At 37.8% G+C, this 57,671-nt stretch carries 61 protein-coding genes, 2 pseudogenes and 1 other annotated feature (1 of these 64 running past the window's edge); of the genes and pseudogenes, 39 read left to right on the forward strand and 24 right to left on the reverse strand.

Annotated features, from left to right (window positions below; all coding sequences use genetic code 11):
* The first annotated feature begins 137 nt into the window (after positions 1-137).
* From SAZ04_RS02670 to SAZ04_RS02760, 19 genes are all read left to right on the forward strand, one after another.
* Positions 138-1,298 (forward strand): cysteine desulfurase family protein, encoded by a 1,161-nt coding sequence (locus SAZ04_RS02670; RefSeq protein WP_332690675.1) that lies wholly within the window; start codon positions 138-140, stop codon positions 1,296-1,298.
* Positions 1,299-1,368: 70 nt separating this feature from the next.
* On the forward strand, positions 1,369-2,472 hold the full coding sequence (mnmA, locus tag SAZ04_RS02675) for a tRNA 2-thiouridine(34) synthase MnmA (protein ID WP_332690678.1): 1,104 nt from the start codon (positions 1,369-1,371) through the stop codon (positions 2,470-2,472).
* Between the two features lie 61 nt (positions 2,473-2,533).
* Positions 2,534-3,187, forward strand: coding sequence for a tetratricopeptide repeat protein (locus tag SAZ04_RS02680; protein ID WP_332690681.1), 654 nt, complete (start codon positions 2,534-2,536; stop codon positions 3,185-3,187).
* Between the two features lie 27 nt (positions 3,188-3,214).
* Entirely contained in the window at positions 3,215-5,506 is a 2,292-nt protein-coding gene (recD2, locus tag SAZ04_RS02685; protein ID WP_332691354.1) for an SF1B family DNA helicase RecD2, read from the forward strand.
* A gap of 51 nt (positions 5,507-5,557) precedes the next feature.
* Positions 5,558-6,031, forward strand: coding sequence for a PRC-barrel domain-containing protein (locus SAZ04_RS02690; RefSeq protein WP_332690684.1), 474 nt, complete (start codon positions 5,558-5,560; stop codon positions 6,029-6,031).
* 15 nt (positions 6,032-6,046) lie between these two features.
* Positions 6,047-6,235, forward strand: a complete 189-nt coding sequence (locus SAZ04_RS02695) for a hypothetical protein (RefSeq protein ID WP_332690687.1) — start codon at positions 6,047-6,049, stop codon at positions 6,233-6,235.
* 277 nt (positions 6,236-6,512) lie between these two features.
* The gene (locus SAZ04_RS02700; protein WP_332690690.1) at positions 6,513-7,577 is read left to right on the forward strand and encodes an AI-2E family transporter; all 1,065 of its coding nucleotides are present in this window, start codon (positions 6,513-6,515) and stop codon (positions 7,575-7,577) included.
* Positions 7,578-7,632: 55 nt separating this feature from the next.
* Positions 7,633-7,841 (forward strand) — a binding site (T-box leader).
* 108 nt (positions 7,842-7,949) lie between these two features.
* A complete protein-coding gene (alaS, locus tag SAZ04_RS02705) occupies positions 7,950-10,589 on the forward strand; it encodes an alanine--tRNA ligase (protein ID WP_332690693.1) in 2,640 nt (879 codons plus the stop codon).
* Positions 10,590-10,681: 92 nt separating this feature from the next.
* The gene (locus tag SAZ04_RS02710) at positions 10,682-10,954 is read left to right on the forward strand and encodes an IreB family regulatory phosphoprotein (RefSeq protein ID WP_332690696.1); all 273 of its coding nucleotides are present in this window, start codon (positions 10,682-10,684) and stop codon (positions 10,952-10,954) included.
* On the forward strand, positions 10,951-11,370 hold the full coding sequence (gene ruvX / locus SAZ04_RS02715; protein ID WP_332690699.1) for a Holliday junction resolvase RuvX: 420 nt from the start codon (positions 10,951-10,953) through the stop codon (positions 11,368-11,370). The genes SAZ04_RS02710 and ruvX overlap by 4 nt, the downstream gene beginning before the upstream one ends.
* A 168-nt stretch (positions 11,371-11,538) precedes the next feature.
* The gene (locus SAZ04_RS02720) at positions 11,539-11,829 is read left to right on the forward strand and encodes a DUF1292 domain-containing protein (RefSeq protein WP_332690702.1); all 291 of its coding nucleotides are present in this window, start codon (positions 11,539-11,541) and stop codon (positions 11,827-11,829) included.
* 128 nt (positions 11,830-11,957) lie between these two features.
* Positions 11,958-13,109 (forward strand): endolytic transglycosylase MltG, encoded by a 1,152-nt coding sequence (gene mltG / locus SAZ04_RS02725; RefSeq protein ID WP_332690705.1) that lies wholly within the window; start codon positions 11,958-11,960, stop codon positions 13,107-13,109.
* Between the two features lie 83 nt (positions 13,110-13,192).
* Positions 13,193-13,837 carry an O-methyltransferase gene (locus SAZ04_RS02730; RefSeq protein WP_332691357.1) on the forward strand — a complete coding sequence of 215 codons (645 nt, stop codon included), beginning with the start codon at positions 13,193-13,195 and terminating at the stop codon, positions 13,835-13,837.
* Between the two features lie 15 nt (positions 13,838-13,852).
* Positions 13,853-14,785 (forward strand): peptidase U32 family protein, encoded by a 933-nt coding sequence (locus SAZ04_RS02735; RefSeq protein ID WP_332690709.1) that lies wholly within the window; start codon positions 13,853-13,855, stop codon positions 14,783-14,785.
* A gap of 17 nt (positions 14,786-14,802) precedes the next feature.
* The gene (locus SAZ04_RS02740; RefSeq protein ID WP_332690712.1) at positions 14,803-16,065 is read left to right on the forward strand and encodes a peptidase U32 family protein; all 1,263 of its coding nucleotides are present in this window, start codon (positions 14,803-14,805) and stop codon (positions 16,063-16,065) included.
* Complete coding sequence (gene udk, locus SAZ04_RS02745; RefSeq protein WP_332690715.1) at positions 16,065-16,700, forward strand: uridine kinase; 636 nt, start codon at positions 16,065-16,067, stop codon at positions 16,698-16,700. The genes SAZ04_RS02740 and udk overlap by 1 nt, the downstream gene beginning before the upstream one ends.
* A 136-nt stretch (positions 16,701-16,836) precedes the next feature.
* Positions 16,837-17,313 carry a transcription elongation factor GreA gene (gene greA, locus SAZ04_RS02750; RefSeq protein WP_332690718.1) on the forward strand — a complete coding sequence of 159 codons (477 nt, stop codon included), beginning with the start codon at positions 16,837-16,839 and terminating at the stop codon, positions 17,311-17,313.
* A gap of 247 nt (positions 17,314-17,560) precedes the next feature.
* Positions 17,561-18,154: a YrrS family protein gene (locus SAZ04_RS02755; RefSeq protein ID WP_332690721.1), complete on the forward strand. Its 594-nt coding sequence runs from the start codon at positions 17,561-17,563 to the stop codon at positions 18,152-18,154.
* A 143-nt stretch (positions 18,155-18,297) separates the two neighbouring features.
* Positions 18,298-19,590 carry an amidohydrolase family protein gene (locus SAZ04_RS02760; protein ID WP_332690724.1) on the forward strand — a complete coding sequence of 431 codons (1,293 nt, stop codon included), beginning with the start codon at positions 18,298-18,300 and terminating at the stop codon, positions 19,588-19,590.
* A 275-nt stretch (positions 19,591-19,865) separates the two neighbouring features.
* Here the strand turns inward: SAZ04_RS02760 and SAZ04_RS02765 are convergent, their stop codons facing one another.
* Entirely contained in the window at positions 19,866-21,116 is a 1,251-nt protein-coding gene (locus SAZ04_RS02765; protein WP_332690727.1) for an adenosylhomocysteinase, read from the reverse strand.
* A 196-nt stretch (positions 21,117-21,312) separates the two neighbouring features.
* Between SAZ04_RS02765 and SAZ04_RS02770 the strand changes: the two genes are divergently transcribed.
* Together SAZ04_RS02770 and SAZ04_RS02775 are read left to right on the forward strand one after the other, a co-directional pair.
* Entirely contained in the window at positions 21,313-21,555 is a 243-nt protein-coding gene (locus SAZ04_RS02770; RefSeq protein WP_332690730.1) for a YrhC family protein, read from the forward strand.
* A gap of 274 nt (positions 21,556-21,829) precedes the next feature.
* The gene (locus SAZ04_RS02775) at positions 21,830-23,344 is read left to right on the forward strand and encodes an MDR family MFS transporter (RefSeq protein WP_332690733.1); all 1,515 of its coding nucleotides are present in this window, start codon (positions 21,830-21,832) and stop codon (positions 23,342-23,344) included.
* 1 nt (position 23,345) lies between these two features.
* Here the strand turns inward: SAZ04_RS02775 and SAZ04_RS02780 are convergent, their stop codons facing one another.
* Positions 23,346-23,966, reverse strand: a complete 621-nt coding sequence (locus tag SAZ04_RS02780) for an NUDIX hydrolase (protein ID WP_332690736.1) — start codon at positions 23,964-23,966, stop codon at positions 23,346-23,348.
* A 421-nt stretch (positions 23,967-24,387) separates the two neighbouring features.
* On the opposite strand from SAZ04_RS02780, the gene SAZ04_RS02785 reads away from it, so the two are divergent.
* On the forward strand, positions 24,388-25,539 hold the full coding sequence (locus SAZ04_RS02785; RefSeq protein WP_332690738.1) for a M20 family metallopeptidase: 1,152 nt from the start codon (positions 24,388-24,390) through the stop codon (positions 25,537-25,539).
* Positions 25,540-25,904: 365 nt separating this feature from the next.
* Positions 25,905-26,612, forward strand: coding sequence for an RNA polymerase sporulation sigma factor SigK (gene sigK / locus SAZ04_RS02790; RefSeq protein WP_332690741.1), 708 nt, complete (start codon positions 25,905-25,907; stop codon positions 26,610-26,612).
* Positions 26,613-26,794: 182 nt separating this feature from the next.
* Here sigK and SAZ04_RS02795 read toward each other — a convergent pair whose 3' ends face one another.
* The 4 genes and pseudogenes from SAZ04_RS02795 to SAZ04_RS02810 all read right to left on the reverse strand — a co-directional run bounded on the left by SAZ04_RS02795 (position 26,795) and on the right by SAZ04_RS02810 (position 29,373).
* Positions 26,795-27,046, reverse strand: a complete 252-nt coding sequence (locus tag SAZ04_RS02795; RefSeq protein ID WP_332690744.1) for a magnesium transporter MgtE N-terminal domain-containing protein — start codon at positions 27,044-27,046, stop codon at positions 26,795-26,797.
* A gap of 67 nt (positions 27,047-27,113) precedes the next feature.
* Positions 27,114-27,404, reverse strand: a pseudogene (locus SAZ04_RS02800) (metal ABC transporter solute-binding protein, Zn/Mn family); the annotation flags it as partial.
* 77 nt (positions 27,405-27,481) lie between these two features.
* Positions 27,482-28,237: a YibE/F family protein gene (locus SAZ04_RS02805; protein WP_332690747.1), complete on the reverse strand. Its 756-nt coding sequence runs from the start codon at positions 28,235-28,237 to the stop codon at positions 27,482-27,484.
* Positions 28,234-29,373, reverse strand: a complete 1,140-nt coding sequence (locus tag SAZ04_RS02810) for a YibE/F family protein (protein WP_431308945.1) — start codon at positions 29,371-29,373, stop codon at positions 28,234-28,236. Before SAZ04_RS02810 ends, SAZ04_RS02805 begins: the two co-directional genes overlap by 4 nt.
* 404 nt (positions 29,374-29,777) lie before the next feature.
* Between SAZ04_RS02810 and SAZ04_RS23325 the strand changes: the two are divergent.
* Positions 29,778-29,875, forward strand: a pseudogene (locus tag SAZ04_RS23325) (RNA polymerase subunit sigma); the annotation flags it as partial.
* 88 nt (positions 29,876-29,963) lie between these two features.
* Here the strand turns inward: SAZ04_RS23325 and SAZ04_RS02815 are convergent.
* Together SAZ04_RS02815 and SAZ04_RS02820 are read right to left on the reverse strand one after the other, a co-directional pair.
* A complete protein-coding gene (locus SAZ04_RS02815; RefSeq protein ID WP_332690751.1) occupies positions 29,964-31,094 on the reverse strand; it encodes a histidine kinase N-terminal domain-containing protein in 1,131 nt (376 codons plus the stop codon).
* Between the two features lie 182 nt (positions 31,095-31,276).
* Complete coding sequence (locus tag SAZ04_RS02820) at positions 31,277-32,155, reverse strand: SDR family oxidoreductase (protein WP_332690754.1); 879 nt, start codon at positions 32,153-32,155, stop codon at positions 31,277-31,279.
* Positions 32,156-32,315: 160 nt separating this feature from the next.
* Here SAZ04_RS02820 and SAZ04_RS02825 point away from each other — a divergent pair, with 160 nt between their 5' ends.
* Complete coding sequence (locus SAZ04_RS02825; protein WP_332690757.1) at positions 32,316-32,768, forward strand: DUF2269 family protein; 453 nt, start codon at positions 32,316-32,318, stop codon at positions 32,766-32,768.
* 57 nt (positions 32,769-32,825) lie between these two features.
* On the opposite strand, the gene SAZ04_RS02830 is transcribed toward SAZ04_RS02825, so the two are convergent.
* From SAZ04_RS02830 to pssA, 4 genes are all read right to left on the reverse strand, one after another.
* Positions 32,826-34,265 (reverse strand): carbon starvation CstA family protein, encoded by a 1,440-nt coding sequence (locus SAZ04_RS02830; RefSeq protein ID WP_332690760.1) that lies wholly within the window; start codon positions 34,263-34,265, stop codon positions 32,826-32,828.
* A 246-nt stretch (positions 34,266-34,511) separates the two neighbouring features.
* Complete coding sequence (locus tag SAZ04_RS02835) at positions 34,512-35,318, reverse strand: DUF2935 domain-containing protein (protein WP_332690763.1); 807 nt, start codon at positions 35,316-35,318, stop codon at positions 34,512-34,514.
* A gap of 361 nt (positions 35,319-35,679) precedes the next feature.
* Positions 35,680-35,955 (reverse strand): HU family DNA-binding protein, encoded by a 276-nt coding sequence (locus SAZ04_RS02840; protein WP_227934874.1) that lies wholly within the window; start codon positions 35,953-35,955, stop codon positions 35,680-35,682.
* 277 nt (positions 35,956-36,232) lie between these two features.
* Positions 36,233-36,772, reverse strand: coding sequence for a CDP-diacylglycerol--serine O-phosphatidyltransferase (gene pssA, locus SAZ04_RS02845; RefSeq protein WP_332690771.1), 540 nt, complete (start codon positions 36,770-36,772; stop codon positions 36,233-36,235).
* Positions 36,773-36,913: 141 nt separating this feature from the next.
* On the opposite strand from pssA, the gene SAZ04_RS02850 reads away from it, so the two are divergent.
* Positions 36,914-37,708 carry a phosphatidylserine decarboxylase gene (locus SAZ04_RS02850; RefSeq protein WP_332690774.1) on the forward strand — a complete coding sequence of 265 codons (795 nt, stop codon included), beginning with the start codon at positions 36,914-36,916 and terminating at the stop codon, positions 37,706-37,708.
* 130 nt (positions 37,709-37,838) lie between these two features.
* On the opposite strand, the gene mnhG is transcribed toward SAZ04_RS02850, so the two are convergent.
* Genes mnhG through SAZ04_RS02885 form a run of 7 tightly spaced genes read right to left on the reverse strand, consistent with a single transcriptional unit; the run spans position 37,839 to position 43,606 of the window.
* On the reverse strand, positions 37,839-38,198 hold the full coding sequence (mnhG, locus tag SAZ04_RS02855) for a monovalent cation/H(+) antiporter subunit G (protein ID WP_332690777.1): 360 nt from the start codon (positions 38,196-38,198) through the stop codon (positions 37,839-37,841).
* On the reverse strand, positions 38,185-38,460 hold the full coding sequence (locus tag SAZ04_RS02860) for a Na(+)/H(+) antiporter subunit F1 (protein WP_332690780.1): 276 nt from the start codon (positions 38,458-38,460) through the stop codon (positions 38,185-38,187). Before SAZ04_RS02860 ends, mnhG begins: the two co-directional genes overlap by 14 nt.
* Positions 38,460-38,936 carry a Na+/H+ antiporter subunit E gene (locus SAZ04_RS02865; RefSeq protein ID WP_332690783.1) on the reverse strand — a complete coding sequence of 159 codons (477 nt, stop codon included), beginning with the start codon at positions 38,934-38,936 and terminating at the stop codon, positions 38,460-38,462. The genes SAZ04_RS02860 and SAZ04_RS02865 overlap by 1 nt, the downstream gene beginning before the upstream one ends.
* A gap of 6 nt (positions 38,937-38,942) precedes the next feature.
* On the reverse strand, positions 38,943-40,424 hold the full coding sequence (locus SAZ04_RS02870) for a Na+/H+ antiporter subunit D (protein ID WP_332690786.1): 1,482 nt from the start codon (positions 40,422-40,424) through the stop codon (positions 38,943-38,945).
* Complete coding sequence (locus SAZ04_RS02875; protein WP_332690789.1) at positions 40,417-40,755, reverse strand: Na(+)/H(+) antiporter subunit C; 339 nt, start codon at positions 40,753-40,755, stop codon at positions 40,417-40,419. Before SAZ04_RS02875 ends, SAZ04_RS02870 begins: the two co-directional genes overlap by 8 nt.
* Positions 40,755-41,192 carry a Na(+)/H(+) antiporter subunit B gene (locus SAZ04_RS02880; protein WP_431308946.1) on the reverse strand — a complete coding sequence of 146 codons (438 nt, stop codon included), beginning with the start codon at positions 41,190-41,192 and terminating at the stop codon, positions 40,755-40,757. The genes SAZ04_RS02875 and SAZ04_RS02880 overlap by 1 nt, the downstream gene beginning before the upstream one ends.
* Entirely contained in the window at positions 41,189-43,606 is a 2,418-nt protein-coding gene (locus tag SAZ04_RS02885; RefSeq protein ID WP_332690792.1) for a Na+/H+ antiporter subunit A, read from the reverse strand. The genes SAZ04_RS02880 and SAZ04_RS02885 overlap by 4 nt, the downstream gene beginning before the upstream one ends.
* Positions 43,607-43,954: 348 nt before the next feature.
* On the opposite strand from SAZ04_RS02885, the gene SAZ04_RS02890 reads away from it, so the two are divergent.
* Positions 43,955-44,182: a hypothetical protein gene (locus tag SAZ04_RS02890; RefSeq protein WP_332690795.1), complete on the forward strand. Its 228-nt coding sequence runs from the start codon at positions 43,955-43,957 to the stop codon at positions 44,180-44,182.
* A gap of 159 nt (positions 44,183-44,341) precedes the next feature.
* Here SAZ04_RS02890 and SAZ04_RS02895 read toward each other — a convergent pair whose 3' ends face one another.
* A complete protein-coding gene (locus SAZ04_RS02895; RefSeq protein ID WP_332691367.1) occupies positions 44,342-44,482 on the reverse strand; it encodes a sporulation histidine kinase inhibitor Sda in 141 nt (46 codons plus the stop codon).
* Between the two features lie 688 nt (positions 44,483-45,170).
* On the opposite strand from SAZ04_RS02895, the gene yqeH reads away from it, so the two are divergent.
* From yqeH to SAZ04_RS02935, 8 genes are all read left to right on the forward strand, one after another.
* A complete protein-coding gene (gene yqeH, locus SAZ04_RS02900; RefSeq protein ID WP_332690798.1) occupies positions 45,171-46,280 on the forward strand; it encodes a ribosome biogenesis GTPase YqeH in 1,110 nt (369 codons plus the stop codon).
* Positions 46,281-46,565: 285 nt separating this feature from the next.
* Complete coding sequence (gene aroE / locus SAZ04_RS02905; RefSeq protein WP_332690801.1) at positions 46,566-47,411, forward strand: shikimate dehydrogenase; 846 nt, start codon at positions 46,566-46,568, stop codon at positions 47,409-47,411.
* On the forward strand, positions 47,405-47,698 hold the full coding sequence (yhbY, locus tag SAZ04_RS02910; protein ID WP_332690804.1) for a ribosome assembly RNA-binding protein YhbY: 294 nt from the start codon (positions 47,405-47,407) through the stop codon (positions 47,696-47,698). Before aroE ends, yhbY begins: the two co-directional genes overlap by 7 nt.
* A gap of 25 nt (positions 47,699-47,723) precedes the next feature.
* A complete protein-coding gene (locus tag SAZ04_RS02915) occupies positions 47,724-48,338 on the forward strand; it encodes a nicotinate-nucleotide adenylyltransferase (protein WP_332690807.1) in 615 nt (204 codons plus the stop codon).
* The gene (yqeK, locus tag SAZ04_RS02920; protein ID WP_332690810.1) at positions 48,292-48,873 is read left to right on the forward strand and encodes a bis(5'-nucleosyl)-tetraphosphatase (symmetrical) YqeK; all 582 of its coding nucleotides are present in this window, start codon (positions 48,292-48,294) and stop codon (positions 48,871-48,873) included. The genes SAZ04_RS02915 and yqeK overlap by 47 nt, the downstream gene beginning before the upstream one ends.
* Positions 48,866-49,219, forward strand: coding sequence for a ribosome silencing factor (gene rsfS, locus SAZ04_RS02925; protein ID WP_332691370.1), 354 nt, complete (start codon positions 48,866-48,868; stop codon positions 49,217-49,219). The genes yqeK and rsfS overlap by 8 nt, the downstream gene beginning before the upstream one ends.
* The gene (locus SAZ04_RS02930; RefSeq protein ID WP_332690813.1) at positions 49,219-50,073 is read left to right on the forward strand and encodes a CvfB family protein; all 855 of its coding nucleotides are present in this window, start codon (positions 49,219-49,221) and stop codon (positions 50,071-50,073) included. The genes rsfS and SAZ04_RS02930 overlap by 1 nt, the downstream gene beginning before the upstream one ends.
* 26 nt (positions 50,074-50,099) lie before the next feature.
* On the forward strand, positions 50,100-50,858 hold the full coding sequence (locus SAZ04_RS02935) for a class I SAM-dependent DNA methyltransferase (protein ID WP_332690816.1): 759 nt from the start codon (positions 50,100-50,102) through the stop codon (positions 50,856-50,858).
* 56 nt (positions 50,859-50,914) lie between these two features.
* Here the strand turns inward: SAZ04_RS02935 and comER are convergent, their stop codons facing one another.
* Together comER and SAZ04_RS02945 are read right to left on the reverse strand one after the other, a co-directional pair.
* Positions 50,915-51,739 (reverse strand): late competence protein ComER, encoded by an 825-nt coding sequence (comER, locus tag SAZ04_RS02940; RefSeq protein WP_332690819.1) that lies wholly within the window; start codon positions 51,737-51,739, stop codon positions 50,915-50,917.
* 87 nt (positions 51,740-51,826) lie between these two features.
* Entirely contained in the window at positions 51,827-52,081 is a 255-nt protein-coding gene (locus SAZ04_RS02945) for a DUF2533 family protein (protein WP_332690822.1), read from the reverse strand.
* A 77-nt stretch (positions 52,082-52,158) separates the two neighbouring features.
* On the opposite strand from SAZ04_RS02945, the gene SAZ04_RS02950 reads away from it, so the two are divergent.
* The 3 genes from SAZ04_RS02950 (at position 52,159) to SAZ04_RS02960 (ending at position 55,751) form a co-directional block, all read left to right on the forward strand.
* Positions 52,159-52,770, forward strand: a complete 612-nt coding sequence (locus SAZ04_RS02950) for a helix-hairpin-helix domain-containing protein (protein ID WP_332690825.1) — start codon at positions 52,159-52,161, stop codon at positions 52,768-52,770.
* A gap of 74 nt (positions 52,771-52,844) precedes the next feature.
* Positions 52,845-53,423, forward strand: coding sequence for a ComE operon protein 2 (locus tag SAZ04_RS02955; protein WP_332690828.1), 579 nt, complete (start codon positions 52,845-52,847; stop codon positions 53,421-53,423).
* Positions 53,424-53,516: 93 nt separating this feature from the next.
* A complete protein-coding gene (locus tag SAZ04_RS02960) occupies positions 53,517-55,751 on the forward strand; it encodes a DNA internalization-related competence protein ComEC/Rec2 (protein WP_332690832.1) in 2,235 nt (744 codons plus the stop codon).
* 58 nt (positions 55,752-55,809) lie between these two features.
* Here SAZ04_RS02960 and SAZ04_RS02965 read toward each other — a convergent pair whose 3' ends face one another.
* Positions 55,810-55,944 carry a YqzM family protein gene (locus SAZ04_RS02965; RefSeq protein ID WP_332690835.1) on the reverse strand — a complete coding sequence of 45 codons (135 nt, stop codon included), beginning with the start codon at positions 55,942-55,944 and terminating at the stop codon, positions 55,810-55,812.
* Positions 55,945-56,465: 521 nt separating this feature from the next.
* Here SAZ04_RS02965 and holA point away from each other — a divergent pair.
* Complete coding sequence (holA, locus tag SAZ04_RS02970) at positions 56,466-57,494, forward strand: DNA polymerase III subunit delta (protein WP_332690838.1); 1,029 nt, start codon at positions 56,466-56,468, stop codon at positions 57,492-57,494.
* Positions 57,495-57,625: 131 nt separating this feature from the next.
* Here the strand turns inward: holA and rpsT are convergent, their stop codons facing one another.
* Positions 57,626-57,671, reverse strand: partial view of a 30S ribosomal protein S20 gene (gene rpsT, locus SAZ04_RS02975; protein ID WP_332690841.1) — the 3' portion only. It continues 221 nt past the right edge of the window; 46 of the gene's 267 nt are visible here — the last part of the coding sequence; its start codon lies beyond the right edge, outside the window; its stop codon occupies positions 57,626-57,628.

Below are 57,671 nucleotides of genomic sequence, written 5' to 3' on the forward strand. Positions count from 1 at the left end.
ATCTTTTAAGTCCGTTATGAGTGGGTTTCTCATAACGGGCGCGCAGTGAGAGGAGCGATTGCCCTCCTTGGAGTTACCTTAGGACGGTATTTTACTTCCATAAACATAATAATAAAGCAAAAAGAAGGTGAACGAAGGTGGAGATCATTTACGTAGACCATGCTGCCACGTCTCCGCTTCATCCAGATGTTCTAGATGCGATGCTACCTTATTTTCAGACTCATTTTGGAAATCCATCAAGTATTCATCAAATTGGAAGACAGGCGAGACAAGCTCTAGATCAGGCACGTCTGAGTATAGCAGAGTCGCTACGTGTTAGAGAGCAAACCCTTGTTTTTACAAGTGGTGGGACAGAAGCAGATAATATGGCAATCATAGGATATGCACTTGAACACGAAAAAAAAGGGAAGCATATCATAACATCAAAGGTTGAGCACCATGCCGTATTACATGCATGTCAAGAGCTTGAGAAGCGTGGTTTTGAAGTGACCTATCTCCCGGTAGATGAGACAGGAAGTGTGAAGCTAATTGATGTACAAGCGGCACTGCGTGATGATACAATTCTCGTTACGTTGATGTTTGGAAATAATGAGGTAGGCACCATCCAACCAATTAAAGAAATTGGAGAACTTCTTCAAAAGCATCAAGCTGTTTTTCATACTGATGCAGTTCAAGCCTGTGGTGCAATTGAAATGAAGCTGGCTGAACTTCAGGTCGATATGCTATCGATCTCTGCTCATAAAATTAATGGTCCTAAAGGAATTGGATTACTTTATGTTCGTGAAGAAATTAAGCTACGACCTGTACTCTATGGTGGGGAACAAGAGCGAAAGCGTCGAGCTGGTACAGAGAATGTCGCAGCTATTGTTGGGTTTGCAAAAGCGATGCAATTAGCAATTCATTCAATACGTGAACGGCAGGAGCGCTATCACCAATTCGCTCAAGTTCTTATAGATACTTGGGTTAAAGAAGAAGTTGCATTTTTTGTGAACGGGCATCAAACAGAAAGGTTGCCTCACGTTTTAAATGTTAGCTTTCCTGGTGTGAATATTGAGTCTTTATTAATGAATTTAGACCTAGCTGGCATTGCAGCATCTAGTGGATCTGCTTGTACAGCTGGTTCAATTGAGCCGTCTCATGTCCTTGTAGCAATGTTTGAACAAGCGAGTGAACGAATTCAGTCTGCTATTCGATTTAGCTTTGGGCTTGGGAATAAAGTCGAACAAATAGAGCGCGTAGCTATTGAAACAGCTAAGATTGTAAAACGACTTAAGCAACAGGAAGAATTTATCAACTAGAAGAGGTTGTTCAAAAAGGTTGATTTTCACCTTTTTGAACAACCTCGAAGGATCAAAGGTGGTGAAAGAAATGAAAAAGCGACCAGAAGATACAAGAGTTGTTGTAGGAATGTCTGGTGGAGTGGATTCATCTGTGACAGCTTTGCTTCTTAAAGAACAAGGCTATGATGTAATCGGTATTTTTATGAAAAATTGGGATGATACCGATGAAAGTGGGTTTTGCACAGCAACAGAGGATTATGAAGATGTGATTCGAGTTTGTAATCAAATTGGTATCCCTTACTATGCGGTTAATTTTGAAAAGCAATATTGGGACAAGGTGTTTACGTATTTTCTAGAGGAATATAAAGCTGGTCGTACGCCGAATCCTGATGTGATGTGTAACAAAGAGATTAAATTCAAGGCTTTTTTAAATCATGCGATGGCACTTGGTGCAGATTATGTAGCTACAGGCCATTATGCTCGTGTTGAGGAAAGAGATGGACACTATTTCCTTCTTCGTGGTGTTGATGATAATAAAGATCAAACGTATTTTCTAAATGCATTATCGCAAAAGCAGTTGTCTAAAACGATGTTTCCAATTGGACATTTGCCGAAAAAAGAAGTACGTGAGCGTGCTCTTGCAGCCGATTTGGCAACCGCAAAGAAAAAAGATAGTACTGGTATTTGCTTTATTGGTGAGCGGAATTTCAAAGAATTTTTAAGCGAATTTTTGCCGGCACAATTTGGTGAAATGCAAACGGTAGATGGAGAAGTGAAAGGACAACATGATGGATTGATGTACTATACATTAGGGCAACGACAAGGTCTAGGTATTGGTGGGGCTGGCGAGCCGTGGTTTGTCATTGGAAAAGATCTAGAACGCAATGTTTTGATTGTTGGTCAAGGATTTCACCATGAAGGTCTTTATTCAGAAGGGTTAGATGCAATCGGTATGAACTGGATTGTATCACTTCCTCAAACGAAGGAATTCACTTGCACTGCTAAACTTCGTTATCGTCAATCAGATCAAACCGTAACGGTATATCCAGGTGGAAATGGTATAGCTCGTGTTTCTTTTCATGAAAGACAACGTGCTGTGACGCCTGGTCAAGCTGTTGTTTTCTATGATGGGGGTGTTTGTCTTGGCGGAGGAACAATTGATCATGTCATTAAAAAGTGGGAAAATGCCTAATTGGTATTTTCCTTTTTCCGTTATAATTATATTATTAGATAAAGTGTTAGGAGGCAAAGTCATGTTTAATGAAAAAGGCATAGTATTTATGAATGAACAAAAATATGAAGAAGCAGCAAAGATGTTTAACGAAGCAATTGAAGAAAATCCAAAAGACCCAACTGGTTTTATTAATTTTGGTAATCTGCTCGGTGTTTTGGGAGACTATGATCGAGCTTTGACGTTTTTTGATAAGGCAATTGGTCTTGATGAGCATGCTGCTACGGCCTATTATGGCACTGGAACGATTTATTATAAGCAAGATCAATTTGAAGAAGCGGTAAAAATGTTTAAGCAAGCTCTCATTGAGAAATTAGACGAGTCGGATGTACATTTTATGCTTGGAATGAGTTATTACCAGTTAGGAGCACTTCCTCACGCATTAGCATCTTTTAAACGAACGGTAGAACTTCATCCAAATGATATTGACGGTAGATTTCATCATGGATTATGCTTAGCACAACTAGAGCAAATTGATGATGCAATAATTGAATTCGAGAACGTGGTTGAATTAGATGAACAACATGCAGATGCTTATTTTAATTTAGGTGTTGCTTATGCCTATAAGGAACGTGGGCATGATGCGTTGGCTGCTTTTGAGCAAGCTCTTATCATACAGCCGAATCATGCACTAGCTGCAAATGGAAAGAAAACAATTGAACAAGCCATCAAGTAAGGGTGATGACATGTGAAGGAACAATCAATGTTGCCTGAAGACGAAATAACAATCGAACGTGGATATATAAAAGGAAATGTGATTCACATTGTTTTTCGTAATGAGGAGAATTTTTATACGGTGGCGCTAGTTCGTGTCGCGCAGACAAATGAGGAGTTAAAGGAGAAAAAAGTAACAGTTGTCGGAATGCTTCCAAAGTTAGAGCAAGATGAAACCTTTTTATTTTTTGGTCAAATAATCGATCATCCCAAATTTGGCGTTCAGTATCAAGTAGAACAATTCAGAAGGGACCTACCCCAGACAAAGCATGGGATTGTTCACTATTTAGCAAGCGGACGTTTTCCAGGCATAGGGATAAAGACGGCTGAAACCATTGTAGAGGTACTTGGTGAACGCGCAATTACAAAAATTGTCGAGCATCGATCTGTATTAAATGAGGTCCCAAAGCTCTCAAAGGAAAAAGCTGATACGTTGTATAAACAGCTCGTTGATCAGCAAGGTGTAGAACAAGTTTTGATGACTTTGTCTAATCACGGGTTTGGTGTAGAGTTATCGATGAAAGTGTATCAAGCTTACGGTTTACAAGCACTTGATATCATCCAGACGAATCCATATCAATTAATTGCTGATGTAGAAGGAATTGGTTTTAGGAAAGCAGACCTCTTAGGAGCCGCCATTGGGATTACGGGTAATCATCCTGACCGAATTCGTGCGGGCTGTCTATTTCTTATTCAGGAACTTTGCCTTCAAGATGGTCATGTTTTCCTTGAAAAAGCAACGCTTAGTCCTCATGCCATTTCATTGCTTTCTTCATACGAGTGTAAAATCGAGCAACAGCAAGTGGAAGAACAACTTCTTCTTATGCATGAAGAGGATATTATCTTTATTGAAGATGGGCGTGTGTATATGAAGACACTTTATTTTGCTGAAAAAGGTATCGTGACAAGTGTTCGCCGTCTTTTAAGTGAAGAAATAGAGGATGAGTTTCCAGAAGCTGAGTTTTTAAAGGCTCTAGGGAAGCTGGAGGAAGAACAAAAAATGGAATATGCTCCTTCGCAAAAGGAGGCAATTCAAATGGCGCTATCGTCTCCGTTAATGATCTTAACAGGTGGTCCTGGTACGGGAAAAACAACTGTTATTAAAGGAATAGTCGAACTATATGCACGTTTGCATGGACTAGCACTAGATGAGAAGGCTTATACAAAAAGCAACCCATTTCCGGTTTTGCTTGTAGCACCAACCGGGAGAGCTGCTAAACGGATGAGTGAGGCAACAGACCTACCCGCAACCACGATTCATCGCCTGTTAGGTTGGAAAGGTGGAACGGGTGGGTTTGAAAAAGGGGATCACGAGCCACTTGAAGGAGAGCTTTTAATCGTTGATGAAAGTTCAATGGTTGATATTTGGTTGATGAATCAATTATTAAAATCAGTCCCAAAAGGGATGCAAGTGGTGCTAGTAGGCGATCAAGACCAGTTACCTTCAGTTGGTCCAGGACAAGTACTCCGTGATTTCCTTGAATCGACGATTATACCGACTGTTCCATTAGTTGACATTTATCGTCAAGCTGAAGGCTCCTCCATTATTGAGTTGGCTCATGCGATGAAGCAAGGAACGATGCCAGCTAATTTACCTGAACCTCAGGCAGACCGACGCTTTTTCCCATGTCAAATTGATCATGTAGGGCAAGTAGTTTCACAAATTTGTGAAAATGCAATGAAAAAAGGCTATACGGCTAAAGAGATTCAAGTACTAGCTCCGATGTACAGAGGGAGCGCAGGGATTACCGAATTAAATATCATGCTTCAAAATTTGTTTAATCCAAAAACAGAGCAAAGGCGTGAAATTAATTTTGGAGATGTTGTATACCGGACAGGTGATATTGTTTTGCAACTTGTCAATAACCCTGACGAAAACGTATATAACGGAGACCGTGGAGAGATTGTCGCGATTTTCTACGCAAAAGAAAATCAAGAACGACAAGATCAATTAGTCATTTCGTTTGATGGTACAGAAGTGGTTTACTTAAAAAAAGATTTAAATCAGATTACACATGCGTATTGTTGCTCGATTCATAAAGCTCAAGGTAGTGAATTTCCCATTGTTGTTATGCCGGTTGTGCGCAATTATGCAAGGATGCTACGACGAAATTTACTTTATACTGGGATTACACGGGCTAAACAGTTTTTATTATTATGTGGAGATCTTAAAGCATTCCACACTGCGATAACACAGAAAGAGGAATTAGTTAGGAATTCAAAGTTACAGGAAAAATTGCTGACGTTAAACACCAGCAGTGGAAATAGCCAGCCAACATAAATTAGTATGAATCGCCACACACTAAAATTGTTCGGAAAGGTGGCGATTTCTTTGCGAACTTTTTCAACAGTAGAAGGATTACCGGTCATTTCACTATCGACTGCCGGAGAGTGTGGGCATGTCTTAGATTTATTGTATGAGAATGGATGTGTGACAGGTTTTCTCATTGATCCTAAAGGTTGGTTCCAAAAGCACTTATTTCTGCCGGTCTCTCATGTAGCAAGCATTGGCAGCGACGGAGTCATGATAAAGGACACAAATGTACTTAAACCCTATTCTACCAAGGATAAAGAAGCCTTTCCGCTAAAAAATGGGAAGCGGCGTCTACAAGGAATTGCCTTGTTAACAGCAGAAGGAGAAAAATTAGGGCTGTTAGAGGACGTATACTTTTTGGAAGAAGTGGGCACGATTGTAGGGTATGAAGTGACGGAAGGATTGGTAGCAGACTTAGTAGAGGGACGAAGAGTTGTCAAAAGCAATTCTAAATTAACAATTGCTGCAGGTCGTGCCATCCTAACGGAATAGAAGGGAGCCTTTATCATGCGTTGTCCAAATTGCCAGAGCAAAGATATCGGAAAGATCGGAACGAACCAATACTATTGCTGGAATTGTTTTGTTGAAATGAGTTTGTTGAAAGGAAGACTGTCCATGCATCAAGTTGAAGAAGATGGTTCACTTAGCTCATTGGATGATTTGTTTGAGGATGAGGACCTTCAAATTGGGATGTGAATTTGAATTAATGGTGCGATACTGAATAAGACAAGCTGACCTATAAGAAATTGCTTCTACTTATTCCAGTAGTGATCATAGTATGAAACGAATAATTTTCCACAAGAAAGTCTTCATGAAAACGAAGAGAGTGACTGTCATTCTAACGATAAGTTAGGTGAAATGGTCTCTCTCTTTTTTTTGTAGAGAAACTACAGAAAGAATTTGTAATTGGAGCTTCATCAATTTGTATGGATATGAAACTAAAGTACACAATAAAGATTGGGAGGTGTGTAATATGGAAAAAGTGCTACAGCAAAAGTGGTTAAGTAGACTAATCTTTACCTTACTTACGTTACTTATTATCTTTATGGTTGTTCAACTAGCCCCATTGCTATCTCCTATTAGGGCTGTATTTAGAGCATTGGTTTTACCTGTAGGGATTGCTGTCCTTTTAACCTATTTGCTCCATCCTTTAGTTGAAAAAATGCATGAGTCTGGATTATCACGGCCATTCGCCGTTCTTTTGATCTTTTTGTTGATCGTATTTATTTTTGGATTTCTTTTAACAATTGGACTACCTGCATTTATTAAACAAATACAGCATGCATTTGAAACCATTCCAGCTCAAATTAACGAAATCGAGAAAGAAACAGCACGAATCGAGCGCTATATAGATACTCTCCCGGCACCGTTACAAACACAATCAAAAGAGTGGAGAGTCCAGCTTGAACAAATGGGTGGAAGTGTATTTGATCAAGTGGAAGCCGCAGCTCTGTTTCTTATTAAATCGCTCTTTTCATTGATTGTGATCCCCTTTCTAGTTTTCTTCTTGTTAAAAGATCACGAGCTCATTAGAAGGTTGTCCTGGTATGTGACTCCGCGGAAATGGAGAAAACCATTAAAATGCTATATAAAAGATGTTGACCATACTTTTGGAAGCTATATTAGAGGGCAATTGCTTGTTTCCTTGTCTGTCTTTATTATTTCGACAATTGGTTTATGGCTGCTTGGAGTCCCTTATCCAATCTTACTCGGATTATTTATGGGAGCAATGGATTTAATTCCTTATTTCGGTCCATTTATCGGTGCCGTGCCAGCAGTTGTGGTTGCCTTTTTGCAATCATGGCAATTAGGGGTTACGACGATCATACTTATTTTTGTGATTCAACAAATTGAAGGAAATATTCTTTCTCCTGTGATTGTTGGGAAAACGCTCCACCTACATCCTGCTCTCATTATTCTAGCTTTACTAGTCGGAGTGGAAGTGGGAGGGTTTATAGGAATGCTAATTGCTGTTCCGGTCTTAGCTATAGGCAAAGTAACGCTCGTGCATCTTCGTTTGCATTTTATGAAAGATTGACATTTGAATCATGGATTTCTATAATATATGTGTGTTCAAAAGATGATCAAGCAGTTTAAAAGCGTTGAAGGAACGAGTATGAAGCAGTCCGTTTAAAGAGAGGTGTACCCTTTGGTTGAGAGGTATACTAAGCGAAGGGTTTCAGAAGGCTACTCCCGAGTGCAGATAATCTCTGACGTTAAGCCGCGTTAAGGCTTTTAAGTGATAGGCATCGTTATTGTCTATAATTAGGGTGGTACCGCGTGATAAACTCTCGTCCCTTGTAGGGGATTTGAGGGTTTTTTTATTTGGCTTAGTGGTTGCTAAATAGGGAAAAAAATGCCTTGTTCACAACCTCAGTAACAAATTTTACATAATAAGGAGAGACGAAAAATGAAAAAATTGACATCTTCGCAAGTTCGACAAATGTATTTAGATTTTTTTAAAGAAAAAGGACATGACATTGAACCGAGTGCATCTTTAGTACCGCATGAAGACCCAACCCTCCTCTGGATTAATAGTGGGGTTGCAACATTAAAGAAATATTTTGACGGCCGTGTTATTCCAGAAAACCCACGTATCACGAATGCGCAAAAATCGATTCGAACAAATGATATTGAAAATGTGGGAAAGACAGCACGCCATCATACGTTTTTTGAAATGCTTGGGAACTTTTCCATTGGTGATTATTTTAAAGAAGAAGCAATTGAATGGGCTTGGGAGTTTTTAACGAGTGAGAAATGGGTTGGATTTGATCCAGAAAAGTTATCGGTAACTGTTCATCCTGAAGACGATGAAGCATATGCCTACTGGCAAAAAAAAATCGGAGTTCCAGAAGAACGTATTATTCGTTTAGAAGGAAACTTTTGGGATATAGGAGAAGGCCCGAGTGGACCGAATACAGAAATCTTCTATGACCGCGGCCCTAGTTATGGAAATGATGAAAAAGATCCAGAACTTTATCCAGGTGGTGAAAATGAACGGTACTTAGAGGTGTGGAATCTCGTCTTTTCTCAATTTAATCATAATCCAGATGGTAGCTATACACCGCTGCCAAAGAAGAATATTGATACAGGTATGGGTCTCGAACGAATGGTATCAGTTATCCAAGATACTCCAACGAATTTTGAAACGGACTTATTTATGCCAATTATTAAAGCAACAGAAGAAATTTCTGGTGTGAAATATGGGGAAAAGCAAGAAACTGATGTAGCGTTTAAAGTAATTGCCGATCATGTACGAACAGTAACGTTTGCTGTTACTGACGGAGCTCTACCTTCGAATGAAGGGCGTGGGTACGTTCTGAGAAGGTTATTACGTCGCGCTGTTCGCTATGCAAAATTAATCAATATTCACCGTCCATTTATGTATGAATTAGTTCCGGTTGTTGGCGAGATTATGGTTGATTTCTATCCAGAAGTAAAAGCGAAAACCGAATTTGTACAAAAAGTTATGAAAAATGAAGAAGAGCGTTTCCACGAAACATTACATGAAGGGTTATCGATTCTTGAAAAAATCCTTGCTGATGCAGAGGTATCAGGGAAAAAGATAATCGATGGTGCTGATGTATTCCGTTTGTATGACACATACGGATTTCCAGTCGATTTAACGGAAGAATATGTTCAAGAAAAGGGCTTAGATATTGATCGCACGGGCTTTGAACGTGAAATGGAAGGGCAGCGCGAGCGAGCTCGTTCTGCACGTCAAGAATCAGGTTCCATGCAAGTGCAAGATGAAGTACTTGGTCAAATTACAGCAAAAAGTACGTTTGTTGGATACGATCGTCTAACAACCGATGCGAAAGTGGAAGTGCTTATTTTTGATAAAGGGCTTACGGATATCGTTCAAGCAGGTAATACAGCACAGGTAATCTTTAATGAAACGCCATTTTACGCTGAAAGTGGTGGTCAAGTTGCTGACACAGGGTCGATTCGTGGAGAGAATCTAGTAGCAGATGTTACGGCTGTTAGTAAAGCACCTAATGGACAGCACCTCCATACAATTGTTGTAAAAGAGGGAATGCTTGAAAAAGGAGAAACCGTTACTTGTGTTGTAGAAGAGACTGAACGAATTTCGATTGTGAAAAACCATACGGCAACGCATCTATTGCATCAAGCATTAAAAGATGTTCTTGGAGCTCATGTGAATCAGGCTGGTTCACTTGTTTCAGAAGAACGCTTGCGCTTTGATTTTTCACATTTTGGTCAAGTTACGGCTGAAGAGATGATGAAAGTGGAAGAGATAGTAAATGAACAGATTTGGAATGCCCTTCAAGTAGAAATTTCGGTAAAAAAGCTTGTTGAAGCAAAAGAAATGGGCGCAATGGCTCTTTTCGGTGAAAAATACGGTGAGACTGTCCGAGTTGTAAAAGTAGGCGATTATAGTTTAGAGTTATGTGGCGGCTGTCATGTGCGTAACACAGCTGAAATTGGTTTATTTAAACTCGTATCTGAGTCGGGTATTGGTGCAGGTGTACGCCGAATTGAAGCAGTGACAGGCAAGGCGGCTTATGAACATATGAATGATCAAATTCAATTGCTAAAAGATGTGGCTACAAATTTAAAAGTCAAGCGTGTACAAGATGTACCGACTAGAATCGAAGCCACTCAACAACAAATTCGTGAATTACAACGAGAAAATGAATCATTAACTGCAAAGTTGGGTAATATGGAAGCTGGGAATCTTGTTAATGAAGCTGTAAAAGTGAACGGAGTAACAGTTTTATCAAAAAAAGTAGATGCAGCTGACATGGATGGTCTTCGAGGAATTGTGGATACATTAAAACAAGATTTATCGTCTGGTATTATTGTTTTAGGAGCTGTTTCAGGTGAAAAGGTAAACATTGTTGCGGGTGTTACGAAGGATTTACTTGATCAAGGTTTTCATGCAGGAAAGCTAGTAAAAGAAGTTGCTACTCGTTGCGGCGGTGGTGGTGGTGGTCGTCCTGATATGGCACAGGCTGGCGGGAAGAATCCAGCAGAATTAGAAAAAGCTCTTGCTTTTGTAGAAGAGTATGTAAATACGATTTCCTAATTAGACTTTTTTGGTGTACAATGGAAATAAGATAAGCTATTAGACAATGACGAATAAGTTGTCAATGGCAAAGAATGAAAGAGGTGTTTGTGATGAGCTCTATGGACAAAACGATGCAATTTAATTTTCCTGATGATACGGTTGATGTTGATGTCCAAGAGGTGCTCCTTTCTGTATATGAGTCACTTGAGGAGAAAGGTTATAATCCCATTAACCAAATTGTTGGCTATTTACTTTCAGGAGACCCTGCGTACATTCCGCGTCATAAAGATGCACGTACACTCATTCGTAAGCTAGAACGTGACGAACTAATTGAAGAGTTAGTGAAATCCTATTTATCACAGCACCGTAAGGAGAATGAATGAGAGCACTTGGATTAGATATCGGTACGAAAACAATTGGCATAGCGCTCAGTGATGAGCTTGGTTGGACGGCACAAGGTTTAACGACACTTAAACGTGAAGAGAATAAAGAAGAAAAAGACTTTGAAGCGATTGCCAGCCTTGTAGAAGAACATGGTGTTGATACGATTGTCATTGGGCTACCTAAAAATATGAATGGAACAATCGGACCTAGTGGTGAGCGAAGCCAAGTTTTTGCGGATACATTAAGTGAGTATGTTTCGTGCACGATAAAGATGTGGGATGAGCGTTTAACGACCGTAGCAGCTGAAAAAATGCTTATTTCAGCTGATGTTAGTCGCAAGAAAAGAAAACAAGTTATCGATAAGATGGCAGCAGTCTTGATATTGCAAGGATATCTTGATCTTAAAAGCAACTAGCTGTACTAGAAAAAAGTTGATTTTTGCCTTTTCGGCGAAGCAATGAGCGAAGTCGCTGCCATGTTTTAAGCTTTATATGAGTGAGTTTCTTATATAAAGTTAGCAGCGAGTGTAGCCATTGCACCCCCTTTTTCATTTACACAAATTACTCCAAAGAGGTGCAACCAAATGACTGAACAAGAAAAAGAGCGTATTGTGATCCCTGATGAAAATGGGGACGAGCATCTTTTTGATGAATTATTTAGATTCCATGTCGATGCAACAGAAAAGTCTTACATTTTAGTGACGCCTGTTGGTGCAGATGAAGACGAGGAAGAAGAAGTGGAAGTTTTTGCTTTTCGTTACGAGGATCGCGAAGGGGAAGAAGACGATATTGCTTTATTCCCAGTTGAGACTGACGAAGAGTGGGAAATGGTTGAGGAAATGTTGAATACATTCCAACCGGAAGATGAGGAATAAGTTAGAGCTCTTTTAGCTTGCTTAAAGCAAGTAGGATAAGAGAAAAAACAGCTACCTAGGTTTGGGAGCTGTTTTTTTTCTTTATCTTTAGTCGAAATGTAGTATAATATAACGATGGAAGGAGGAGAATGATGTCTAATTCCGACGAAAAACCACGAAATGAATTGTATGAAGAACGAGTTTCTCAGGCGAGGGTTGTGAGAAAAATCGTCTTTTTTAGTGTGATTGGATTCTTTATTATTGGTATCATTTTTTTTATTAGTGCTTATTTTTATGTAAAGAATACATTAGGTCCGGTTGATGTGGACAATCCGCAAGAAGTCGAAGTTACCATTCCAATTGGGTCTACTGCGAATCAAATTGGAACAATTCTAGAAGACGAGGGACTCGTACGAAATGGTACGATGTTTCGTTATTATGTGCGCTACAAAAATGAATCAGGGTTTCAAGCAGGTGATTATGCTCTTTCGACTTCGATGACGATGGATGAAATCATTCAAGAGTTAAAAGAAGGAAAAATCTTGCAAGAGCCTGAGCTTGTTTTTACTGTCCCTGAGGGGAGATGGCTTGAAGATATAGCGGCAATTATTGCTAATGAAACGGATCATACAGAAGAGGAAGTTATGGAATTGTTAACAGATGAGGAGTATATTGAAGGTTTAATTGATCAATACTCAATGTTAACAGATGACATTTTAGTTGAGGATATTCGCTATGCGTTAGAAGGATATTTATTCCCAGCACGTTATGATTTTATAGATGAACAGCCTTCCATCGAATCAATGGTTGAAGCGATGCTTGGCGGGACACAATCTGTATTAGAAGAATTCGCTGCTGAAGTTGAAGAGAGTGAGTATACAATTCATGAGTTATTAACTCTTGCTTCCATTATTGAGAGAGAAGCGCAAAAGTCAGAAGACCGTTATCTCATTTCTGGAGTTCTTTACAATCGTTTAGATAGAGGGATGAGACTTCAAGTAGACCCAACGGTTTCCTATGCAATAGGTGAACACCGGTATATGACAACTTATGCTGATACTGAGGTTGATTCTCCGTATAACACTTATCGATATGCAGGGATCCCAATTGGACCTATAGCAAGTCCAGGAAAAGATTCAATCAGAGCTGCGTTACTTCCTGAAGAGACAGATGCACTTTATTTTTACGCTCGTTACAATGGCGAAGTAATCTACAACGAAACGTATGAAGAGCATAATCGGACTCATCAAACGTATCGCAATGAATGGGTCGAAGCGCAAAATGAAGAGGCTGAGGAATGAGATGAGATCAGTATTGGTAAGGGGGATGTGTTAGTTAACACGCCCTCTTTTCTATGTGGGGCCTAGTAGAATGGAGTGACATGATGATAAATAGACAAGTAGAGGATTATTTAAAGTCCCTTGTTCCAACTCGCGAAAAAAAAGTGGAGGAAATAGAAGAATATGCCAAAGTACACCAAGTTCCTATTATGGATTTAGTAGGAATGGAAAGTCTCCTACAGCAGTTAAAATTACATGAACCTAAACGGATATTAGAGATTGGAACAGCTATTGGTTATTCATCTATACGAATGGCTCAAGCGTTACCGACTGCGACTATTATCACGATTGAACGAGATCAAGAGCGTTATGAAGAAGCGAAAAAAAACATTTCTTCTTTAGGCTTATCAGATCGTATTGATGTAAGGTATGGTGATGCGTTGGATTTGGCTCAAACACTTGAATCAGAACCCCTTTTTGATGTATTATTTATTGATGCCGCAAAAGGACAGTACCAACGGTTTCTTGATATGTATGGTCAATTTATCAAACGTGGCGGTGTAATATATTCAGATAATGTGTTGTTCCGAGGGTTAGTAGCGGAAGAGGACATAGATAATAAACGATTGCGTACGATAGCAAAAAAGATAAAAAGCTATAATGAATGGCTGATGAATCATCCAGATTATGAGACGAGAATCTTACCAGTTGGGGATGGATTAGCTGTTAGTATTAAGCGAAAGATGTAAGAGGAGGGTGATATTATGGGAAAAAAGCCGGAATTACTAGTAACCCCTAAAGATATAGATGCAGTGAAAAAACTGTTAAAGGCAGGTGCAGATGCAATTGTCATTGGAGAAGAACGATATGGCCTTCGTTTAGCAGGAGAATTCACACGAGAAGATGTGAAAGAAGCTACGAAAATTGCCCATTCACAAGCAAAAAAAGTATATGTTGCAATGAATGCTCTTTTTCACAATGACAAGGTAGATGAACTAGCAGATTACGTGAAATTTTTAAAAGAGACAGATGTAGACGGAATTACATTCGGAGATCCTGCAGTTTTAATGACTGTACGTGAGGTAGCGCCTGATTTGAAGCTACATTGGAACACGGAAACAACGGTTACCAACTGGTTCACAGCTAATTATTGGGGCCGTAAAGGGGCAAAGCGTGCCGTTTTAGCTCGTGAAATTAATATGGATGCGATTGTTGAAATTAAGGAAAATGCAGACGTCGAAGTGGAAGTCCAAGTACATGGAATGACAAACATGTTTCAATCAAAAAGAACGTTAATTGGAAACTATATGCAATTCCAAGGAAAGAACTTAGAAGTTGAGAAACGTGATAAGGAGCGGAATTTACACTTATTTGATCCTGAACGTAATGCTCGTTATCCAATTTTCGAAGATGAGAATGGAACTCATATTATGAGCCCAAATGATATTTGTATTATTGATGAACTAGAAGACATGATTGACGCTGAAGTTGATAGTTTTAAAATTGATGGACTGTTAAAGACTACAGAGTATATGGAAATTGCAACAGCCTTGTATCGCGAAGCAATGGATCTTTGTGCAGATGATCGAGATGAATATGAAGAACGTAAAGAGGATTATTTAGCTAAATTAGAAGAAATTCAACCTAAAAACCGAAAGCTTGATACTGGATTTTTCTTCAAAGAAACGGTCTATTAAGAAAGGAGGATTTGACTATGACTACTATTGCAGAACGGACAAAAGAAGGTAAACGTATTATTACAAAAAAGCCGGAACTTTTAGCCCCAGCAGGGAGTTTAGAGAAGTTAAAAGTTGCTGTTCACTATGGTGCAGATGCAGTGTTTATTGGTGGACGTGAATTTGGACTTCGCTCAAATGCAGATAATTTCTCTCTTGAAGAAATGAGAGAAGGGGTGGAATTTGCAAATAAATATGGAGCGAAAATATATGTAACGACAAATATCTTCGCTCATAATGAAAACATGGACGGTCTAGAAGAGTATTTACTATCACTTCAAGAAGTAGGTGTGACAGGTATAATTGTTGCCGATCCCCTTATTATTGAAACGTGTAAACGTGTCGCACCTAAAGTGGAAGTTCATCTTAGTACTCAACAATCCTTAACTAACTGGCTAGCGGTGAAGTATTGGAAAGAAGAAGGGCTTCATCGTGTTGTTCTTGCTCGTGAAGTCGGTCTTGAAGAAATGCTCGAAATGAAAAAGAAAGTAGATATTGAAATTGAGGCGTTTATTCATGGGGCAATGTGTATTTCTTATTCTGGACGATGTGTATTGAGTAATCATATGACGGCGCGTGATTCGAATCGAGGAGGTTGCTGTCAGTCCTGTCGTTGGGAATATGATTTATTTGAAACGAATGAAAACGGTGAAAAGGCGCTCTTTGAAGAAGGTGATGCGGAGTATACGATGAGTCCGAAAGATTTAAACCTTGTACAAGCGATTCCGAAAATGATTGAAGCTGGAATTGATAGCCTAAAGATTGAAGGTCGGATGAAGTCCATTCATTACGTCGCGACGGTTACAAGTGTTTATCGTAAAGTTATTGATGCGTATTGTGAAGATCCAGATAATTTCCAAATCGATAAAGCATGGCTTGATGAGTTAGAGAAATGTGCCAATCGTGATTTTGCCCCGCAATTTTTCGAAGGGGAACCAACGTTTGAAGAGCAAATGTATGGGAAGACTTCGAAACGTACAAAGTATGATTTTGTGGGATTAGTACTTGAGTATGATGAGGAAACGTCGTTGGTTACTTTGCAGCAACGAAATCATTTTAAACCTGGCGATGAAGTTGAATTTTTTGGACCAGAAATCTCTAACTTTATTCAAAAGGTTCAAACGATTTGGGATGAGGACGGCAATGAGATCGATGCGGCGAGACATCCACTACAAATCGTTCGGTTTAAAGTAGATAAACCAATTTATCCGCAAAACATGATGCGTAAAGAGGTACGATAATGTCAAAGAAACCAATCGTTATCGGGGTCGCAGGTGGAACTGGATCTGGTAAAACGACGGTAGCAAAAGAAATCTTCTATCAATTTAATGAACAATCGATTGTATTAATTGAACAAGATGCATATTATAAGGATCAAAGTCACTTAAGTTTCGAGGAACGCTTGCAAACGAATTATGACCATCCTTTAGCTTTTGATAATGATTTGTTGCTAGAACATTTGCAATTGCTATCGGCAGGCAAAGGAATCGAAAAACCTGTGTATGATTATAAAGCTCATACAAGGTCTAATGATGTTATTGTGATCGATCCAAAGGATGTTATTATTGTTGAAGGCATCCTAATTCTTGAAGATGAGCGTCTCAGAAACATGATGGATATTAAATTATTTGTTGATGCTGATGCTGATATTCGAATCATTAGACGGTTAATGAGAGATATTGAGGATCGTGGGCGTTCAATTGAGTCGGTCATTAATCAATACACTTCGGTTGTTAGACCAATGCATTTACAGTTTATTGAACCGACAAAACGTTATGCAGATGTTATTGTACCAGAAGGTGGACAGAATCGTGTCGCAATTGATCTAATGGTGACAAAAATTCGCACAATTATTGAAGAGAAAGCGATTTTGTAATAGCATAAGGAGAAGGTTTCGTTTAACCTTCAATGTAAGGATTTTAAAAACTCGGATATACCGAGTTTTTAGTCTACATAGTATTATATTGATCGCATTTATTTTATTTGATTGTAGCAGATGAGGAGTGAAAGACATGGCAGAAGAGAAAAAGCATTATATGACGATGGATGGAAAAAAGAAGTTAGAAGATGAAGTAGAATATTTAAAGACGGAGCGACGGAAAGAAGTCGTTGAACGTATAAAAATTGCTCGTAGCTTTGGAGATCTCTCAGAAAATTCAGAATATGATTCTGCAAAAGAAGAGCAAGCGTTTGTTGAAGGACGTATTGCTCAACTTGAGAAGATGATTCGTAATGCAGTTATGATTGAAGAAGAAGAAGGAGCTGCAAATGTAGTTTCTCTAGGGAAAACAGTGAAGTTTGTTGAGCTTCCTGATGGTGATGAAGAAGAATATACAATTGTTGGTAGCGCTGAGTCAGATCCAGCTGAAGGAAAGATTTCAAATGATTCACCAATGGCACAAAGTTTGCTTGGACGAGGTATCAATGATAAGGTGTCTGTTAATACACCTGGTGGGGAAATGGAAATTAAAATCGTTGATATTCGCTAATTAATATTTAGGGTGTTTGAAAAGGGTAAAGTTACCTCTTTCAAGCATCCTTTTTTAAAAGGTGAAATGGTAAGAGGTACATCGCTGGAATTTTGTCTTTTGGTTGAGATTACATGTGAAAAGCTGAACTTTGGTTCGAAGTCCATATCTCTCTAAAATTATGTAAGATCTTGTATGAAGCCCTTCTCGCGCTTTTAAAAAAGATCTTGTATAATAACGAAAGAGAAAGAAGAAAGGGAGTGGAGAAATGCAAGGATATCGTTATGAGCAACGTAAAAAGAAACGAGTGAATCGAATTTTAAATGTGGCGATCGGTGTAGTAACCATTCTTATCATAGTATTTGCAGTACAAATTTTCTTTAGTTCGACCACAAGTGAAGAAGTACTTACTGAAGTTGAGCAAGATGGAGAAATAGAGGAGAATGATCCTGAATCAATAGCTGATCCAGTAGAGAAGAATAAAGAGAATAATCAGAGTGAAGCAGTAGAAGAAAATGACCAAGAATCGAAAGAGGAACAGCTTGATGAAGAAGAACTAGATGAAGAAGAGCTAGAGCCAGTTCCAGACGGAGAGTGGGAACCAATTGGTACGTCACAAACGGGCGAATTTAAACCTGACTTCAATGAAGGAAGCACAAACTGGAATGAAATGGTCAAAGCCCTCCAATATGCTACTGGAATTGATGATATGACCGTTTGGTGGATTGGAAATGGTGGATCCGCAACAAGAGTACGTGGACAAGTTGCTCCTAGAGGCAATCCAAATGAAAAATATGAAGTGTATATTGAATGGATTGATGGCCAAGGCTGGATGCCAGTAGAGAAAAATAAACTTAATTAATCAAAGGGGTGAGAGGCTGTTCCAAAAGCCATAAAAAGAGCGGCAGCGGCTCAGCTAATGACTTAGAGGTTGTTTCAAAAGGTCAAAAAGCAACCTTTTGAGACAGCCTCTACTAATGTATGAACAGAAAGGAATTTAAAAGAATGTCAAATACGATTCTCGTTAATGGAACGATCATTACAATGGACTCTAAGCAGCAGGTAGTCAAAAAAGGAGCCATTGCTTTTGAAAATGAAAAAATTACATATGTAGGCGAGGTACCTAGTGACCTATCTGAATACGATGAAGTGATCGATGTGAAAGGTGATTATGTCTTGCCAGGTTTAGTTAATACACATGGACATGCATCGATGTCATTACTAAGAGGCTATGCCGATGATCTTCCTTTGCAGCAGTGGTTAGAAGAAAAGATGTGGCCGATTGAAGCAACATATACGAAAGACCATGCAAAATGGGGAACATACTTATCGATTATTGAAATGCTGCGTACAGGAACAACGACATTTGTTGATATGTATGACAATATGGATGAAGTTGCGATGGCTGTTGAGACTTCAGGAGCAAGGGCGAGGCTTTGTAGAGGGATGATTGGTTTTGGCTCTGAAGAACTTCGTCAAAGTAAGCTAGAAGAAGCTTCGAACTTTGTGAGAAACTGGAACAACCAAGCGAATGGCCGAATCACGACGATGATGTCACCCCATTCTCCGTATACATGTACGCCAGAGTTTATTGAGCAAATTGTATCAAAAGCAGTAGAGTTAAATTCACCACTTCATATTCATATGTCAGAAACCCATTCAGAAGTTGAGTTAAATGTAAGAGAGTATGGAGAACGCCCGGTTAAGCATTTGGAGAAGCTTGGCATGTTTCACCAGCCTACATTAGTAGCTCATGCTGTACATGTAGAAGACTGGGAACTCGACATTCTCGCCAAATATGATGTTAAGGTGTCTAATAACATTATTAGCAATTTGAAGTTAGCAAGTGGAATCGCACCTGTTCCAGATATGCTACAAAAAGGCATCACGGTTTCTCTTGGAACAGATAGCTCTGCTTCTAACAATAATTTAGATTTGTTTGGAGAATTAAATCAAGTTGCTCTCCTTTATAAAGGTGTTCACAACGATGCTACGTTGATTCCAGCAGAAAAAGCCTTACAACTGGCGACAATACATGGTGCGGAAGCAATTTGGTTAGATGATCAAATTGGAAGTCTTGAAGTAGGAAAAGAAGCAGATCTGATCGTGATAAATACAAAGCAAGCATTTTATCAACCTTCCCATAATCCGATTTCTCATCTTGTCTATTCTGGAAGCGGCCGGGATGTGAAAGATGTCTTTGTACAAGGAAAACAAGTAGTGAAAAATGGGGAATGTTTAACGGTTGATGAAGAAAAAGTCATGTTTGAAGTGAACCGTTTAAGCGAGAAGTTTTAAATGATAAGAAGAGGCTATCTTAATTGGGTCTGTACCCTTGAGAAATAGCTTTTTTCTTTTCTATTAAAGGTGCTCTTATAAAAATCTTCGACCTGGTTGGTGACCCTAAGTAAGTGAAAATCGAGAAAAGGGAACCAATCAAGAGTTATGATGCCCATAAAAGGGTGAAAATCGAGAAAGAAGGAATCGACAAAAGGTTGGTAATATAACAAAAGAAAGAGACCAAATGTTTGATAACTTGGTCTCTATATCTACTATATTTTGAGCAATCTCTTCTAGTCAATCTTCCAGCTCTCGAGATAGACTTTTTGCTCGTCTGTTAACGAGTCAATCCCGACTCCTAATGCCTCTAATTTTAATTGTGCAACTTTTTTATCTAATTCATATGGGACTGTAATAATGCGATTTCCAATTTCATTGTACTTCTCATTCACATACGCAAGAGAAACGGCTTGTAAGGCAAAAGTCATGTCCATAATTTCAGCAGGATGACCATCTCCAGCACCAAGGTTCACTAAACGACCTTCTGCTAGTAAATAAAGCTTGCGACCATCTTCTAATACGTACTCCTCAATGTTCTTACGTACGTCGCGCTTTGATGTCGATAAAGCAGCAAGATCATGCTTATTGATCTCTACATCAAAATGGCCAGCATTGGCAAGAATGGCTCCATCTTTCATATTCTCTAGGTGCTCACGACGGATTACATATTGGTTTCCGGTTACTGCGATAAAATAATCACCTTTTTTAGCAGCTTCAACGAGTGACATGACTTCAAATCCATCCATATAAGCTTCAATGGCTTTAATGCTATCCACTTCTGTAACGATGACCTTAGCTCCCAGTCCCTTTGCACGAAGAGCGACACCACGGCCACACCAACCATATCCAACAACAACGACAGTCTTCCCAGCTACTACAAGATTGGTTGTCCGGTTAATGCTATCCCAAACGGATTGACCGGTTCCATAACGATTATCAAATAAGTGTTTACAATATCCATCATTTACTGCAATCATCGGAAATGGAAGATTACCTGATTTTTCCAAAGCTTTATCTCGTATGACACCTGTAGTTGTTTCCTCACAGCCGCCACGGATGTTCTTTATAAGGTCAGGACGTTCTGAGTGAAGAAGGGTCGTAAAGTCTCCTCCATCATCAATGATCAGGTCAGGTTCAACTTCTAAGGTCATAATCAAATGTTTTTTAAATTCTTCTGGATCAGGTTTATGTTTTGCAAAAACAGTAATTCCGTCTTCTACTAGAGCTGCACAAACATCATCTTGAGTTGAGAGAGGATTGCTCCCTGCAATAAATACTTCTGCTCCTGCAGCTTTAACCACTTTCGCTAAGTAAGCTGTTTTTGCCTCTAGATGAAGACAAATGGCAACTTTTAATCCCTTAAATGGTTGAGTCGTCTCAAATTCCTCGCGAATTCGATTTAAAACAGGCATATGCTCTTTTACCCAATCAATTTTCAAATGACCTTCTTTGGCAAGGCTCATATCACGTACAATACTTTTCATGTTCTTTATTGCCTCCAATATATGTAGTTCGAACTATGTTCATAATGATAACGTATAATGGACAAAGATGGAAGCAGTGTGGAACATTCTGAAACCTGGTTGGCATAATTGGATTGCTTTTCCTTAATTAACGAATATTGCATCATTTATTCATGTAAAAAGATGATAGAATGAAAGAAGAGTAGGAGGAAGATAAATGGGAGAGAAAAGAGTAAAACAACTAGAAGCGAAAATTGCTGATTACAAACAATATGGTTTTATTTTATTGTCTTTAAGTATCTTTCTGTTTATCGGTTTAGTCATTCCAACAGAAAATACGGTTGTTATGATGCCAGGTATTTTTATCGGTGGCGTATTTATGACCCTTGCATTTTCTGTGTTTTTTCACCGTCTTGCAATGAGAGCTCAGAGACAATTATATGAAGATAATCATAACTAATATACTAAAAGGGAAACTGGCATAGTAGGTGCATGAACCTACTATGCCAATTTTTTTATGGAGCCAGAGTATATATATAACAGTATTTTCCATTACCTACATAAAAAACATCTTGTTCATTCATTAGCTAGAAGTGCTTTGAGCAGGATGTATTAATTTACATTTGTCCATTAATACACATAAAATAAATGAGTACAGACGAGTTATCCTATTATAGAATGTATACAAGGACATTAGAGAAGAGAAAGAAATGTGTCACAAGGGGAGAGTAGAGATGAAAAATAATCAAAAGACAAATAGACCGCTCGTTCTTGCTGCTGTTATACTTGCTATGTTTATGGCAGCTGTTGAGGCTACGATTGTTGCAACAGCGATGCCTGGCATTGTAGCTGATTTAGGAGGCTTCTCTTTATTCAGTTGGGTGTTTTCCTCTTATTTATTAATGCAGGTAGTCATGATTCCGTTATATGGAAAGCTAGCTGATTTATATGGAAGGAAACTGATTTTCTCAATAGGTATTGGAATCTTTTTAATTGGATCGATTTTATGCGGGTTTTCATGGTCTATGGAGATGCTAATCTTCAGTCGGATTCTTCAAGGAATCGGAGCAGGAGCTGTTCAGCCGATTGCAACAACGATTGTAGGTGATATGTATACGAAAGAAGAGCGAGCCAATATTCAAGGATATCTTGCAAGTATTTGGGGTGTCTCAGCGATTATGGGCCCTATTTTAGGAGCGTTATTCATACAATATGCCAATTGGTCATGGGTGTTTTGGATGAATATCCCTTTTGGCATTCTTTCGGCTTGTATCGTTATTTTCTTCCTGCATGAAAAAGTAGAAAAAAAGAAGAAACATGTCGATTATATAGGTGCAATTCTTCTTTTTGTATCTTTATCTACATTTATGTTTGTTCTTATTCAATTAGACGAAGGTTTATTTCTATCCAATCTTCAACTTCTTCTTATTACTCTTGTATCAATTGTAAGCATGTTCTGGTTTATTTCACATGAGAGAAAAACGAAAGAACCAATGGTTACCCTTTCTTTATGGAAGAAAAAAGAAATTCGGTATGCAAACTTAGCATCGTTTATGGCAGGTGCGATGCTACTTGCTGTATCTGGTTATCTTCCCACGTATGTCCAAGGTGTACTAGGTCAATCCCCTCTAATAGCAGGATTGACGCTCACCGTTATTTCGATTGGGTGGCCGATTTCCTCAACAATTGCAGGAAAAATGATGCTGAAGACAGGATTTCGTATAACCGCTATAATTGGTGGAGTGGCACTCATTATAAGTAGTCTTTGCTTCTTAACACTCCCTTATATCGCTCATTTTCTGTGGGCGGGCTTAGGATCATTTCTATTAGGAGTAGGAATGGGGTTTTCAACGACAACCTTTATCGTATTGATCCAATCTAGTGTAGAGTGGAATGTTAGAGGAGAAGCGACTGCGATGAATATGTTTATGCGGTTACTAGGTGGAGCGATTGGTGTTACCTTGTTAGGAGGAATATTAAATAAACAAGTAAGATCGGCGTTTGAACAAAATGGTGAATCGTTATCTGTTGAACCTAATATTGATGCAGTTAACGTTTTGTTAGAGGCTGAACAAAGAGCGAAACTTTCTTTAGTAGAGCAAGAGCAATTGCAAACCATACTCGCTAGTAGTTTGTCTGCGGTTTTTATGTCGCTGTTCATTGCAGCGATCATTGGATTTGTTTTCATTAGTTTGCTTCCTAAAGATTCCATTAAATCAGATAAATCCAAAACCAAGATGCCACGTTAGGTTATCTTGGTTTTGTTAATTCGATAAAATGAGTTAGGATTCGAGCCGTTAATCCCCAGATCACATAGTTATGATAAAAATAAAAGTATTCTTGTATTTCATGATAGCGCTTGGAATAGTTCCCCTTATTAGCAATTTCTGTTAAAGGAAAGTCATCCCCAGGTTCAAACCACATATTCATTGTATGTAGTTTCGGTTCATAGTTATACAAGTAGGAAAGTGGAACGGTGAAAGTATGATCGACTTCATGATGGTTAATGGAAAGATTATTTAAATCGAGTATTCCTCCAACAAATGGATAGATAATACCACGAAATGGAGTCACGAGTATATCAAGTGAAGCAATAACATCAATATGTCTATTTTCGATACCGATTTCCTCTGATAATTCACGAATAGCAGCTGCTTCTGGTGTCGGATCAGTCGGATCAATTTTCCCACCTGGAAAGCAAACTTCTCCCGGTTGTTTGTGTAATCGTTTAGAACGTACTTCAAATAGGATGGATAACTCATTCTCTACATAAACCAACGGAACAATGACGGCTGATTTCATGGAAGTTGAACCGAGAATACCGCTAGTTCTATTCGAAAGTTGTTGTTGAATATGAGAAAAGTCTTTCAAGAAATCACCTCCTTAAGGGGTTGAGCGAACTATTTGTTTCAAAGTATATCATATGAATTAAATGTAATACTCGAAAACACCCTATCTATCAAGTATATTTGTAAATTGATTTAACATGAAAAAAAGGTAGAAGTTCTCTGTCAGAAGATGTTACAAAAATGCTGTAAAGAGGGTTAGAGTACGGTACATTATTAACAGGAAAGGTCATTGACCTAGCTTCCAAAACTGTTCTCTCTACTCTCCCCCATTGCGAGCGATTCGATTATAGAATCGCTCACTTTTTTTGCCCTCATTGCAGAAAGATGAATAGAATATAAAAACAAATGATTGGCAACTGAATGTGACTTGCAAATAAAGCATAAATACATGAAAATGATAATAGCTGTATAGGCAGGCAAAGAAGGGTAAGGGGAAAGGCAACATGAACGTTCAGTCAAAAGAAAAAGAGATGCTCGCTTTTCTAGAAAGATTAGTAAATATAGATAGCGGTTCTAATAATAAAGCAGGAGTCAACGAAGTTGGAAAAGAGTTAATACCTTACTTTGAGAAAATAGGGTATGAAATAACGAAAGTGAAACAAGATGAAGCGGGGGATCACCTTATTATCAAGCACCCTGCACAAAAGAAAGCCTCTATATTAATTGTCGCTCATATGGATACGGTATTTGAAGAGGGGACTGCTAAAGAGCGTCCTTTTTCAATTCGTGAGGGGCGTGCATATGGACCGGGTGTCATTGATATGAAAGCAAGTCTTGTATCTGTTATTTATGCACTCCGATACCTTAAAGAAATCAATTCGAATGCGTATCAGGATGTACAAGTTATATTGAATAGTGATGAAGAGGTTGGTTCACTGACCTCTCGTCCGATTATAGAAAAAGAAGCGTATGAAAAATCGTATGCTCTAATAATGGAACCAGCAAGGCGTGATGGTTCAGTTGTAACGGAAAGACGCGGAAGTGGGCGTTTCACAATTGAAGTACACGGGAAGGCAGCCCATTCTGGAATCGAACCTGAAAAAGGTAGAAGTGCGATTGAAGAGCTTGCTCATAAAATTTTAAAACTGCATGAACTCAATGATCATGAACATGGTATTTCAGTTAATGTAGGGATCATTGAAGGAGGAGATGCAGTGAATACGGTCTCTGCAATGGCGATAGGCCACTTAGATGTTCGAGTTGCCACACTCAAACAAGCTGAAGAAGTGGAACATAAGATTGAAGAAGTTTGCGCGTCATCAGATGTAACTGGGACGGAAATCGAACTTACTGGTGATATGAGACGCCCTCCGATGTTGAAAAATAAAAAAAATGAAAAGCTCTTTCATATTGTCAAAAAAGTAGGCGCTGAATTAGGAATCGAGATAAAAGATACGAAAACCGGTGGTGGTTCTGATGCCTCTTTTACATCTGCTATGGGAATTCCAACGATTGATGGACTCGGACCGATCGGAGGCAATGCTCATAGTGACAAAGAATATCTTGAAATCTCCTCATTAACGGAACGTACATTATTACTAGCAAAAGTAATTGAGCGCCTTGCTGAGGAGAATAATAAAGTTCAACAAACTTGAAATGCCTAAAATGAAAAAGAAAATCATATAAGGAAAATAAGTGACTTACTATCATTCCAGCTCTTATAGAGTCAGGATGAATACGGAGTCACTTTTTTGTTTTTTTCTCTTACACAAATATTTATGAAGCATATTGTAAAATACTCTCTTTAAAATAGTGAGGCATAAAAAAGGTGAAAACCGCCCTAAAAAAGATCTTCGATGAAGTGGAAACGGCTTCGCATGTTGCTTAAATGCCACTGAAAAAGTTAAAAATCAACCTTTTTCAGTAGCCTTTAAAATAGTTATGGACTTTTTTAATGGTACAGACACGTCCAAGCCCATTTTTACATAGTGTTAAAGTAACGACATTTGGGGGTGATCTCGTGTCAACTATAATTGCAGCGATTTCTTACTTATTTAAGGAAGTAATCGTCTTTGTATCATATGTTAAGAACAACGCCTTCCCACAGCCGCTGAAAAAAGAGGAGGAACGAAAATACTTAAAGTTAATGGCCGAGGGTGATGAGCATGCACGTGACCTTCTAATTGAACATAATTTACGTCTTGTGGCGCACATCGTCAAGAAATTTGAAAACACGCGTGAAGATACGGAGGATTTAATCTCGATTGGAACAATAGGGTTAATTAAAGCGATCGAAAGCTATTCTGACGGAAAAGGGACAAAGCTAGCAACCTATGCAGCACGTTGTATTGAAAATGAAATTCTTATGCACTTACGAGCCTTAAAGAAGGTCAAAAAAGATGTTTCCTTGCACGATCCGATTGGAACGGATAAAGAGGGGAATGAAATCACGTTGATTGATGTCTTACAAGAAGAAGGCGAGGATATTGTCGATGTCATCCAAACGAATATGGAGAAAACACAAATCTATAAATTCATTCATGTGTTGGATGACAGAGAAAAAGAAGTCATTGTGGGGCGTTTCGGGTTAAATCTAGAGGAAGAGCGCACCCAGCGTGAGATTGCGAAAGAGCTTGGAATATCACGTAGTTATGTATCAAGAATTGAAAAAAGAGCGTTAATGAAGTTGTTTCATGAGTTTTATAAGCAGAGTCAAGGGAAAAGTTAATAAATTTTAACAGGCATTTCCTAAAAATCAGGAGATGCCTGTTGTCATGAAATTTCTAATTCTATACTAATCAAATAGTCAGCTTTTAGAACAAGCCTGATTTATACTGTTATAATGGCCACTTAAAGGTCTCGTAGTGAAATAACACCAACTAATTTTCCTAACACATTAACTACATATAATTAGTAAATTGTTTCAGCATCAGGTGCATCATTACTTAGCTTTTTGATCACATCTGATGCTACATCTGTTGAGGAAAGACTGACATACTCCTTTGTCATAACGGCCCCAGCGGTTTCTGGTGCATAGGATATTAGTTCCTTAACTTCTTGTGCTTCTTGTTTATTCATTTTCAGTAAGATGTCGTCGGCTTTTTCACCTTTCATTTCAGCTAGGAAGTCGGCAACATCATCTGCAAACATGTTGTTAACCAAAATATTTAAATGCATCCTCACTTAGCACAATGACCCGATTTTCTTCAGATATTGCCTCAATTTCTGTTTATATAAATGTCTCCAATTCATCTAACTCCGCTAAGTAAGCCTCTGCGTTCTCGCAGTAGGTACTTTCTCCATCTGGATCACGTTCAATTAAATCTTCTAAAATATTTTCCACATATAATTTTACATTAGAAACACTCATCCAAGCATGAGGATCCGGTTCTTCATTACTGTCAAGCATGATAGGAGTAACACATTCGCTTACAGACACAGTTTTGATATCGCCAACACTATCTACCAATTTCTCAAGCCATTCTTCTAATCCAAGACCATTTACATAAAAGACATCTGAATCACTAACTTTTTAAAAATCACTTGGAAACTGCTGGTAAAAAACATGGCAGAGGTGGTACATTCTTGTGGCTGTAATCATCTATTTCTCACCAGAAAATAGGCAGTAACCCATGAAGTAATTGGAATAATCAGAGCTACGCCAATTCCGGCACAAAGAATCGTTATGATTTCCGCGCTAAATATTTTAGAATTTACAATTTGTCCAACAGAATAAGTTAAATCTTTATACCATATGAGCAAGGCCATGTATCCACCAAAGAAAGCAAAAAATAACGTATTCGCACTTGTCCCTAAGATGTCTCTTCCAATACTTAATCCAGAAAGGAATAAGTTCTTTCTGCTAATGGTTGGATTATGATGATAGATTTCGCGCATTGGTGAGGTAATCGATATCGCTACATCTATGATGGCACCTATTGTACTCATAATAATCATTGAAGCTCCAACTTTAACAAAATCGACGCCTACATAAAGGGAGAAGATGCTTAGCTCATCTAATTCTTCCTCACCAAATCCCTGAATCATTGCTTTATCAGTTATGATGAAAATCAAAAAAAGAAGGATTACAATGGTGATAATGGTAGAAATAAAAGCTGTGACCGTTTTTAGGTTCACTTTATTTATATAAAATAGATTAATACAGCTAATCACGGTACAGGCCACCAATGTTAAAATAATTGGATTTGCACTTGGATTTGACATAAAAAGGATGGTTAGAAAGAGCACACCAAAGTTAAAGAACAAAGCAATATAAGACCGTGCTCCTTTTTTCCCGCCAATACCAACCATTAATAAAAATAAAATGGCTGCAAGACACATTAGTACATTCATAATTTTGCCCTCTTTTGTTTAACGAAGAAAATAGCAATATACAGTCCGATTGGAATGGTTAGTACGATTCCAATCCCTCCAGCAAGGGCACGAGCCAATTCCAATGAAAGATTCATTGATAGGGTAAACCCTAATGGAGATCGATTATTCAAATACAAAATAAGCATAGGAATGGAACCACTTATATAGGCAAAAAACAAAATATTTGTCATCGTTCCCATAATATCTTTTCCAATTTCCATTCCAGATGATTTAAGTGCTTTTACTGAAATGTTGTGATTTTTTTCATATAATCCAAAGATAGAAGAAGACATCGTAATTGCTACATCCATTACGGCCCCTAAAGATCCTACTAATACCCCTGCCATAAATACCATCTCATGTGGACGAGTTAAAAATTGCATTTCTTCATATCGAAGCCCACTTCCAGAAGTGAACCAGACTACTAGATACGTAATGAAAAGTAACATAAACGTTCCAACCAAGGTAGCAACAATCGCTGCATATGACTTTTCATTAAAACCATTTACGAGTAATAGAGAAATCACAGTAAATAAAATAACACTAATCCCGCATATCAATACTAAACTGACGTTTGATGTATTTACGTATACATCTAGTGCATAAGAAAGCAAAACGGCATTGATAACCAAACTAATAATCGAGAACATTCCTTGCTTTTTTCCAACGAAAAGCAAAGTGAAGATAAAAATCCATGCAATCCATAGAATGTACTTATCACGTTTGACGTCTTGTATGGTTCCAGTTAATTCAGTATTTTGTTGTGTTTTCGTATCGATCCAAACAAACAATTCATTTCCAACATGATATTCATGATCATAAGCTCTGGATGATGAATATTCATTAGTTAAATGGACAAGCTGTCCTTTTTCTTCTCCATTTTTTAATACTGCAACTATGCTCTGGGAGAATAGTAAATCTTGATTATTATACATATCAATTATTTCAGTTCTATCTTCGAGATTTGTTTTGATGATTTTGGCTATAGGCCGTTCATAGAATGAATAATTGTTATTAACAAAAAATACAGATGAGGCAAAACAAAAAACTATTATGGAGTATGTGAAAATTTGATTGTAAGTCATTTTTTTAAATTTGTTTACGATAACATTCAATAAAAACCCTCCAACTATTGCACTAATAAAGCGGAGAAGGTTTGAACATAGTGGTTTCAAGAACTTACACGTTCAAATCTTAGATTATATTAAGAGTACAATTTCTTAGCATAGCGTATCTGAAGACAGATTGCATCGCTTATGTGTAATTTACAATGGACTTAGAATAACAGGGATATTTTCAAAACGTCAAGATATTTTAACTAGTGGCTTTAGCCAACTATATTAGATGAAATCAATAATTATTTGTCACCTATGGTCAAGCGTGGATGTGTAGAGTATTTCTAAGTATATATGAAGAATAAAAAACAGGTATAACAATCTACCTATTTTTGTTATGAAAATCTTTATATTACCCATAATGTAGATTAATGAGCCTTTTAAAAGGCTGCCCCTCTTCTAACATTAAGATAGAAATTATTATGCATCTTCGAGCTTAAAAAAAGTCAAGAAGGATGTTTCTCTGCACGATCCGATTGGAACCGATAAAGAAGGAAATGAAAATGAGCTGTAAGAGCGGAATGTCTCTCTTACAGCTCTTCTTTATCAATTCAGTGGAGTGGCATTCTAAAGACGTGTAACCTGTCTGTTTACACGTTCAATGGCAAATGTATACGGAAAGTAGTAAGTGAATCATTGGAATCACATGTCATATAACCTGCATGTTTTTCAATAATGTTTTTACACACAAATAAACCTATGCCTGTCCCGAGATCTTTCGTCGTATAAAATGGCTCAAAGATCGTCTCTTTTACTTCAGGTGGGATTGCAGGTCCATTATTTGAAACTTCAATAATGACTTGATCGGTCTCTTTAAAACATCGAAGGTTGATTTCTCTAGGTCTTTTTTTTTGTTGTACGGCATCAATCGAGTTAAATAACACATTAAGAAATACTTGTTTTAGTTCATCTTTATACGCTTCGATCATAATCGATGGATCGATATCTGCTGAGACTAAGACATCTGAATCAACAATACTTGGATATAGAAAACTCAGGATATTGTCTAATAAATTTTTTATTGTGACATTTTCTTTTGGGTTGTCGATTAAGTCCATTTTTGACGTGTGAAGAAACTGTGTGATTCTAAATTTCAGCTGATCTAATTCTAGCTCGATAATATCTAGGTATTTAAGGTCTGGATATTCTATTCGCAGTAATTTGTTGAAACCAATAATAGAAGTCAACGGATTTCTAAATTCGTGAACAAAACTTGAAGACATTTGTCCGAGAATTGCGAGCTTATCTTTGTGACTTTGATTAATATAGACATTTTTTTGTTTTAATTCGTGATTCTTGATCTCTGTATAACTTGTTACAGCGTGAAAACAAAATTGATCAAAAAGCTCATTAATCTTATCTACGACTGAAGGAAGATCACAAGAAGTGAGTTCTGAATGTAATACATATTTAATAATAATACTTCTTCCTATATTTACATTATAAACAAAATCACCGATATTGATATTTGATTTGACTCGTTCTTTCGCTATTTTGTAAGCTAATTGTTTGACATCATCCTCGCTCATTGAATAAAGTAACGTGCTTTTTACTAAGTTATACATGAGATGGCCGTTTTCTTTGACTTTGTCATTATTTGTGTTGGTTTCATTAAGAACAAGTTGATCCTGCCACATATTTAAAAAGCTAGATTCATTCTCTTCTAGAAATTGAATAATTAATTCAGTATTTGTTCTAACTTGATGAGAATAGGAAGACATTTTTTTTACTCACCACTTTCATGAAGGATGAAAAATCCGATAATGACCGTATCTTAAACTATTAGACAATGTCCAAGTTATTTCCTTCAATATTTTCATTTTTCCTTTAGTAACTATCCTACACGACAAATTAAAAAAATCCATCCTTATTTAGAATGGATTCTTCTTAATCTACTTAATTATTACCCGTTAACGATTTCCCCACCATTTATATGGATGACTTGTCCTGTTACGTAAGATGAATCATCTGAAGCAAGATACACGTAGCTTGGAGCTAACTCAGCAGGTTGTCCAGGTCTTCCCATCGGAGTATTCGTACCAAATGTTGCTACTTGATCTGCGGGAAACGAGGCGGGAATTAAAGGGGTCCATATAGGACCTGGAGCGACAGCGTTCACTCGTATTCCTTTTTTGACTATACTTTGTGACAAGGATCTAGTAAGAGCAATCATAGCCCCTTTTGTTGAAGCATAATCCATTAGGACTGGATTGCCTTTGTATGCAACGATGGAAGCTGTATTAATGATAGAGCTACCTTGTTTTAAGTGAGGCATACTTGCTTTAATAAAGTGAAAACATGAAAAGATATTTGTCTTAAATGTCCGTTCCATTTGTTCGACGCTTATATCTTCAATGTTCTCCTGATAATGCTGTTCAGCGGCATTATTAACTAAGCAATCTAAACTTCCAAATGTTGAAACCGTTTCTTTAACAGCTGTCTGACAAAATGACTCATCCCCGATATCACCAGAGAGTAATAAACATTCTCCCCCATACTTTTCAACTGCAGTTTTGGTTTGAGTGGCATCATCATGCTCATCAAGATACACAATGGAGAGCTTTGCTCCTTCTTTAGCAAAAGCAATAGCAACCGCACGTCCAATGCCACTGTCACCACCTGTAATGAGAACAACTTTATTTGCTAATTTCCCACTGCCGCTATAATTTGGATCATCGTATACTGGCAGGGGGTTCATCTGACTTTCTAATCCTGGTTGATGATTTTGAGATTGGGAAGGCTGTCCGTTTGTTTGCTTTGATTGAATATCATTATACTTCATTATTAACCACTCCTTAAGAAATTCACATTTAAACTCGACCACTTTTAAGATTCCTTATTTTGAGATGATTTAAACCATTAATTTATATTTTTGGGACTTAGTTCTAGTCTAACGTTCAAGAAAATAAGATAAATTGACTATAATAAAGGGAGAGAAAAGGATGACACTATATGGGATTTTTGTATTAATTCATGTTATTAGTGCGGTTGTTGGGTTAGGAGCATCATTTGCCTTACCATCGATAATAAATTCTCCCCAAACAGCCAAAGATGCACGGTACTCATTGTTATTAAATGCTAAGGTTGAAGTGTTTGCAAAAGTTGGAAGTATCACGTTGCTTGTAACAGGACTGATTTTAGGAGCGTTGAACACGACTCTTTTTACAACTGGGTGGTATGTAACATCGATACTGATTTACATCGGAGTACAGTTTATCGTTGCTGGTGTTATGCCAAGAACAATCAAAACAATGGAGAGCTCCTTAACAGATTATAATGATGAGGATTTACCGGCAGGGTATACGGAAGGAGTCTTGAAATTAAAACTATATACAGCGATTGTACATTCAGCAGTCGTCATTTTAATTATTTTGATGGTCGTTAAACCATTCTAGAATTATAAAAGGGAGCCTCAAGGTTTGGTAGTAACCATTTGAGACTCCCTTTTTATCTTAGGCAACTTTTTGAGAAGCTGCGCCGTTCAAAACTTGTAGGTGGGCTTTACGGACTTTATATACGTACCAAACTGCCACAAGAAGAGTTATGCCTCCTCCAATTGCCAATGATCGCTCATAAGGCAAGGAGAAGCCCTCTGGAGCATATAAAAAGTACGTAGACACGACACCAGTCATAAACAACGCTGGTAAGCCACAAATCCAGTGAAATTTTCGTGATTCAAGCAAATACATAGCTGCAGTCCATAACATGACAGTAGCAACTAGTTGATTTGTTCCTCCAACATATCTCCATAAAAACGTGTAATCAATAGTAGCGAGCCAAATAGTTGGAATTGTAACAGGAATCGTTGCAAGTAACACTCCTTTTAGGCCACGTACTTTGAAAAATTTCTCAACTAATTCCGACACCATCATACGAGAGGATCGTAAAGCTGTGTCACCAGTTGTAATAGGTAAGATAATGACACCTAGTATCGCTAATATTCCTCCAAGTATTCCAAGAAACGATGTTGAAATTTCATTAACAACTCCTGCGGGGCCACCAACCGCTAATGCTTCTTGTAATCCTCCTGTACTTCCGAAGAACGTCATTCCAGCTGCCGCCCAAATAAGAGCAATAATTCCTTCAGCAACCATAGCACCATAGAATACCTTTCTACCATCAGATTCACGTTTGATCGTACGCGCTAAAATTGGACTTTGTGTACTATGAAAGCCAGAAATGGCGCCACATGAAATAGTAACCATTAATAGCGGCCAAATTGGTAATTCTCCAGGGTGTAAATTTTCTAATGTTAAGTTCGGAATTGGGTTTTCTGTAAAAAGCAAAGCCACTCCAATTGAAACAGCCATAAAGATTAAAATGGCACCAAAAATGGGATAAATACGCCCGATAATACGATTAACAGGTAACACAGCGGCCACTAGAAAATAAACAAAAATAAGTGCTAATGCAAATGAAAAGGATAGCGGCGTAAGACTAGCGATTAATTGAGCTGGACCAGCTGTAAAAGCAGCGGCCACTAGAATCATTAAGACGATTGAAACAAAATTTATTATGATCTTCATATTTTTTCCAAGATAGCGTCCAACTAAGGTTGGAAATTGGGCACCGTTGTGACGAAGTGAAAGCATACCAGAAAAGTAATCATGAACCGCTCCTGCGACGAGACAACCAACCACAATCCATATAAACGCAACAGGTCCATATAATGCGCCAGCTACAGCTCCGAAAATGGGGCCAAGACCAGCAATGTTTAATAGTTGAATTAAGCTTGCTTTCCACCAGGGCATCGGTGAATAGTCTAGTCCTTCTTGATTCGTGTATGCAGGTGTCTTGTTATGATCATTAATTCCAAAGATTCGTTCTACGACCTTAGAATAGATGAAATAACCTATAACAAGCAATGCTATGGATACTAAAAATGTAAACATATTGAATCCCCCAGTTGTCTGAAAAATCTGTATGATAAGTATTGTAACGATATCTGACATACGAATCAATATATTTTTTCTGGAAAAGTTTTAAATCCTTCTTGTTAAAACGATTACATAATAAGAGTACGGTTTCTCGGAAAGAAAACACTATGATAACATATAAAAAAACTATATTGAAAAAAGGAGAATCTCAAAAAATCGCATTAGCGAACGAATCGAAATCCCCTTCTTTTAACGCTTATATTATCCTTCAGATCGAGGTTTGGTTGGATCGCAGTTAGGTTGTTCTAGACCGGAAGCTTTTGTTAGCTTTATTAAGTAATAGCATTCTTCTCTTGCCATATGATCAGCCATTAATTGATCGAGTGTACCAAGTAATTTATTCGTCATTTCTAATTCTTCAAGTTCATTCAGGAAGGTTTTGAATAAAAGTAATTCTAATTTTACATTTTCATTAAAACGGTTAAGCGCAGGAAATTGGTCAACATTTGAACGTATATAACCAGCCATCTCGACAGCCTTAATGTAAAACTGTTCAAAGCGCTCAGTAAAGGCTTCACTTTTGTTTTGGAGTTGTTTTTCGACTAAATCTAAGGAAGCTGTAATGCCGCCAGCATGGCCTGCTGCATCGAGCAGCCAGACGAGATGATGATGCAACGGATGACAAATCGGTGGTTCTTTATTTTCTAATAAATAGGATAAGATGCGTAAATACTCGTCCACTTCATTAACCATATGGTTAATGAAAGTTGGAGAAAGTTGAATTGTTACATTCCCGATAAGGTGCTTACGTATAATATCAAGTTTAAACGATCTAATGGCACGTGCTTGTTCATTCGCCTGTTCTGTAAGCTGCTGTAATTGCGCAGTTGTTACGTTTTGTCGACTCGTTTCTAGAAGGGAGTCAAACGTATCGATAAACTGAACCGCTGTTTGTACAAATTCGGTCTCCATAGGTGAAAGTGAATCTCGAATAAACCTGGCATGATCTCCAAGAACTTGTAACCAAAAACGGTGTTCGAATAGAGCATGATTATAAAATGAATTCAAAATAAATTCCCCTCCTCAAATTTCTCTCCTCAAATTTTATGTTAGAGAAAGGAACAATATGTTTTAGAGGTTGTTCAAAAAGGGTCGGTCTTTCCCCTTTTTGAACAACCTCGAAGCAATGAGCGGAGCCGCTACATGATTTGGCATCCTATGATTGGTTTTCTCATAGGATCCGTAGTGAGAGAAGCCATTGCAAAAAAAATCAAAAAGGGTCGGTCTTTCCCCTTTTTGAACAACCTCAGACCGCAATGAGCGGAGCCGCTATGCACCTTTATTAAAAAAACATATTAAGATTGTAAATTGAAGCTTGTGAGTGTGTAAAATAAAAAAACGATGAGATAAACTCTCATCGTTTTTAGTCTTATTCGTTTACAGCGTCTTTAAGTTGTTTACCAGGCTTAAATGCTGGATTTTTTGTAGCTGGAATCTCAATTTCTTGTCCTGTTTGAGGATTACGACCTTTACGAGCAGAGCGCTCACGTACTTCAAAGCTACCGAAACCAACAAGTTGAACTTTACCACCTTCAACTAGTGCTGATGTGATACTGTCAAATACTGCGTCTACTGCTTTGGACGCATCCTTTTTAGAAAGGTCTGCTTGCTCAGATACTGCGTTGATTAAATCTGTTTTGTTCATGAAAAAAACTCCCTTTCATACCTTGTTTTGAAAAACGCTTCATCAAAATGATGGATTTGTATATTCTCCATTTTTGCATAACTTGTCCTTTCGACAAGCTAAAAATAAAGCCGCAACTTAATTTAATAATGAAACCCTAGTGGTGTCAAGACTTACGGCGGAAATTAAAGCATATTAACCCAAATATTTCACATTTTTTGACAAGATAGCGTCATTTTTTGTAATCTTAATCCGATTTTTGTAAAAAAAAGAGGAAAGCATATTATATGCTACCCTCTTACATTTTACGAACGGTAAAAGTAGAAATCATTAGTATGGCAAGAACAAGTGTAATAAGCATGAAGTAAAAAGCCGGAATAAAAGGAACTAAAAGAAGATGAAAAGTTAAGATACATCCAGCTGCTGTAATGGGTAGTCCAACAAAAAAACCTGTACTCTCTAAAATATTAAAACGCGCTAAACGAATGGCACCACAAGCGATAAAGAAAATGGTGACAAACATACCAGGTAAACCAAAAATAAACAGGGTTGCCTGATATAATAAAAATGCCGGAGCGACACCAAATGATATAATGTCACTTAAGGAGTCTAATTGCTTGCCAAATTCTGATGTACTATTAAAGCGTCTTGCGGCAGCTCCATCTAGACGATCTGTTAGTGCTGCAATCGTGATGAAAAGAAGGCCTAAACGTAATTCATTTTGTAAAATAAACATAATGGCAAAAGCACCTAGTCCTAAGTTTAAAATGGTAAGTGCATTAGCAATTTGCCCTTTTAGCTTTTTGACGGTATGATCCAATTGATGTAAAAGGAACATGACATCGACTCCTTGCACGATTTGCGCATTGCACATATCGAATTGGTTTTATCGTTCTTAAATAATAATCATACCACAGGTTTAACAAATCGACTAGTTTACAAAGTCCGTTTCTACACACATATATTGGGGGAATTAAGTTTGAAAACAATGCTTTTTCGTTCTTTTATAGAATTAACCAATCATCGTCTAACATCTTCAATGCTAAGGTGCTTTTCCAGATCTAAATTGAGCAAGCCACTTATTAAGCCATTTGCAACTACATTCCAATTAAAGGAATTTGAAATGAGCAAAGCCTTGAGTGAGTATGAACACTTACATGATTTATTTATCCGAGAGTTAAAACCGGGCGTTCGTGTGACCGATAAAGAACATCAAAGTATGGTCAGTCCTGTAGATGGAGTGTTGGCACAGTCCGGCAATCTTGATAATGAAACTTTATTCCATGTCAAAGGTCAAACCTATAACATCGAAGAGATGCTTGGAACACAAGAAGCAGCAAAACCTTATCAAAATGGCTATTATTTTATCTTATACTTAAGCCCAAGTCATTATCACAGAATTCATAGTCCAGTTGATGGAACTATTATAAGACAATGGAAGCTTGGGGCTCTTTCTTATCCGGTAAATGATATGGGACTACGATATGGAAAAAAACCTTTATCAAGAAATTACCGTCTCATAACAGAAGTTAAGGTTGATGGTAAACAGCTTGCTATTGTCAAAGTGGGAGCTATGAATATAAATACAATTGAACTGACTCACGAAGGGAACAGTCTAAAAAAAGGAGAAGAAATGGCTTATTTTTCATTTGGGTCGACAGTTGTGTTGCTTTTTGAACATGGATTAATCTCAGATGTTGACTTAAAAGAAAACAAAGAAGTAATGGTTGGGCAAAAGTTGGCTAACTTAGATCGAAAGGAGGAAACTTCTTGAGATTGCTTACACGTGTAGCGTATCGTTAATTTGTTAGCTGAGAGTGTTTCGTTTGGCAGAGTTGGAAAATAGTAAATAGAGAAAAGACCCGATGTCATTTATTTCGGGTCTTTTCATATATGTTCTGTTTTTATTGTGGTTCATTTAGTTTCTTCTCGTACACTTTCTTTAAATCATCTTGCACACTTTTCTCCCAAAGAGGTACACCAGTGCGATAAGCTGCTCTAGCTACCATCAAAGCGGCTACAGGTGCAGTTAAGAAAACGAACAAGATAGCAAGCAGTACCTTTCCAACAAAGATGCCTTCGACAAGAAGGAAGAAAAGGAAGGTTGCAATCATAATTGAAATAACGCCGAGTGTTGCACTTTTCGTTGCAGCATGTGTACGTCCATACACATCGGGGAAACGAATTAACCCAACCGAACCAAGAAGACTAAGAAAAGCCCCCATCAGAATAAAGATACTTAGAATGATTTCAATCGCGGTCAAATACAACACCCCTTTCAATGAACTTTGATAAAGCAATGGTACCGATAAAGGCTAGAATACTGATGACAAGAATAACCTCTGAATAAGCGACTGTTTCTTGCACAATCATCAAAATACCGATAAATCCAATCAGATTGATCCCGAAAGAATCTAGAGCAACGATTCGGTCTGGCATCGTAGGCCCGACCACTGTACGAATGAAGCAGACGAATAATGAGATCGACATCACTGCTAGAACAATCGTTAAGAGTGTATGGAACATTATTTCGTCACCTCCAAAATCGCCCGTTCAAATGTGTTATGGATTTCACGAATCATCTCTTCTTTATCAGGAACATGAATCGAATGGACATAAATGTATTTATTATCGTCTGAGAAATCCATGGAGAGCGTTCCTGGTGTCAAAGAAATAAGAGAAGCAAGTAATGTTAATTCCCACTCCGTTTCAAGCTGTGTAGGGACTTCTACAATTCCTGGTTGTATATTTAACTTAGGACTAAGCACAATTTTAATGACATCGACATTAGCGAGTATAAGCTCTTTGAAAAAAAGCAACGTTAATTTGATAATCGCCCAGATACGACGGAAGTAGAAATCAAAATGTAAAAACCGTCGTAATACAAAGAGAATCAAAATACCTATTACATAACCAACTAGGAAATCGACACCAGTATAGCTGTTTTGTAGGAAGGCCCAGATGAACGCAATGAATATGTTTAGTAATATTTGATAGGCCATTAGCAACTACTCCTTAAGAACAGATTCGATATAAATCGATGGGTCTAGGATTTGTTCTGCCACTTGCAATGAATATTGGAAAACGGGTTCTGCAGCAAAGCCAAGAATAATTGTTAGAACCACAAGCGGTAAAATCGGTAAGAGTAGTTTACCAATTTTAAAGTTTGCTTGTTCTTCTGTATGCTTTTGTTCGCCCCAGAATGCATAGATGAAAATCTTCATCATCGAGAAAAGGGTTAATAATCCTACTGCAAGAGCAACAGCTGCAATCACATAGTTTCCTTCTTCAAAACCGGCTAAAATAATCGGAAACTTACTAAAGAAACCACTTAAAGGTGGAATCCCTGCAAGGGAGATGGCTGAGATGAAAAACATCCAAGCGAGATATGGATGAGTTTTAAGTAAACCTCCCATTTTCTTAAGATCCGTAGTCCCTGTTATACGCTGGGTAGCTCCAGCAAATAGGAACAAGGCAGACTTCACGATAATGTGATGGGCAATGTAATAAATTGCTCCTGCAACAGCAAGTTGTGTGTAAATACCAAGACCCATTACCATGTATCCAACCTGACTAATAATGTGATAGGACAGGATACGTTTAAAATCAAATTGAGACACGGCTCCAAGCACTCCAAAAATCATCGTAAACCCAGCAATTGTTATAATGAGGTAGTGAGTAAAGCCAGGATCATGTGTGAAGATCAGTGTGAAAGATCGGATAATCGCATAGATCCCAACTTTCGTTAATAACCCACCGAACAAAGCAGCAATCGCTGCAGGTGGACCATAATATGAACGAGGGAGCCAGAAATACAGTGGAAATAATCCACCCTTCATTGCAAAGACAACAAAGAAAAGGACGGCGATAACGTTTAATACACCTACCTGTTCAAGCTCTGCGACGCGTTCAGCAATTTGAGCCATATTCAGCGTACCAGTCACAGCATAAATGTAGGCAACACCAACAATAAATAAAATAGATGCAAACACGTTAATAACTACATATTTTAGAGACTCACGTAACTGGTATTTTGTTCCTCCCATTACAATAAGAATATAGGAAGAAATCAACATAACTTCAAAAAATACGAATAAGTTAAATAAGTCGCCTGTTAAAAACGCACCGTTTACACCTGCTAGCAGGAAAAAGTAGAACGGGTAGAAAAAGAATTTTTCGCGTTCCGACGATATCGTTTGAAAGGCAAAAAACAAACAGACGACCCCAACGATACTACATAAAATCACCATCATCGTTGCAAACATATCTGCAACGAGCACAATTCCGAATGGAGCTGGCCAATTCCCTAACTCAAGAACTGTGATGCCATTCTGATAGACAAATACGGCAATATAAATAGATAGGATTAGCATACCAATCACTGTAATTCCGCTAACTACACGTTGAATGGTATGATGCTTTGCAAACAAGATTAAGATTGTTCCAATAATAAACGGGATTAGAACCGGTAAAATTATTAAGTTATTCATCAGCAGATCCCCTCAATTGGTCTAAATCATCCGTCTTATGTTCTTTGTATGTCCGGTAAGCTAGGACGAGTAAGAAAGATGTGACCCCAAAACTAATTACAATCGCTGTTAGGATAAGAGCCTGTGGTAGCGGATCACTATAGGCATCTGATCCTAAGCTTAGCAGCGGTGGCGTTCCTCTCTGTAAACCAGCCATTGTTAAAAGCAACATATGAGCCCCATGTGATAATAGGATTAGTCCTAAAATAACACGTAGTAAGCTTTTCGTTAAAATCATATAAGTGCCGACCATGAAGAGGATCCCAACAGTGATGGACATTAGTATTTCCATTAAGCATCATCCTCCGCAATCGTTAAAATTATCGTTAAGGCAATCCCAACAACGACTAAGTAAACTCCTAGATCAAATGGCAATGCTGTTGTAAGTTCCGTTTTTCCTAAAATAGGTAGCTGATAATATTCAAAGAATTGAGTAAGAAATGGATAGCCAAATAGCATACTGGAAACGCCTGTTGCAATTGCAATTAAAAGGCCAATCGCAATCATTGAAGTAAAGTTAAACGGCAATGCCTTTTTCATACTCTTCATATCAAATCCAAGATACATTAAAAGAAGCGCACTAGCTGTCATTAACCCTCCTATGAAACCTCCGCCGGGGTTATTATGTCCGGCGAAGAATAAGTACACCGAGAAGGCTAGGATGATGAAGGTGACAACTCTAGTCAACGTATGAAGCATTAATTCATTTGATTTGATTTGTTTCTTCACACATCTTCCCTCCCTGTCATTCGCAATTTAATTAGAGCTACTACACCGAGTGCAGCAATACCGAGTACAAGTACTTCAAGAAGAGTATCAAGGCCACGGAAGTCAACAAGGATAACGTTAACCATATTGTAACCGCCGGCTAGCTCTTTTGAATTTTGAATAAAATACTCTGCAATTGATTCAAAGTTTGCTTCATTTCCAAGTGCTGCTGCACTAAACGCAATAGCTGTTACAAGTCCGCCAACAGCTATCGAAATAATCAAGTTAACAAAATTGAAACGTGGTTTAAACGACTCTTTACGCAACTCTGGTAAGTGATAGAACGCTAGCATAAAGAGAACGACCGTAACGGTTTCAACTAGTAACTGAGTAAGCGCTAAGTCTGGTGCACGGAAGACAACAAAGAACAATGCTAGTAGAAACCCGATAACACCAACAACAATAATAGCTGTAATACGGTGGTTGATAAAAGGAATGACCAATGTTGCTCCAATAAATACGAGCGTTAGAATCCACATAAATGGATCAATTCCTGTAACATTAACCGTATCAATCGCAAATGCATCGTAACGGTACATCGTGTAACTGAAGAGCAAAATCATAAATACACACATATAGACGAAGTAATCACGCAAAAGACCAGTCATTTGAATACGTGTGATAAATTGAGAACCACTTATTAAGCCAGATAAAGAATTATCATAGAACCAGTTGAGCGGATCGCGTTCTTTTAAATAAAACGCCATTTTTGACCATCTTTTCATCATTAGAAAGATGAAGGTACCTAGTGCGATCACTCCCATAGTCATAAACAACTCGGCATTAAACCCATGCCAATGGTAAATGTTCACATAAAACACTTCACCCTCGGCTAAGAGGTTTGGCAAAATGGCTGCCATGGCAGGTTCTATTAGTGTGTAAGCAAGTAAGTTAGGGAAGAACCCAAATATTACGACTAATGACGCTAATATAATAGGACTGATTAACATTCCAATCGGAGCTTCATGTACGTGTTTGACATCATAGTTTTCTGGTTTGAATTTTCCAGTGAAGGTTTTAAAGAACATCACCATACAGTAAACGAATGTGAATACACTCGCAATCCAAGCAAGAATTGGGAAAAGCACGCCCAAAGTCTGCATGTTGAAAATATCAAGTTCTGTTGAATTTAAAACACCTGTAAAAAACATTTCTTTACTAAGAAAACCATTAAATGGTGGCAAACCTGCCATTGAAGCTAGACCAATCAAAGAAATCGTAAATGTAACAGGCATAATCGTCATTAATCCACCGAGTTTACGGATGTCACGAGTTCCAGTTTCGTGATCAATAATACCTGCAGTCATAAACAGACTACCTTTAAAAGTAGCATGATTGATTAGGTGAAAAACTGCAGCAAGGATAGCAGTTGTGTAAATGGTTTCTGTACCTTCTCCGTAATAAAGAGAAGCAGACCCAAGGCCAAGCAAACACATAATCAAACCGAGCTGACTAATTGTTGAGAAAGCAAGGATTGATTTGAGATCTTTTTGGCGAACTGCTGATATAGAGCCCCAGCACAGTGTCGTAATCCCGACAACCGATAAAATCCAGAACCATTCAGCACCACCACCGAATACAGGAGTTAGACGAGCTACTAAATAAATACCTGCTTTAACCATTGTTGCTGAGTGCAGGTAAGCACTTACTGGTGTAGGTGCTTCCATCGCGTCTGGTAACCAGATGTGAAATGGGAATTGTGCAGATTTCGTAAAAGCTCCAAGTAATATAAGAAGCATAGCAGGTAAAAAGAGCGTGCTTGTTGTTATTAGATCGACGTGGGCAATGATTTCACGAATACTAAATGTTCCCGTCATCACATAAAGAAGGCAAAAACCACCAAGCATCGATAATCCACCAAATACGGTAATAAGCATCGATTTTTGAGCACCATATGTAGACTTTTCACGGTGGAACCAATAACTAATTAATAAAGAAGAAGCTAAGCTTGTTAATTCCCAAAATACATAGAGTACGATTAAGTTATCTGATAAGACGACTCCAAGCATAGCCCCCATGAACATGAGTAAGTAAACATAAAAGTTGTTTAGCTTTTCTGTTTTCTTTGATAAATAATAGATCGAATATAGGATAACTAGAGTACCGATCCCTGTAATTAATAAAAGAAATAGTAAGCTTAAACCATCAAGATACACAGTAAAATTAATCCCTAGAGAAGGAACCCAAGGGACACTATATTCTATAACGTCACCAGCTGATGTTATAGGAATAAATTGAATGAAATAAATGAACAAGACGAGCGGGAGTACAAGGACGAACCACCCCGTATGTATCGGTCTTGCGTACTTATACAAAAAAGGAATCAAAATGGCTAACAAAAATGGGGAGATTGTAGCCCAATGTAAAACCGTCAAAATGATATACCTCCTTCTTTAAATGTAATCCATGTTAAATTGTGCATTTACATATATTTATACCCTGCTATTTCACTCTGCTACTTCTCGCACAATTCTTATACAAATAGAAGTATAACCTAATTTATTAACACGTGCACCCGAGACACCCTTAGCATTAGCGGATTCTCTACATGTTATTAAATATGTAGAAATAAGATAAAAACGGCAAAAATTTTTTTGGGAAAAGACGTATTTTGTTAAAATCGATTGTGTAAGTATCGACAAAATTTAACAATTCTATGTATATTTTTTTTCGATGTGCACCACTCTAGATAAAAGAATGTTCCCTAAACAGGAGTGACAGCTATGACGAAAAAGAAAAAAGGGCTAGTGTCGATTGGTATTTTTATTTTCCTATTTGCTGGGGGTTGGTATGCCAATGATTTTAACAATCGGACGATCCATGAAAAAGGATTAGATTGGCCAGATTCAGTTAACGTTCAACAGCTGAATGATGATGTTCCAACAACATTCCCCTTTCAACCGCGAGAATACATTCGAATTGGGGATCGTATGCCAAGGTCAATTGAGTAAGTGAAGTTTGCCAATTCATAAAAAAGCAGCTATCGACATGAAGGCGATAGCTGCTTTTAAAAGGAGTTCTAAAAGGGGAAAAAGCCCTTTTAGAACTCCTTTATTCATTATGAAGAGAGAAGGTGCAATAGGCTCCACTTATTGCTTTTGAACAAACTCTTATGAAGATAATTTAATTTTGTCAGAGAGGGAACGTCTTGCTATTTCTACTCGAATTAATTCAATGAAATCATGATTCAAGTTTAATTCTACAGCCTTATAGTAAGTCTCAATAAGAAGCTCGTCCGAAAGGTTTTGCATATTGTTCCTGTCGAATGTAGACAGGTTCACCTCCTCTGTAATTGTTTGTCCAATTTTATAGGAATAGTCATTCATTATGTGAAATATGATAGTAAGTCGTTTGTTGTGATTTAATCCTACCATGACCTCCTAAATAGAACAACCGTTCTACTTATCCACACGAAGTGGTGGATAAGTTGTTAGTTCCCTGTTTATTACCAATTGAAACCCCTAGTTTTAATGATGGGATAGCGTGTATAAAGTTATCCACAAGCGTTGTTTGTTGCTTATCTTTGTCGAAAAGTTTTTAAAAATGATGAAATATTTTACATTTTTTCTTATGGAAGTTCGTCAAAAGTCGATTTTTGCTGATTGAATACTCTTTAAGATGGGTGTAGTTGTTGGATTTATAAAAGTAAAGTAGTGTTTAAATAATAACTCATTTAATTTATTGAAAAAGAAAGTGACTAAAGGTATAGTTAAAGTTTGGTAAGACAACCGGTAAAAGGATGGGAATTTGTAAGTGTGTGTAATTGTTTAAAAAACTCAAAAGATAAAACAGATAGGGAATGCAGGATGAAGGGAACGATTGTCTCTCATAATAGAAAGAGGATGGAACGTTTAAGAGTGAGAATTTATCAATCAGTGGTAACTACTATTTAAAATGCTGGTAATTCTTGTAATAGTACTGGTATTGGGAGGATGAAGAATGGAAGAAAGAAATGTAATATGTGCTGGATGTGGTGTGACAATTCAGTCTGAAGCGAAAGAAACACTGGGTTATGCCCCTGCGTCGGCATTGGAAAGAGATGTAATCATCTGTCAACGTTGTTTTCGCTTAACACATTATAATGAAGTACAGGATGTTTCGTTAACCGATGATGATTTTTTGAAAATCTTAAATGGGTTAGGACAAAAAAAGGCGTTAATTGTGAAAGTTGTTGATATCTTTGATTTTACAGGAAGTTGGTTGCCTGGATTACATCGTTTTGTTGGAGGAAATGATGTAATGTTAGTTGGAAATAAGGTCGATTTATTGCCGAAATCTCTAAACCACAATCGATTGATTAACTGGATGAAAAAATCTTCTAAAGAACTTGGACTAAAACCTATTGACGTCATGCTAATGAGTGCAGAAAAAGGGATTGGTATTGAAGAAGTAGCATCTAAAATTGACCGTCTTAGAAAAGGTCAAGATGTGTATGTTGTTGGTTGTACAAACGTTGGAAAATCAACATTTATTAATAAAGTGATTAAAACATTTGGTGGAGATACAGAACAGCTGATTACCACATCACATTTTCCAGGCACAACATTAGACATGATTGATATTCCACTTGATGATGGACGAGCCCTTTATGATACGCCAGGAATCATTAATCATCATCAAATGGCTCATTATATAGATAAGCATGAATTAAAAGTAATTACACCGAAAAAAGAAATAAAACCAATGGTTTACCAACTGAATGCAGGTCAAACATTGTTTTTTGGTGGACTTGGTCGCTTTGATTTTGTAAAAGGAGAGAGAACATCTTTCACTTGCTATCGTTCAAATGAATTGCATATTCACCGGACAAAACAAGAGAAGGCTGAAGAACTTTATCAAAATCAAATAGGGGAGTTATTAACACCACCTGGTCCAAAGAGTAAAGATTCACTTCCTCCACTGGTAAAGCATACATTTCATATTAAAGATAAAAAAGTGGACATTGTTTTCTCAGGACTTGGCTGGGTAACAGTAAACGGCATAAATATCCAAGTTGACGGATATGCCCCTAAAGGAGTTAACGTAACAATCCGAGAATCAATAATATAAGAGAGGTTTTTCAAAAAGGTCGATTTTTACCTTTTTGAAAAACCTCGAAGCAATGAGCGGAGCCGCTACAAGGTTTTAAGTATTCAAGGAGCGGGTTTCTCCTTGAATACGAGTAGCGAGTGAAGCCATTGCCGCTTCGTAGCAAAAAGGTCGATTTTTACCTTTTTGAAAAACCTCGAAGCAATGAATTATTGTAATAAGTCAGGGTCTCATTAAAGTACTAACGGAGTGAAGTTATTCTTTTATCATATACAATGTTTTTTCGTAAGGGGGAAGCTAGGGAAGATGGAGAAAGTTTATGGTTTGTTAGGACACCCAGTCGGGCATTCTATGTCACCACTTATTCATAATGATGCGTTTTCAAATGTAGGAATAAAAGCTAATTATCAAGCGTTTGACGTAGAGCCTGAAATGCTTGAAGAGGCGATAACAGGAATCAAAGCTCTAGGTATAGCAGGGTGCAATGTGACAGTACCACACAAAATCGCTGTTATGAAATTTATAGATGAAGTTGATGAAGAAGCTGAGCAGATTGGTGCTGTGAATACGATCGTAAATCAAAATGGAAAACTAATTGGTCATAATACAGACGGTCGTGGATATGTACAGTCATTAATCGAAGAAACGAATGAAGATATAACGAACAAACGGTTTCTAATTATTGGAGCCGGAGGTGCGGCAAGAGGAGTTATTACAGCTTTACTTCGTTATGGTATTGGAGATTTAACGATAACAAATCGTACACAAGACAAAATAGAGCCTTTACTTGAATTAGCAAAGATGTTTCAAACTACAGCCAATCGGGCAACTCGAGCTGAAGTGGAGCAGAACTTGGATCAGTTTGATGTACTCATTAATACAACATCGATAGGAATGAGTCCACGTATAGAGGATTCACCACTATCATTAGAAAACTTAAGGGCTGGAGCGATCGCAAGTGATTTAATATACAACCCACTAAAAACAAAATTTCTAAAAGAGGCCCAAGTAAGAGGTGGGAAATCACATACAGGAATTGGTATGTTTGTGAACCAAGCAGCTCTTTCGTTTGAACATTGGACTGGCGTAAGACCAGATCACAATCGTATGAGAAAGTTAGTATTAGAAAAATTAGGAGGAACAATATGTTGACAGGTAAACAAAAGCGATTTTTACGTTCGAAAGCACACCATTTAAACTCAATTTTCCAAGTAGGAAAAGGAGGAGTTAATGAAAATATGAGTAAACAAATAGAAGAAGCGCTTGAAACGAGGGAATTAATTAAAGTAAGTATTTTGCAAAATTGTGATGAAGACAAAGATGAGGTAGCGCATAAGCTTGTTGGTTTGACAGGGGCAGAGCTTGTCCAAGTGATTGGGCATACGATCGTTTTATATAAGGAATCGAAAGAAAACAAGGAAATTGTTCTCCCTTCTTAATAAAAATAAGTAGGAGAGTGAAACCATGAAAAAAATCGGACTGTTTGGTGGTACTTTTAATCCGCCTCATCTTGGTCATTTGTTGTTTGCTCAAGAAGTGTTAGTTGCATATGATTTAGATGAAATTTGGTTTATCCCCGTTAATGTGCCTCCGCATAAGGAAAGTGATGATCTTGCTTCAAATCAAGATCGAGTTGATATGCTGATTGGTGCAACAAATGAGAATGAACGATTTCATGTAAACACAATTGAATTGGAAAGAGAAGGTCCTTCCTATACAATCGATACAATGAAGCAATTAAAACAATTGTATCCGAATGATCAATTTTACTTTTTAATTGGTGGAGATATGATTGAATATCTCCCGAAATGGGAGAGAATTGATGAGTTAATGGAGTTGGTAACCTTTATTGGTGTAAAAAGACCTGGATCTTCTGTTGAAACAACAGTTTATTCAAGCTTTGTTTGTCTTTTAGAAATGCCTCAAGTCGATCTTTCATCGACAACGATTCGTCAAAGAGTGCAGGAAGGGAAACCAATTACGTATATGGTTCCAAAAGTTGTAGAAGAATTGGTGAAAGAGAGGTCATTGTATGAACCGAGAACAAGCATTGGCAATAGTAAAGCTTCACCTTACTGATCATCGGTATACCCATACCCTTGGTGTTGTAGCTACTGCAGATGAACTTGCTCATCGTTTTGGAGCAGATAGAGAAAAGACTGAACTTGCAGCCGTTTTTCATGACTACGCAAAGTTTCGTGATAAGGAAGAAATGAAACGTGTAGTAATGGAGAAACTATCAGATAAATCCTGTTTAGGATTTGGTGATGAATTATTACATGCTCCATGTGGAGCTTACTTTGTGGAACATGAGGTTGGTTTAACTGATCAAGAAATATTAAATGCAATTCGCTATCATACGACTGGAAGGCCCGATATGACGCTACTCGAGAAAATTGTATTTCTTGCTGATTATATTGAGCCTGGTCGACAGTTTAAAGGTGTTGAAGATGTGAGGAAACTTGCTAAACGGGATCTTGATGAAGCGATTATTCAGGCGTTAGAAAATACAATTGCTTTCCTCATGAGAAGAAGGCAGCTTGTTTTTCCAGAGACGCTCGCTACGTATAATAAATTAATACACAAAAAAAGGAGAAGTGATGTCAGTGAATGATTCATCGCTATTAACACTTGCAGTAAAGGCTTTAGATGACAAACGCGCAGAAAATATTGTGGCTTTAAACATGGAAGGAGTTTCCCTTATTGCAGATTATTTTGTCATTTGCCATGGTAACTCAGATAAACAAGTGCAGGCTATCGCACAAGAACTAAAAAAAGTTGTTCAAGAACAAGGAATTGAAATTAAGCGCTTAGAAGGAATTGATCAAGCAAGATGGGTTCTTATTGACTTAGGGGATGTTGTTGTCCATGTTTTCCATAAAGAAGAACGGATCTATTATAACTTAGAGAAACTTTGGGGAGATGCTCCAACGATTGAATTAGAAGGAGTTTTGGGCTAATGGATCTTAAGCCTGGATATACGGTTAACCTCGAAGTTATACGAAAAGCGAGTTTCGGCTATTTTGTAAGTGACGGAAAGACAGATATTCTTTTGCATGAAAGAGAAGTCACAAAGCAAGTTGAAATTGGAGATCATGTCGATGTATTTCTATATCATGATCATCAAGAAAGGCTAGCAGCGACAATGGAAGAGCCTTTTTTACAAGTTGACGAAGTTGCATGGCTTGAAGCTGTTGAGGTGAAAACAGGTCATGGTGTCTTTTTTCATAATGGTATTTCACGGGACCTTTTTTTATCGATGGATGAACTTCCTTACGATCGAGAGATGTGGCCTAAGCCAGGGGATAAACTGCCTTTGTCATTAACTTGGGATAAAAAAGGTCGGTTAATGGGGAAACTCGTTAAAGGAGAGCCAATAGAACAAAATGCCCAAAAAGCAACCGCAGATATGATGAACAAAGATGTAAGTGGATTTGTTTATCATTTTCTAGACGAGGGTGCATTGCTTTTAACGGATGAAGGTTTTATAGCTTTCTTGCATAATGACGAAATGAACGGAACGATAAGATACGGGGAGCATCTAAAAGTAAGGGTCCACTATGTACGTGAAGATGGTCGTATTAACGTGACGATGAATCCTTTAAGGTCAGATCAACAAGAAGAGGATGCAGATAGGATTTATTCGTTTTTGAAAGAACGTGGTGGTTCTATGCCTTATTGGGATAAGACCCCACCGGAAGACATTGAATTACGTTTTTCCATTAGTAAAGCAAAATTTAAACGTGCTCTTGGGAAGTTGATGAAAGAAAACAAAATCGAACAACGTGATGGTTGGACGCACTTGAAAAAATAATGTGTTCGATAATCTAAGGAGTCTCTATGAATTATCAAGCTTTTGCTTTTTTGTATGATAGCCTTATGGAAGATGCACCATATGAAAGATGGATAGACTATTTACGTTTACAATTAAATCAACGTCAGTTTGATGGTCTATCTGTGCTTGATGTTGGTTGTGGAACAGGTGAGCTTTTAGTAAGGTTGCAGAAAGAAGGGGCTGAAACAGTCGGGGTTGATCTCTCTCTAGAGATGTTGTCTGTTGCCAAAGAAAAATGCGAGCAAGCAGGATTTTCTCCTCCCCTGTTCCATCAATCAATGACTGACTTAGAAGGATTAGGAAGTTTTGATGTGGTAACCATCTTCTGTGACTCGCTTAATTATTTAGAGACAGAGGTAGAAGTTTGTCGTACGTTTGAAGGTGTGCATCGACATTTACAAGAAGGAGGATTCTTCTTGTTTGATGTCCACTCGCTTAATAAAATTCAAGAAGGCTTTATAGGTCAGACTTTTGCTGAAGATGGAGAAGACCTCGCTTACATATGGACATCTTTTGAGGGTGTTTACCCTCATAGTATTGAGCATGAGCTAACATTTTTTGTTCGGGAAGAATCAAGTGGATATTACGAGCGTGTGTTAGAACTACATAAGCAACGAACATTTTCAATTAAGCAATACCATGACTGGCTTATAAAAGCAGGGTTTTGTGATATAAGTGTATATGCTGATTTTACGGTTGCTACTCCTACAGATCAGAGTGAACGAATTTTTTTTACTGCTCGTAAAAAAATGAGAGGAAAATAAACAAAAGTGGCGAATAACAGAAGGGAAGAGCATATTTATGCTCTTCCCTTCTGTTATTATTTTTTTGAAAAAGCTTCAGAGATTAATTCTTGGTCCTCGTAATACTTTGCATGAGTTTGTTGAAACAAGTGATCAAACATCGATCCAATTTCAGCTTCTAAAACCTTAATGCCTTCTCCAGTAATCCCACCAGGTACACATACGCGTTCTTGGAGCGTTGGCAATGTGAAGTGTCCCTTTTCTAATAACTTACCCATTCCGATCATCATATTCGTAGCAAGGATTGTTGCATCTTCTTGAGATATATTCGTTTGTCTAACGGCTCCATCAATGAATTGCTGCATGATGTAACTGAAGAATGCAGGTCCGCAACTGACGATATCAGACGAAACTCGCGTAATCTTCTCATCGATAATAAGTGGTTCAGATATTTTGGACATTAGCTTCAGTAAGAACTGTTTGTTTTCCTCCGTACATCTGTCTCCGAAGCTTAATAGAGATGGTCCTGTAAGAGCTCGATTAAGAATACTTGGAATAGCTCGAGCTACTTGGCAATCGACCATGTCTTCTAATTGCTCAACTGAGATAGGACTAGTAATAGAAATAATAAATTTGTTGGCGTGGCAAACGGGTGCAATCTCCCTTAGGACATTCGGAAATTGTAAAGGTTTGGTACACAAGAAGATCACGTCAGTCTCTTGAACAACTGTAGATGCATCAGGTGCAATTGAGAGACCGGTAAACCGCTTCTTTAATGCTTCTACTTTCGCTTTGCTTCTATTCGTAACGACTAATTGCTGTGGAGTGATTGCGCCAGTCTCAATAAAAGATTCAACCAAGATTGTGCCCATACTTCCAGTTCCGATTACTCCAATTTTCAAGTTAGCCCCCTCCTTCAACAGTAATTTTATACACGAACACCGCTATGACTAAACGTATGAAGAAAGAAGGTCTGTTATGACTTGAACTTACTTATTGTTTATGAATTTTATAATCATATCAGGTGTAACGAGTTTACGAGGCGGGAATTGAAATTGCATAGCAATTTGATTCATTTCCTCAGTAATTTGATTGATATCAGTTGTTTGGACTAACTTTTTTGACTTTGCTAGTTCAATCGCAACTTCAATCGCGCGCTCTCTTTGTGAATCCAATGCAAGAAACTGTTTCTGTGCTTCTCTGTGCTTTCTAACTTGTTCTGCAATTTGTATATGTACAGCCATGTAAATCGTCTCCTTTTTTGCCCGCCTTGTGTGGGGTCATGTTTGTAATTGTACTTTATAAGAAGGGTGTGATCAAAGTGATCAAGAAAATACCTGAGAAAAAACATATTGTCTTTTCAATTGGCATCCTGCTATTAGTCAGTTTAGTATTGTTTCTGCATTTTCGCAATGCTAATAAGGAAGAAGTGAAATTTGATTTTTTAGAAGCGGAGTTGGTGCAAGCGGGAGAGGTGATTCCTCCAGCTTTAATAGAAATAGAAACAAAGGTGATAGTAGATATAAAAGGAGCCGTTGCCTTACCAGGAGTTTATGAATTAAGTGAGGGAAGTCGAATGCATGACGTGATTGAAATGGCAGGAGGGTTTCTTTCTGAGGCAGATGAGTTACAATTAAATCTAGCTCAATTGCTTCAAGATGAGATGATGATCTATGTACCAAGAGAAGGAGAAGAAGTGCAGGAAGAGATGGCTAAGTCAGTGGCTAGAAATGAAGATGGAAAAATAGCGATTAATCGGGTAGATGAAGTTGTTCTAGAGCAACTTCCAGGAATAGGGCCTGCCAAGGCAGCTGCTATTATCAGTCACAGAGAGGAACATGGACCTTTTAAAGGAATCGATGATCTTCAAAATGTCTCAGGTATTGGACCGAAATCAGCTGAACAGTTAGCAGACCATATTGTATTCAATTGAAATATAGTCATCATTGACGTTGTACGCGCTTTTTTCTAAACTAATAGTAAGAATCATAAGGGGGAGAGTCATAAGTGGAAAGAATTTCTTGGGACCAATATTTTATGGCACAAAGTCATTTATTAGCATTAAGGAGTACATGTACAAGGTTAATGGTTGGTGCAACGATTGTTCGAGAAAAACGAATTATTGCGGGAGGATACAATGGTTCCGTTTCGGGTGGCGCTCATTGTATTGATGACGGCTGCTATGTCGTGGATAATCATTGCATACGTACCATTCATGCTGAAGTGAATGCACTACTGCAATGTGCGAAGTTTGGTGTACCAACTGAAGGTTCAGAGATTTACGTTACTCACTTTCCTTGTGTACATTGTTCAAAAGCCATCATTCAAGCTGGTATTAAACATATTTATTATGCAAAAGATTATAAGAATCATCCTTATGCAAAAGAAATGTTTCGTGATGCAGGTATCTCTGTTTTACAAGTCGAGTTAGATGAGATGAGTTTCGATCAATATCATATGGCAAAAATGAAATTCACTGCAGAATTATTAGATAAATTAGATCATGCAGGGATTCCTAAAAAAGAGTTACAACAGATGCGTGATCAAGCTAATATGTTATTTACAGAAAATTTCCTAAAGGGGTGAACGACGATTTTTCATCTCTTTTCCCTTCTTCCAATTGCCGCAACACTGGGTCTTCTTTTACCTCTCCAAGGACCTAGTCTTCCTTATTTTATCGTGTTATCGATTTTCCTTTTATTTTGCCTGTTTCATCGTTCGTTCTTCAGAGAAAGGCTTTTAATCGTTACGTTCGCTTTTCTTTTCTACTACCTTGTTGGTACGTTTGCGGGTGAACAGCAAGTGACTGTTTTTCAGTCTGGAGACCAAATAATTTATGGAACTATCAAAACAATCCCTATTGTAGATGGTGATTCGTTATCGTTTCGTTTGATCAGTGATAGCAAAGAAACTATACAAGTTCATGGTTACCTTTATAGTGAAGGTGAACAACAACATATGAAGGGTCTTTCTCTAGGCGACTTATGCAAAATTGCGGGCTCTCTCACTTCTCCTCTTCCACCAACTAATTTTGAGCAATTTAACTATAAACGCTATTTGCAAGAGCAGTATATATTTTGGGTTTTAAGACCAAAGCGAGAAGGAATACAGTGTATTGAACCTCAAAGGAAAAATTTCCTCACACAACTCAATCGGTGGCGCCACAAACAGCTTCAACGAATGGAAGAAGAGGTAAGTCCTGAATTTAACGGAATTATGAGTGCATTGTTGTTTGGGGAAAGAGTTTTATTAGATGGAGATGTGCTCGCGGCCTATAAAAGTTTAGGAGTCATTCACGTACTCGCTGTTTCTGGTCTGCATGTAGGCATGATTGTCGCAGCTGTTTTTTATCTCCTTATTCGGATTGGGATGACGCGAGAACGAGCGATGGAAGTATTGCTTGTGTTATTACCTATTTATATTATAATTGCAGGTGCTGCCCCTTCGGTAATTCGAGCATCCTTAATGGCGATGGTCGTCCTCATTTGTTTGCGTATTCGAGCTCGTATACCTCCTTTATTAGGTATTGTTGCTGTGTATTTGATTTATCTCCTTTTTCAACCGTACGCTATTTTTCAACTTGGGTTTCAATTGTCTTTTCTCGTTTCGTTTGGGCTGATTATATCAGCACCAACTTTGCAAGCGCGTTATAGTCATGTGGCATCTCAATTGATTGCAGTGACAGTGATCTCACAAGCTCTCTCTGCTCCTATTTTATTGAGGCAAATGTATGAATTTTCTTGGCTAAGCATTCCATTAAATATTGTGTATATTCCTTTTATTACAATGTTGGTCCTTCCACTCACGTTTGTCTCCTTTTTTCTTTTTCTTCTTGTGCCAGGGATGTTTAACTATCCACTTCTTTTTCTTGAATTCATTGTTCCAAGCGTTCATACATTTTTACTTTATAGTGCAGAGATGAAGGGAGCTTCTTTCATTGTTGGAAAACCGTCAATATTGCTTGTCATTTGTTTTTATGTTGGAATCATTTATGGATTGCTCAAGTGGGAAGAAGGAATAAGGAACTGGTGGATGAGACCTATTCTAATGTTAAGCGTCTTGTTAGTCGTCCAACTTTCCTTCCCTTACTTTGATTCAAGAGCGAAAGTAACGATGATTGATGTAGGTCAAGGGGATAGTTTTTTAATTGAGCTTCCCTATAGGCGGGCTGTTTACTTAATTGACGCAGGTGGTACTTTTTCTTTTTTTAATGAAGAATGGAGAGAAAAAAGGAGGTCGTTTGATGTTGGAGCTAGTATCGTTGTACCGGCATTAAAGGCTCGTGGAATTAGTCAAGTAGATCATTTAATTCTTACTCACGGACATTTGGATCATATTGGTGGTGCACGCGCTCTAGGACAATCAGTACGTATTCAAGAAGTTATTTATAGTAAAGGGCCAGTTGAAGGTGAATACGAGCAACGGCTTTTACATGAATTATCTAAAAGTGATGCTAGGGTTCATTTTGTTCAAGAAGGGGTGAGGTGGAAAGAAGGAGCCGCCGAGTTTACTGTCTTATCCCCAGTTGGAACAGAGTCTGATTTAAATGCAAGGTCCATTGTGTTGTATGTAATACTTGAGCAAGTTTCGTTTCTTTTTACTGGAGATTTAGAGGAAGAAGGGGAAAGAAGAATTGTTTCTACGTACCCAAATTTAGAAGTTAATGTTCTAAAGGCGGGGCATCATGGAAGTCGCACATCGACAACAGAGCCCTTTCTAACACAATTAAAGCCGAAAATGATTTTAATTTCAGCTGGGCGTAATAACCGATATGGACATCCGCATGAAGAAGTGACTAAAAGAATAACAGAACAAAATATTCCAGTATGGAGAAGCGATCTAGATGGAGCCGTACAAATTATCATAAAGGATGGAAAAGTGGATATTAGAAAAGCGATGGATAATATCGAGTGAAAAGAAAAGAGAGAACCATCTAACATATGGTTCTCCCTTAGTCTATCAGTTCATCTGTTTACATACCGCTAAATACATCGATGATTGAAGCGATAATGAAAAGGGTAGCAAAGAATCCAAAAGGAACGATAAACCCAACAGCTGAATCGATTGCGTCATTTCGTTTACATTGAACTTCTTTTTCAAAATGCATTTGGCACTCCTCCTTATACAAATTTAAGTATACGGGATCAACTAAAAAAATGCTAGAAGAGGTTATTTAAAAAGGTTAGTTCTTTAACCTTTTTTACACGAAAATAACCATGTTCAAGAAATTGTTAGAAAGCTTTTGGGACTTTTGGTTTGTCTGTAAAGAGTTGTCACCTATAGTTTTGCTTTGCATAGGATATTATAAATAGTGCAAGGCGGTCGTGGTTATCGTCGTGAATAAGAGGTCCCGGGTTCTTATTTCATGACGTTTATCATAAATGGGGGTTTGGCATATAAGGAGCTAGACCCCTTTCTCATTTTCCTTGTCAACGAAAGGTTCATTGTCTATCCTAAAAGTATGTGTTTAATAAAGTAATGCAAGTGAGCTTACATATGAATGACTACATCAAAGCACACTGCATCATGAAATACTTATTAAACATTATGCTCATAGGACCAGAAAAGAATCTAATGCATAGTATACCAAAATTCTTTGGTACATATGCAAGAAAATGAGGAATGAACATGTCATATTTAAAGGTAAAAAAGGAAGTTCAGCAAGGAAATATAAAACCTGTTTATTTTATGTATGGTACACAAACTTTTCTGATGGAAGATCTTTTATTTCATATAATTAAAAACACTGTCGGTTCTCTAGATGACCCAAATATCATCACGTTCAGTTTACAAGAAACGCTACTGGATACTGCGGTAGAAGAGGCTGAGACATTTCCCTTTTTTGGTGGGAGGAAAGTAGTTGTTTTAAAAGATTTTTCTCTAGTGTCGAGTCAAAAACAAGAAACGAAATTGGAGCACGATATTACTAGGCTACAGCAATACATAAAACAACCTTCACCCGATGCTATTTTCATTATACAAGCACCGTATGAAAAATTAGATGAACGGAAAAAAATAACAAAAGAGTTAAAACAGACAGCTGCATTAGTTGAATGTTTCCCTTTTGATAATAAAATGCTAGTTCAATGGTTAGATAATCAAGCTGAAGCAAAAGGATTTGGTTTCACGAATGATGGAAAGGAACATTTATTAGCGCGAACAGGTCCCCACCTTTTAATGCTTGCATCTGAAATGGAAAAACTTGCATTGTACGTTGGTGTCAACGGTGTGGTTGATGCAGAGGTTGTTGACTTGCTAGTTGCACGATCACTTGAACAAGATGTGTTTGCTTTGATTGACTTTGCGGTAAAGCAACGATTAGATAAAGCGTTGATCATTTATCATGACCTATTAAAACAAAAGGAAGAACCTTTAAAGCTCCTTGCTTTAATAGCAAGGCAATTGCGTATTTATTATCAAGTAAAAGAAATGAGCAGACGATCATATTCACAAAAGCAAATGGCTGCACAACTAAAGCTTCATCCGTATGTAGTGAAATTAGCAAGCCAGCAAGTGGATAAATTTAAAGGTGAACAGTTGCTACGGTTGCTTGAGGCTGCAACAGACACTGACTATGCAATTAAATCAGGGAAAATGGAGAAAGTTCTTGCTGTCGAATTGTTATTAATGAAATTAGCGAGTGTTCATTCAAAATAACTAAAAGTACGGGGAGTGCAATGGCTCTGCGCCTGCGAATTGAGAAACCTACTCATAGCAGGCTTAAAACCAGACAGGGGCTCCACTCATTTGAAAAAAACACACGACTTGAGATCGTGTGTTTTTTCTTATTATGCAGAAAGGCCGTTAAGCTTTTTAGCTAGACGAGACTTTTGA

It is taken from the genome of Halalkalibacter lacteus, from assembly GCF_036663595.1.
Taxonomy (GTDB): Bacteria; Bacillota; Bacilli; order Bacillales; family Bacillaceae_D; genus Halalkalibacter; species Halalkalibacter lacteus.

What these genes read in the sequence shown, in the direction of transcription:
- mnmA (WP_332690678.1), top strand. Translation starts at nt 1,369, where the DNA reads ATGAAAAAGCGACCAGAAGATACAAGAGTTGTTGTAGGAATGTCTGGT.
- SAZ04_RS02680 (WP_332690681.1), top strand. Translation starts at nt 2,534, where the DNA reads ATGTTTAATGAAAAAGGCATAGTATTTATGAATGAACAAAAATATGAA.
- recD2 (WP_332691354.1), top strand. Translation starts at nt 3,215, where the DNA reads ATGTTGCCTGAAGACGAAATAACAATCGAACGTGGATATATAAAAGGA.
- SAZ04_RS02695 (WP_332690687.1), top strand. Translation starts at nt 6,047, where the DNA reads ATGCGTTGTCCAAATTGCCAGAGCAAAGATATCGGAAAGATCGGAACG.
- SAZ04_RS02700 (WP_332690690.1), top strand. Translation starts at nt 6,513, where the DNA reads ATGGAAAAAGTGCTACAGCAAAAGTGGTTAAGTAGACTAATCTTTACC.
- alaS (WP_332690693.1), top strand. Translation starts at nt 7,950, where the DNA reads ATGAAAAAATTGACATCTTCGCAAGTTCGACAAATGTATTTAGATTTT.
- SAZ04_RS02710 (WP_332690696.1), top strand. Translation starts at nt 10,682, where the DNA reads ATGAGCTCTATGGACAAAACGATGCAATTTAATTTTCCTGATGATACG.
- ruvX (WP_332690699.1), top strand. Translation starts at nt 10,951, where the DNA reads ATGAGAGCACTTGGATTAGATATCGGTACGAAAACAATTGGCATAGCG.
- SAZ04_RS02720 (WP_332690702.1), top strand. Translation starts at nt 11,539, where the DNA reads ATGACTGAACAAGAAAAAGAGCGTATTGTGATCCCTGATGAAAATGGG.
- mltG (WP_332690705.1), top strand. Translation starts at nt 11,958, where the DNA reads ATGATGTCTAATTCCGACGAAAAACCACGAAATGAATTGTATGAAGAA.
- SAZ04_RS02730 (WP_332691357.1), top strand. Translation starts at nt 13,193, where the DNA reads ATGATAAATAGACAAGTAGAGGATTATTTAAAGTCCCTTGTTCCAACT.
- SAZ04_RS02735 (WP_332690709.1), top strand. Translation starts at nt 13,853, where the DNA reads ATGGGAAAAAAGCCGGAATTACTAGTAACCCCTAAAGATATAGATGCA.
- SAZ04_RS02740 (WP_332690712.1), top strand. Translation starts at nt 14,803, where the DNA reads ATGACTACTATTGCAGAACGGACAAAAGAAGGTAAACGTATTATTACA.
- udk (WP_332690715.1), top strand. Translation starts at nt 16,065, where the DNA reads ATGTCAAAGAAACCAATCGTTATCGGGGTCGCAGGTGGAACTGGATCT.
- greA (WP_332690718.1), top strand. Translation starts at nt 16,837, where the DNA reads ATGGCAGAAGAGAAAAAGCATTATATGACGATGGATGGAAAAAAGAAG.
- SAZ04_RS02755 (WP_332690721.1), top strand. Translation starts at nt 17,561, where the DNA reads ATGCAAGGATATCGTTATGAGCAACGTAAAAAGAAACGAGTGAATCGA.
- SAZ04_RS02760 (WP_332690724.1), top strand. Translation starts at nt 18,298, where the DNA reads ATGTCAAATACGATTCTCGTTAATGGAACGATCATTACAATGGACTCT.
- SAZ04_RS02765 (WP_332690727.1), bottom strand. Translation starts at nt 21,116, where the DNA reads ATGAAAAGTATTGTACGTGATATGAGCCTTGCCAAAGAAGGTCATTTG.
- SAZ04_RS02770 (WP_332690730.1), top strand. Translation starts at nt 21,313, where the DNA reads ATGGGAGAGAAAAGAGTAAAACAACTAGAAGCGAAAATTGCTGATTAC.
- SAZ04_RS02775 (WP_332690733.1), top strand. Translation starts at nt 21,830, where the DNA reads ATGAAAAATAATCAAAAGACAAATAGACCGCTCGTTCTTGCTGCTGTT.
- SAZ04_RS02785 (WP_332690738.1), top strand. Translation starts at nt 24,388, where the DNA reads ATGAACGTTCAGTCAAAAGAAAAAGAGATGCTCGCTTTTCTAGAAAGA.
- SAZ04_RS02805 (WP_332690747.1), bottom strand. Translation starts at nt 28,237, where the DNA reads ATGAATGTACTAATGTGTCTTGCAGCCATTTTATTTTTATTAATGGTT.
- SAZ04_RS02815 (WP_332690751.1), bottom strand. Translation starts at nt 31,094, where the DNA reads ATGTCTTCCTATTCTCATCAAGTTAGAACAAATACTGAATTAATTATT.
- SAZ04_RS02820 (WP_332690754.1), bottom strand. Translation starts at nt 32,155, where the DNA reads ATGAAGTATAATGATATTCAATCAAAGCAAACAAACGGACAGCCTTCC.
- SAZ04_RS02825 (WP_332690757.1), top strand. Translation starts at nt 32,316, where the DNA reads ATGACACTATATGGGATTTTTGTATTAATTCATGTTATTAGTGCGGTT.
- SAZ04_RS02830 (WP_332690760.1), bottom strand. Translation starts at nt 34,265, where the DNA reads ATGTTTACATTTTTAGTATCCATAGCATTGCTTGTTATAGGTTATTTC.
- SAZ04_RS02840 (WP_227934874.1), bottom strand. Translation starts at nt 35,955, where the DNA reads ATGAACAAAACAGATTTAATCAACGCAGTATCTGAGCAAGCAGACCTT.
- pssA (WP_332690771.1), bottom strand. Translation starts at nt 36,772, where the DNA reads ATGTTCCTTTTACATCAATTGGATCATACCGTCAAAAAGCTAAAAGGG.
- SAZ04_RS02860 (WP_332690780.1), bottom strand. Translation starts at nt 38,460, where the DNA reads ATGTTCCATACACTCTTAACGATTGTTCTAGCAGTGATGTCGATCTCA.
- SAZ04_RS02865 (WP_332690783.1), bottom strand. Translation starts at nt 38,936, where the DNA reads ATGGCCTATCAAATATTACTAAACATATTCATTGCGTTCATCTGGGCC.
- SAZ04_RS02870 (WP_332690786.1), bottom strand. Translation starts at nt 40,424, where the DNA reads ATGAATAACTTAATAATTTTACCGGTTCTAATCCCGTTTATTATTGGA.
- SAZ04_RS02875 (WP_332690789.1), bottom strand. Translation starts at nt 40,755, where the DNA reads ATGGAAATACTAATGTCCATCACTGTTGGGATCCTCTTCATGGTCGGC.
- SAZ04_RS02890 (WP_332690795.1), top strand. Translation starts at nt 43,955, where the DNA reads ATGACGAAAAAGAAAAAAGGGCTAGTGTCGATTGGTATTTTTATTTTC.
- SAZ04_RS02895 (WP_332691367.1), bottom strand. Translation starts at nt 44,482, where the DNA reads ATGCAAAACCTTTCGGACGAGCTTCTTATTGAGACTTACTATAAGGCT.
- yqeH (WP_332690798.1), top strand. Translation starts at nt 45,171, where the DNA reads ATGGAAGAAAGAAATGTAATATGTGCTGGATGTGGTGTGACAATTCAG.
- aroE (WP_332690801.1), top strand. Translation starts at nt 46,566, where the DNA reads ATGGAGAAAGTTTATGGTTTGTTAGGACACCCAGTCGGGCATTCTATG.
- yhbY (WP_332690804.1), top strand. Translation starts at nt 47,405, where the DNA reads ATGTTGACAGGTAAACAAAAGCGATTTTTACGTTCGAAAGCACACCAT.
- SAZ04_RS02915 (WP_332690807.1), top strand. Translation starts at nt 47,724, where the DNA reads ATGAAAAAAATCGGACTGTTTGGTGGTACTTTTAATCCGCCTCATCTT.
- yqeK (WP_332690810.1), top strand. Translation starts at nt 48,292, where the DNA reads ATGAACCGAGAACAAGCATTGGCAATAGTAAAGCTTCACCTTACTGAT.
- SAZ04_RS02930 (WP_332690813.1), top strand. Translation starts at nt 49,219, where the DNA reads ATGGATCTTAAGCCTGGATATACGGTTAACCTCGAAGTTATACGAAAA.
- SAZ04_RS02935 (WP_332690816.1), top strand. Translation starts at nt 50,100, where the DNA reads ATGAATTATCAAGCTTTTGCTTTTTTGTATGATAGCCTTATGGAAGAT.
- SAZ04_RS02945 (WP_332690822.1), bottom strand. Translation starts at nt 52,081, where the DNA reads ATGGCTGTACATATACAAATTGCAGAACAAGTTAGAAAGCACAGAGAA.
- SAZ04_RS02965 (WP_332690835.1), bottom strand. Translation starts at nt 55,944, where the DNA reads ATGCATTTTGAAAAAGAAGTTCAATGTAAACGAAATGACGCAATCGAT.
- holA (WP_332690838.1), top strand. Translation starts at nt 56,466, where the DNA reads ATGTCATATTTAAAGGTAAAAAAGGAAGTTCAGCAAGGAAATATAAAA.